The sequence below is a fragment of the Pedobacter psychroterrae genome (genome assembly GCF_004331695.1).
Classification (GTDB): Bacteria; Bacteroidota; Bacteroidia; order Sphingobacteriales; family Sphingobacteriaceae; genus Pedobacter; species Pedobacter psychroterrae.
The window spans coordinates 978,807-1,036,477 of sequence record NZ_SJSL01000001.1 but is presented as its reverse complement, the minus strand read 5'-3'; the positions used below and the strand labels follow the sequence as shown (position 1 = coordinate 1,036,477).

The 57,671-nt window shown below is 40.3% G+C and carries 61 protein-coding genes (1 of these 61 only partly in view); 32 read left to right on the top strand and 29 right to left on the bottom strand.

Annotation, left to right across the window (positions count from 1 at the left end; translation table 11 throughout):
* The 4 genes in view from EZ437_RS04545 to EZ437_RS04530 are tightly spaced (at most 27 nt apart) and all read right to left on the bottom strand, a layout consistent with a single transcriptional unit that may run on beyond the window.
* Nucleotides 1-366, bottom strand: the 5' end (the start) of a protein-coding gene (locus tag EZ437_RS04545) for a glycosyl hydrolase family 18 protein (protein ID WP_131593669.1). 987 nt of this gene lie to the left of the window's left edge; 366 of the gene's 1,353 nt are visible here — the first part of the coding sequence; it begins with the start codon at nt 364-366; its stop codon lies beyond the left edge, outside the window.
* Between the two features lie 27 nt (nt 367-393).
* Nucleotides 394-1,401 carry a glycosyl hydrolase family 18 protein gene (locus EZ437_RS04540; protein ID WP_131593667.1) on the bottom strand — a complete coding sequence of 336 codons (1,008 nt, stop codon included), beginning with the start codon at nt 1,399-1,401 and terminating at the stop codon, nt 394-396.
* A gap of 12 nt (nt 1,402-1,413) precedes the next feature.
* A complete protein-coding gene (locus EZ437_RS04535) occupies nt 1,414-3,006 on the bottom strand; it encodes a SusD/RagB family nutrient-binding outer membrane lipoprotein (protein ID WP_165500343.1) in 1,593 nt (530 codons plus the stop codon).
* Nucleotides 3,007-3,029: 23 nt separating this feature from the next.
* The gene (locus EZ437_RS04530) at nt 3,030-6,305 is read right to left on the bottom strand and encodes a SusC/RagA family TonB-linked outer membrane protein (protein WP_131593663.1); all 3,276 of its coding nucleotides are present in this window, start codon (nt 6,303-6,305) and stop codon (nt 3,030-3,032) included.
* A 368-nt stretch (nt 6,306-6,673) separates the two neighbouring features.
* On the opposite strand from EZ437_RS04530, the gene EZ437_RS04525 reads away from it, so the two are divergent.
* The 3 genes from EZ437_RS04525 (at nt 6,674) to EZ437_RS04515 (ending at nt 10,085) form a co-directional block, all read left to right on the top strand.
* Nucleotides 6,674-7,861, top strand: a complete 1,188-nt coding sequence (locus EZ437_RS04525) for an ROK family transcriptional regulator (RefSeq protein WP_225869489.1) — start codon at nt 6,674-6,676, stop codon at nt 7,859-7,861.
* Between the two features lie 61 nt (nt 7,862-7,922).
* Entirely contained in the window at nt 7,923-9,479 is a 1,557-nt protein-coding gene (locus tag EZ437_RS04520) for a CotH kinase family protein (RefSeq protein ID WP_131593661.1), read from the top strand.
* 99 nt (nt 9,480-9,578) lie between these two features.
* Nucleotides 9,579-10,085: a DUF6265 family protein gene (locus EZ437_RS04515; RefSeq protein ID WP_131593659.1), complete on the top strand. Its 507-nt coding sequence runs from the start codon at nt 9,579-9,581 to the stop codon at nt 10,083-10,085.
* On the opposite strand, the gene EZ437_RS04510 is transcribed toward EZ437_RS04515, so the two are convergent.
* A complete protein-coding gene (locus tag EZ437_RS04510; RefSeq protein ID WP_131593657.1) occupies nt 10,086-10,727 on the bottom strand; it encodes a 3-keto-disaccharide hydrolase in 642 nt (213 codons plus the stop codon).
* 177 nt (nt 10,728-10,904) lie between these two features.
* Here EZ437_RS04510 and EZ437_RS04505 point away from each other — a divergent pair, with 177 nt between their 5' ends.
* The 6 genes from EZ437_RS04505 to EZ437_RS04480 all read left to right on the top strand — a co-directional run bounded on the left by EZ437_RS04505 (nt 10,905) and on the right by EZ437_RS04480 (nt 17,950).
* Nucleotides 10,905-11,693, top strand: a complete 789-nt coding sequence (locus tag EZ437_RS04505; RefSeq protein WP_225869488.1) for a phosphatidylinositol-specific phospholipase C/glycerophosphodiester phosphodiesterase family protein — start codon at nt 10,905-10,907, stop codon at nt 11,691-11,693.
* A gap of 74 nt (nt 11,694-11,767) precedes the next feature.
* On the top strand, nt 11,768-12,226 hold the full coding sequence (locus EZ437_RS04500; RefSeq protein ID WP_131593655.1) for a MaoC family dehydratase: 459 nt from the start codon (nt 11,768-11,770) through the stop codon (nt 12,224-12,226).
* Nucleotides 12,227-12,321: 95 nt separating this feature from the next.
* Nucleotides 12,322-13,575: a 6-bladed beta-propeller gene (locus tag EZ437_RS04495; RefSeq protein ID WP_131593653.1), complete on the top strand. Its 1,254-nt coding sequence runs from the start codon at nt 12,322-12,324 to the stop codon at nt 13,573-13,575.
* A 6-nt stretch (nt 13,576-13,581) separates the two neighbouring features.
* The gene (locus EZ437_RS04490; protein ID WP_131593651.1) at nt 13,582-16,425 is read left to right on the top strand and encodes a TonB-dependent receptor; all 2,844 of its coding nucleotides are present in this window, start codon (nt 13,582-13,584) and stop codon (nt 16,423-16,425) included.
* A gap of 103 nt (nt 16,426-16,528) precedes the next feature.
* Complete coding sequence (locus tag EZ437_RS04485) at nt 16,529-16,759, top strand: hypothetical protein (RefSeq protein WP_131593649.1); 231 nt, start codon at nt 16,529-16,531, stop codon at nt 16,757-16,759.
* A gap of 39 nt (nt 16,760-16,798) precedes the next feature.
* Complete coding sequence (locus EZ437_RS04480) at nt 16,799-17,950, top strand: hypothetical protein (protein WP_131593647.1); 1,152 nt, start codon at nt 16,799-16,801, stop codon at nt 17,948-17,950.
* Nucleotides 17,951-18,011: 61 nt separating this feature from the next.
* Here EZ437_RS04480 and EZ437_RS04475 read toward each other — a convergent pair whose 3' ends face one another.
* Nucleotides 18,012-18,533, bottom strand: a complete 522-nt coding sequence (locus tag EZ437_RS04475) for a GNAT family N-acetyltransferase (protein ID WP_131593645.1) — start codon at nt 18,531-18,533, stop codon at nt 18,012-18,014.
* Nucleotides 18,534-18,736: 203 nt separating this feature from the next.
* On the opposite strand from EZ437_RS04475, the gene EZ437_RS04470 reads away from it, so the two are divergent.
* From EZ437_RS04470 to EZ437_RS04440, 7 genes are all read left to right on the top strand, one after another.
* On the top strand, nt 18,737-19,123 hold the full coding sequence (locus EZ437_RS04470; RefSeq protein ID WP_131593643.1) for a VOC family protein: 387 nt from the start codon (nt 18,737-18,739) through the stop codon (nt 19,121-19,123).
* A gap of 27 nt (nt 19,124-19,150) precedes the next feature.
* A complete protein-coding gene (locus tag EZ437_RS04465) occupies nt 19,151-19,702 on the top strand; it encodes an alpha/beta hydrolase (protein ID WP_131593641.1) in 552 nt (183 codons plus the stop codon).
* Nucleotides 19,699-20,256 carry a dihydrofolate reductase family protein gene (locus tag EZ437_RS04460; RefSeq protein ID WP_131593639.1) on the top strand — a complete coding sequence of 186 codons (558 nt, stop codon included), beginning with the start codon at nt 19,699-19,701 and terminating at the stop codon, nt 20,254-20,256. The genes EZ437_RS04465 and EZ437_RS04460 overlap by 4 nt, the downstream gene beginning before the upstream one ends.
* 69 nt (nt 20,257-20,325) lie before the next feature.
* The gene (locus EZ437_RS04455) at nt 20,326-20,880 is read left to right on the top strand and encodes a DUF5655 domain-containing protein (RefSeq protein ID WP_131593637.1); all 555 of its coding nucleotides are present in this window, start codon (nt 20,326-20,328) and stop codon (nt 20,878-20,880) included.
* 182 nt (nt 20,881-21,062) lie between these two features.
* Nucleotides 21,063-21,386: an ArsR/SmtB family transcription factor gene (locus EZ437_RS04450; protein ID WP_131593635.1), complete on the top strand. Its 324-nt coding sequence runs from the start codon at nt 21,063-21,065 to the stop codon at nt 21,384-21,386.
* 5 nt (nt 21,387-21,391) lie between these two features.
* Nucleotides 21,392-21,733, top strand: a complete 342-nt coding sequence (locus tag EZ437_RS04445) for an SRPBCC family protein (protein WP_131593633.1) — start codon at nt 21,392-21,394, stop codon at nt 21,731-21,733.
* Nucleotides 21,696-21,851, top strand: a complete 156-nt coding sequence (locus EZ437_RS04440; protein WP_205942639.1) for a hypothetical protein — start codon at nt 21,696-21,698, stop codon at nt 21,849-21,851. Before EZ437_RS04445 ends, EZ437_RS04440 begins: the two co-directional genes overlap by 38 nt.
* A gap of 67 nt (nt 21,852-21,918) precedes the next feature.
* Here EZ437_RS04440 and EZ437_RS04435 read toward each other — a convergent pair whose 3' ends face one another.
* The 4 genes from EZ437_RS04435 to EZ437_RS04420 all read right to left on the bottom strand — a co-directional run bounded on the left by EZ437_RS04435 (nt 21,919) and on the right by EZ437_RS04420 (nt 26,365).
* A complete protein-coding gene (locus EZ437_RS04435) occupies nt 21,919-22,482 on the bottom strand; it encodes a helix-turn-helix transcriptional regulator (RefSeq protein WP_131593631.1) in 564 nt (187 codons plus the stop codon).
* Between the two features lie 227 nt (nt 22,483-22,709).
* Complete coding sequence (locus EZ437_RS04430) at nt 22,710-23,702, bottom strand: haloalkane dehalogenase (protein WP_205942638.1); 993 nt, start codon at nt 23,700-23,702, stop codon at nt 22,710-22,712.
* 404 nt (nt 23,703-24,106) lie between these two features.
* A complete protein-coding gene (locus EZ437_RS04425; protein WP_131593629.1) occupies nt 24,107-24,823 on the bottom strand; it encodes a MarR family transcriptional regulator in 717 nt (238 codons plus the stop codon).
* Nucleotides 24,824-24,940: 117 nt separating this feature from the next.
* Complete coding sequence (locus EZ437_RS04420; RefSeq protein WP_131593627.1) at nt 24,941-26,365, bottom strand: SEFIR domain-containing protein; 1,425 nt, start codon at nt 26,363-26,365, stop codon at nt 24,941-24,943.
* A gap of 9 nt (nt 26,366-26,374) precedes the next feature.
* Here EZ437_RS04420 and EZ437_RS04415 point away from each other — a divergent pair, with 9 nt between their 5' ends.
* Genes EZ437_RS04415 through EZ437_RS04405 form a run of 3 tightly spaced genes read left to right on the top strand, consistent with a single transcriptional unit; the run spans nt 26,375 to nt 29,046 of the window.
* The gene (locus tag EZ437_RS04415; protein WP_131593625.1) at nt 26,375-27,181 is read left to right on the top strand and encodes a GNAT family N-acetyltransferase; all 807 of its coding nucleotides are present in this window, start codon (nt 26,375-26,377) and stop codon (nt 27,179-27,181) included.
* A 1-nt stretch (nt 27,182) separates the two neighbouring features.
* The gene (locus EZ437_RS04410) at nt 27,183-27,986 is read left to right on the top strand and encodes a TIGR02391 family protein (protein WP_131593623.1); all 804 of its coding nucleotides are present in this window, start codon (nt 27,183-27,185) and stop codon (nt 27,984-27,986) included.
* A 31-nt stretch (nt 27,987-28,017) separates the two neighbouring features.
* Nucleotides 28,018-29,046: a hypothetical protein gene (locus tag EZ437_RS04405; protein WP_131593621.1), complete on the top strand. Its 1,029-nt coding sequence runs from the start codon at nt 28,018-28,020 to the stop codon at nt 29,044-29,046.
* 4 nt (nt 29,047-29,050) lie between these two features.
* Here the strand turns inward: EZ437_RS04405 and EZ437_RS04400 are convergent, their stop codons facing one another.
* The 9 genes from EZ437_RS04400 to EZ437_RS04360 form a co-directional block, all read right to left on the bottom strand.
* Entirely contained in the window at nt 29,051-29,863 is an 813-nt protein-coding gene (locus EZ437_RS04400) for a GIY-YIG nuclease family protein (protein WP_131593619.1), read from the bottom strand.
* A gap of 111 nt (nt 29,864-29,974) precedes the next feature.
* Complete coding sequence (locus EZ437_RS04395) at nt 29,975-30,442, bottom strand: JAB domain-containing protein (protein WP_131593617.1); 468 nt, start codon at nt 30,440-30,442, stop codon at nt 29,975-29,977.
* Nucleotides 30,443-30,713: 271 nt separating this feature from the next.
* Nucleotides 30,714-31,085, bottom strand: a complete 372-nt coding sequence (locus EZ437_RS04390; RefSeq protein ID WP_131593615.1) for a hypothetical protein — start codon at nt 31,083-31,085, stop codon at nt 30,714-30,716.
* Between the two features lie 5 nt (nt 31,086-31,090).
* Entirely contained in the window at nt 31,091-31,339 is a 249-nt protein-coding gene (locus EZ437_RS04385; protein WP_131593613.1) for a hypothetical protein, read from the bottom strand.
* A gap of 11 nt (nt 31,340-31,350) precedes the next feature.
* Complete coding sequence (locus EZ437_RS04380) at nt 31,351-31,827, bottom strand: hypothetical protein (RefSeq protein WP_131593612.1); 477 nt, start codon at nt 31,825-31,827, stop codon at nt 31,351-31,353.
* Between the two features lie 123 nt (nt 31,828-31,950).
* Nucleotides 31,951-32,169 (bottom strand): hypothetical protein, encoded by a 219-nt coding sequence (locus tag EZ437_RS04375; protein ID WP_131593610.1) that lies wholly within the window; start codon nt 32,167-32,169, stop codon nt 31,951-31,953.
* Between the two features lie 10 nt (nt 32,170-32,179).
* Entirely contained in the window at nt 32,180-32,968 is a 789-nt protein-coding gene (locus EZ437_RS04370; protein WP_131593608.1) for a DUF3560 domain-containing protein, read from the bottom strand.
* Nucleotides 32,969-33,006: 38 nt separating this feature from the next.
* A complete protein-coding gene (locus EZ437_RS04365; RefSeq protein WP_131593606.1) occupies nt 33,007-33,252 on the bottom strand; it encodes a hypothetical protein in 246 nt (81 codons plus the stop codon).
* Between the two features lie 126 nt (nt 33,253-33,378).
* Nucleotides 33,379-34,017 (bottom strand): UPF0758 domain-containing protein, encoded by a 639-nt coding sequence (locus EZ437_RS04360; RefSeq protein ID WP_131593603.1) that lies wholly within the window; start codon nt 34,015-34,017, stop codon nt 33,379-33,381.
* A 175-nt stretch (nt 34,018-34,192) separates the two neighbouring features.
* Between EZ437_RS04360 and EZ437_RS04355 the strand changes: the two genes are divergently transcribed.
* Nucleotides 34,193-34,588: a hypothetical protein gene (locus tag EZ437_RS04355; RefSeq protein WP_131593601.1), complete on the top strand. Its 396-nt coding sequence runs from the start codon at nt 34,193-34,195 to the stop codon at nt 34,586-34,588.
* Between the two features lie 65 nt (nt 34,589-34,653).
* On the opposite strand, the gene EZ437_RS04350 is transcribed toward EZ437_RS04355, so the two are convergent.
* From EZ437_RS04350 to EZ437_RS04305, 10 genes are all read right to left on the bottom strand, one after another.
* Complete coding sequence (locus tag EZ437_RS04350; protein ID WP_131593599.1) at nt 34,654-36,735, bottom strand: DUF262 and DUF1524 domain-containing protein; 2,082 nt, start codon at nt 36,733-36,735, stop codon at nt 34,654-34,656.
* Between the two features lie 40 nt (nt 36,736-36,775).
* Nucleotides 36,776-38,671, bottom strand: a complete 1,896-nt coding sequence (locus tag EZ437_RS04345) for a UvrD-helicase domain-containing protein (RefSeq protein ID WP_131593597.1) — start codon at nt 38,669-38,671, stop codon at nt 36,776-36,778.
* The gene (locus tag EZ437_RS04340) at nt 38,656-40,890 is read right to left on the bottom strand and encodes an ATP-dependent endonuclease (RefSeq protein WP_131593595.1); all 2,235 of its coding nucleotides are present in this window, start codon (nt 40,888-40,890) and stop codon (nt 38,656-38,658) included. The genes EZ437_RS04345 and EZ437_RS04340 overlap by 16 nt, the downstream gene beginning before the upstream one ends.
* A gap of 34 nt (nt 40,891-40,924) precedes the next feature.
* Nucleotides 40,925-42,571, bottom strand: coding sequence for an N-6 DNA methylase (locus EZ437_RS04335; RefSeq protein WP_131593593.1), 1,647 nt, complete (start codon nt 42,569-42,571; stop codon nt 40,925-40,927).
* 2 nt (nt 42,572-42,573) lie between these two features.
* Nucleotides 42,574-45,642, bottom strand: a complete 3,069-nt coding sequence (locus tag EZ437_RS04330; RefSeq protein WP_131593591.1) for an Eco57I restriction-modification methylase domain-containing protein — start codon at nt 45,640-45,642, stop codon at nt 42,574-42,576.
* A 4-nt stretch (nt 45,643-45,646) separates the two neighbouring features.
* Nucleotides 45,647-45,952: a helix-turn-helix domain-containing protein gene (locus tag EZ437_RS04325; RefSeq protein WP_131593589.1), complete on the bottom strand. Its 306-nt coding sequence runs from the start codon at nt 45,950-45,952 to the stop codon at nt 45,647-45,649.
* 137 nt (nt 45,953-46,089) lie between these two features.
* The gene (locus EZ437_RS04320) at nt 46,090-47,016 is read right to left on the bottom strand and encodes a DUF4145 domain-containing protein (RefSeq protein WP_131593587.1); all 927 of its coding nucleotides are present in this window, start codon (nt 47,014-47,016) and stop codon (nt 46,090-46,092) included.
* A gap of 55 nt (nt 47,017-47,071) precedes the next feature.
* Complete coding sequence (locus tag EZ437_RS04315) at nt 47,072-48,463, bottom strand: hypothetical protein (protein ID WP_131593585.1); 1,392 nt, start codon at nt 48,461-48,463, stop codon at nt 47,072-47,074.
* Nucleotides 48,460-49,695, bottom strand: coding sequence for a hypothetical protein (locus EZ437_RS04310; protein WP_131593583.1), 1,236 nt, complete (start codon nt 49,693-49,695; stop codon nt 48,460-48,462). The genes EZ437_RS04315 and EZ437_RS04310 overlap by 4 nt, the downstream gene beginning before the upstream one ends.
* Nucleotides 49,696-49,776: 81 nt before the next feature.
* Nucleotides 49,777-50,418, bottom strand: a complete 642-nt coding sequence (locus EZ437_RS04305; RefSeq protein ID WP_225869487.1) for an OB-fold nucleic acid binding domain-containing protein — start codon at nt 50,416-50,418, stop codon at nt 49,777-49,779.
* Between the two features lie 5 nt (nt 50,419-50,423).
* Here EZ437_RS04305 and EZ437_RS04300 point away from each other — a divergent pair, with 5 nt between their 5' ends.
* The 12 genes from EZ437_RS04300 to EZ437_RS04245 all read left to right on the top strand — a co-directional run bounded on the left by EZ437_RS04300 (nt 50,424) and on the right by EZ437_RS04245 (nt 57,651).
* Entirely contained in the window at nt 50,424-50,615 is a 192-nt protein-coding gene (locus EZ437_RS04300) for an alpha-ketoglutarate-dependent dioxygenase AlkB family protein (RefSeq protein WP_131593581.1), read from the top strand.
* A gap of 98 nt (nt 50,616-50,713) precedes the next feature.
* Nucleotides 50,714-51,298: a TetR/AcrR family transcriptional regulator gene (locus tag EZ437_RS04295; protein ID WP_131593579.1), complete on the top strand. Its 585-nt coding sequence runs from the start codon at nt 50,714-50,716 to the stop codon at nt 51,296-51,298.
* A gap of 48 nt (nt 51,299-51,346) precedes the next feature.
* Entirely contained in the window at nt 51,347-51,811 is a 465-nt protein-coding gene (locus tag EZ437_RS04290) for a hypothetical protein (RefSeq protein WP_165500342.1), read from the top strand.
* 13 nt (nt 51,812-51,824) lie between these two features.
* Nucleotides 51,825-52,160, top strand: a complete 336-nt coding sequence (locus EZ437_RS04285; protein WP_131593577.1) for a DUF3817 domain-containing protein — start codon at nt 51,825-51,827, stop codon at nt 52,158-52,160.
* An 8-nt stretch (nt 52,161-52,168) separates the two neighbouring features.
* Entirely contained in the window at nt 52,169-53,152 is a 984-nt protein-coding gene (locus EZ437_RS04280) for a hypothetical protein (RefSeq protein ID WP_131593575.1), read from the top strand.
* A gap of 34 nt (nt 53,153-53,186) precedes the next feature.
* Nucleotides 53,187-53,561, top strand: coding sequence for a rhodanese-like domain-containing protein (locus EZ437_RS04275; protein WP_131593573.1), 375 nt, complete (start codon nt 53,187-53,189; stop codon nt 53,559-53,561).
* Nucleotides 53,558-53,770: a hypothetical protein gene (locus EZ437_RS04270; protein ID WP_131593571.1), complete on the top strand. Its 213-nt coding sequence runs from the start codon at nt 53,558-53,560 to the stop codon at nt 53,768-53,770. The genes EZ437_RS04275 and EZ437_RS04270 overlap by 4 nt, the downstream gene beginning before the upstream one ends.
* A 172-nt stretch (nt 53,771-53,942) precedes the next feature.
* The gene (locus tag EZ437_RS04265) at nt 53,943-54,776 is read left to right on the top strand and encodes an SDR family NAD(P)-dependent oxidoreductase (RefSeq protein WP_131593569.1); all 834 of its coding nucleotides are present in this window, start codon (nt 53,943-53,945) and stop codon (nt 54,774-54,776) included.
* Nucleotides 54,777-54,794: 18 nt separating this feature from the next.
* The gene (locus EZ437_RS04260) at nt 54,795-55,715 is read left to right on the top strand and encodes a helix-turn-helix domain-containing protein (protein WP_131593567.1); all 921 of its coding nucleotides are present in this window, start codon (nt 54,795-54,797) and stop codon (nt 55,713-55,715) included.
* 100 nt (nt 55,716-55,815) lie between these two features.
* Entirely contained in the window at nt 55,816-56,637 is an 822-nt protein-coding gene (locus EZ437_RS04255) for a helix-turn-helix domain-containing protein (protein WP_131593565.1), read from the top strand.
* A gap of 73 nt (nt 56,638-56,710) precedes the next feature.
* Nucleotides 56,711-57,286 carry an NAD(P)H-dependent oxidoreductase gene (locus tag EZ437_RS04250; protein ID WP_131593563.1) on the top strand — a complete coding sequence of 192 codons (576 nt, stop codon included), beginning with the start codon at nt 56,711-56,713 and terminating at the stop codon, nt 57,284-57,286.
* An 11-nt stretch (nt 57,287-57,297) separates the two neighbouring features.
* On the top strand, nt 57,298-57,651 hold the full coding sequence (locus tag EZ437_RS04245; RefSeq protein WP_131593561.1) for a DUF4260 domain-containing protein: 354 nt from the start codon (nt 57,298-57,300) through the stop codon (nt 57,649-57,651).
* Nucleotides 57,652-57,671: the final 20 nt, after the last annotated feature.

Genomic DNA, 57,671 nt, shown 5'->3' with positions numbered 1-57,671 from the left:
AGCGGGGCTAACCAGTACTTTAGAAATCCTGGTTGCAGTCTGCCCGTTATAAGTTGCTTCAACCTTTACCACAAATTCACCGCCCGATGTAGGCGTAAATGTAAATGCGGTATCCGTCGAGACTTCTACATCGTTAACTTTCCAGGAGATCTTCGTTTTCTCCAGTGGTTTTGGGGAGAATGTTAACCGGGAGTATATGGCAGATTGCCCTTCAAATATAATCCTGCTAGGACTAGTAAACACTGCTCCGTTATCTATGATTCTAGGATGAAAATTTTCATCAAAATCTGCTTCCTGTCCCTTTTTGCAGCCCACTACGACAGCAAGGAGAAAAAAGCAAACCATTAAGTATTTTATATTTTTCATAATCAATAATTTATTAAATGATTGAATTTATTTCTTTAATTGTAGCAAGGCTTCGTCGTTAATTGCTTTAAGCAAGGACAGCTCGCCCTTTGCATCACCCAATAACTGCCAAATCATCACTCCGGCAGCCTTCTTTTTGACTGCATAACCTACTTTCTTTTTTATGGTAGGCATACCGTTGTAGTAAAATGTTCCTTTACCAGGCAGTTCCCATTGATCAACTTTTTCAGATCCTGGATAGGCGGCCACAAGACTGCCATAATTCATATCCTCACTGATATCTGGTCCGAATCCATACGCATAAAAAGGCAGTCCCAGCACTAATTTCTCCGCTTTGATGCCTCTGGTGCTATTCCAATGCTCGAAATCTGCCTCTGCTGCTACATAAGTGGAGTGCGGCCCTGGCTGATCTTTTCTCCAGGGACCGGTTTGGTCGTAAGACATGATATTGATAAGGTCAAACAGTGCTATTGCTTTCTGTGAATACGCTGTTGAGTTCCAGGTTGCTACCGCAGCAGTCATAATCTTTCCTTCCTTTTTTAAAGATACAGAAAGATCAACTACAAATGCTTCATAGTGCTCATTTACGAAATCCCCTTCCAGGTCTACATCTATGCCATCCAGGTTATAGGTTCGGGTAAGCTGTGTAAGTCCGTCTACCAGTGTTTTCCTATTGGCTGGTTTAATCAGTTCCTTTAAATGTTGGGGTGGATTACCGCCAGCAAATGCCGCTATGATCTTGACATTGTTGTCGTGTGCTTTCTTCGCTAATGCCTGTAAACCGTTTACAGCAGCAAAATTTCCGGAAGCGTCAGGATTTATAAATGCGACTATCAGATGGGTTATCCTGCTGAAGTCCAGCTCTGCTGACTTCGCAAGCAGATCACCACTGGAAAACATATACCCCACTACTTTAAAGTTGTTTATTGTTTGTTCTCCCCGTTCCGACTCCTTAGCGTTGACTGTTTTTTTACTACAGCCAGCCGCCAACATCATCAAACAAAATAACCTTAGGAATAATTTTACATGTTTCATAATCCTGACCGTTTATTGCTTATCCCACCAAACTCTGGCATTCCAGGTATCGGTACCGCCAAGTGCTGGTAATACCTTCTCAAAATTTGCTCTGTTCTGTTCCTCTTCAGTATAAGGATATTCAAAACGTCTCGGAATAGTCAAACTTTCACTTGGCTCATCTACCCCTTTTCCGGGCGTGAGAACCGGGAATCCTGATCTTCGCCAATTTGAATAAGCTTCAGTGCCGTTTAAGAACAAAGTTAACCAAAGTTGCTTGTTGATAAGTTCAATTTCTCTGCCAGGGAGCAAAGCATTACTACTGATGAAGGTACTAATCTCGGTATTGTTAGCAGTTGGCCCTCCGGGAAAGTAGCTCAATTGCAATATTCCGGCTTCAATGCCTTTCTGATAATGCTCAGTAGCAGAACCACCAAATGTGCTTCCGAACCTGACTGTTGCCTCCGCAAGCAGAAGTTCAACTTCAGAGTAGGTAAGGTGTAAAAACGGCGCGTTAAAACGCAACAGGAAATTAGCTGGTTGAGCCTTCTGATCATTGCTGCTGGCATCGTACGTGCCTGTTCCTGGTACGGTGATAGGCAGGGGATTATTCCAATCATTCCATAAATAGTGCCCCGGGATAATGCCATTGTACCCAATTTGTGATGTTATTTGCTCTGTGATGTCAATCCGGTTAATCGGTGGTATAGCAGCATTATCTACATAGTATTTTACCATATACTTCAATCTTGGATCGTTGGTGCTGCGGAGTTGCTCCAGGAAAGTTGTCGTAAAGCGACCTGGTACCCCATCTTTATGAAAAGATTCAGAAACCGCATTACCCCTGATATCGCCCCTGCCTGATGCTTCATACTGATTTCTCACGTCTTCATGGTCTACCTTACATACATCACTGTTTGTAGTAAATACTCCTGAATCGAATGCCAGTTGCGCTTCAGCTTTAGCTTTGGCGAGATCTATCTTAACTAAACGCATTGCATAACGAAGGCGTAGAGAATTGGCAAATTTTTTCCAGGCATTTACATCCCCGTTGTAAAAGACATCTCCTTTTACGGCGTCTTTACTCGCATCCAGCTGCAATGAGGCCTCTTTAAGCTCCTTGAAAAAATCGTTGTAAATTTCCTGTTGAGTATCGAATTTTGGTTTAACTCCCTGGCCTGCCTCACTATATGGAATATCACCATAGAGGTCGGTCATCCTTGAAAATATGTAAACTTTCATAATCCTGCAGACAGCGTTCAAATTACTCTTTTCAGGCAGGGAAGTCGTCCGTTTAACCGCATCAATAATGTTGACAATATCATTTCCGTAAGAATCTTCCCAAAGTATTCCCATCACGTTCGGATCTCTGAGATAGGCGCCTCCATACCTGTTAACATAGGAACCTGCGATGTGCTGCACGAGTGGCATAGTCATCATGATATTTGTCCTTTGATTCACATTCAGATCTCCTGAAAACCGCAACTGGGCGGTAGTCAACTGAACGGAAGGATCCATGTTTGAGGATCTTGTTGGGTCGACGTTCGTATCCCCAAATTTTTTACAAGAAGCGGTGAACAGCACTAATACTGTTAACCATGTATATAAATTTATATGCTTTTTCATTTTTTCCAGTTTAGAGGGAATCATTAAAATCTAAAGTTCAGGTTAAACCCATAACTCCTTCTTCCAGGTAAGGAGCCATACTCTATTCCCTGTCCATTACCATTGCTATAGTTTGAATCCGGGTCAACATTCGGAACATTTCTATACAAAATAAATGGGTTCCTGGCTACCAGTGCCACCTGCACATCTTTTACTCCCCATTTGCCGGTTAGCGACGAGGGGATGCTGTAACTGAGTGTAAGCTGTCGCATTTTGATGTAGGAACCGTCATATATAAATGGACTGGCTACCCCGTTCAACAGATCAGAATATCTGCCCCAATATACAGAAGGATCAACTGCCCGTGTGTTTTCGGTGTAAATCGGGCTTCCGTCAGATGCAACGCCAGTCTGAACTACTCCTTTTGGCACAAGGCCGCCTACTTTGCCTGCGGCCGTCCACTGATCAATGGTCTGCCCGCTGGCTTGTCTATCTTCCTCAGATTTTATCCATTCAGCACGGCCTTCTAAGGTGGATTCAAGTGAACCGCTCGCTGCAGCCCCTAAGTTGGTCAGTGAAAGCAGATCAGCACCGAATTTAGCATCGAATACCGCACCGAGACTAAAGTTTTTATAGCCTAGCGTACTACTTAGTCCCCCGGTCCAGTCAAAAATACCCTTTCCGACTACCTTGCGACTATCGCTTAAAACGGGCTGAAGGTCATTCGCATTAAGAATCACGTTTCCGTTTGGATCGTACTGATAGTCATTGCCAAGCAGGGAACCGTAATCCGCTCCAGGCATCGCTACTACCGATATCCCCATCCACCTTGCTTCGGACAATACCAGAAATGGTGTACCCTCAGCCAATGATTCTACCTTATTTATATTTCGTGCGAAAGACAAACTGAGATCCCAGTTAAAATCCTTAGTGGCTATCGGTGTTGCATTTAATGCAATCTCAACACCTTCATTCGAAATTACACCGGCATTGAGTATCGTTGTCTTGTAACCTGATGAAACGGGAGCTGGTAATATATTCAGCTGGTCTTTTGACTTAGAATTATAGTAGCTCACGTCAAGGCCCAATCTGCTGTTGAAAAACTTGAGATCGGCCCCAAACTCATAAGAGCGTGTAGTGGTGGGTTTTAAACCTGCAAGTTTTGCCTGAATGTCTGTTGACAAACCTCCAGTAGGCAGCCCATCAAAGGGAAGAGAATTACTTTTGTAGTACTGGGCCGTCAGGAAAGGATCAGTATCTGATGCGACCTGCGCGATTGAAGCCCTAATGCGGCCGGATGTAAGGTATTTCTTATCCATTTTAAACGCATCAGAAAAAACAAAACTACCATTTAACGATGGATAGGTTTTGTAGTTGTCCCCGTATAGCAGGGTGGAGTACGCATCTTGCCTCAAAGTGGCATCGAAATATAGAAACCCTTTGTACGCGGCCGTCAAGAGTCCGTAGACAGAATTCATGTGACGTTTTCTTGCCAGCGGCGACACAGACTGACTTGTGTAACTTGTGGGTATTGCTACATCCAATATGGCTTGATTGGTAAACTGCATAACACTACCCGACATGTTATTGCGAGTAATACTCGAACCTAGCCGTGCCGACAAATTCCAGTTTTGACCGAATTGCTTTTGGGCGGTTAACAAAGCATCTGCTTCTATAGTATTATACTTGCTATTATTCTGGTCTAGCATACCAGTTAAAGCTCCTGGAGTAGTTCTTGGGCTGAACTTCTCAAAATTAACGTATGTCTGATCGGAAGATCCCCTGGCTTGCAAGGACAACCAGCTTAAAATGTTATAGTTGAGTTGCAAAGAGGCAAGCAACCTGTCTTTTTTGGTATCATTCGTCATTTCATTGATAATCCAATAAGGATTCAGTCGATACTGGTTTCCATTATTCCAGTCAAGGTAACTGCCATCAGCATTTTTATATTCGTTTTTGAACCTGGCCTGATCTACCGTGTTAGCCAGGGTAAGAAAACTGTTCCCTATATTTGCTGGATCGTCGGCCAATGAAGGGCGGTTTTTAACATCTTCATTCATGTAGAATGCCCTGGCTTCTAACGTAATTTTTGATCCAAAACGGGAACTTCCGCTAAATGTAAAGGAATTCCTTGTAATCCCGCTTTCTGGAATAATATCGCGATTAGTTAAATTAGAAGCCGAAAACCTGAAATTTGAATTGTCCGTGGCATTAGTAAATGAAAGGGTATTTGTAAATGTACTTCCGGTTTTAAAAAACCCATCGATATTGTTCTTTACATAGGCATAAGGCACCCGCTTCCCTGTGCCGGTGATTACGGTCAAATCAGGGTCGATACGTGCACCGAAACTCTTATTGAGGGTATTGTAGTCTTGTATTTCAAGCGTATTCAGCTGTTGCTTTATTCCCTGGCCATACAATGACTGATAACCATCATAACTCGTCAACTGTTGCTCCAGAGAAGATGTACTATTAAATTCGATACCCAACTCCTTATTCTTAGTTCCCTTTTTTGTTGTGATCAAGATTACACCATTACCGGCCCTTGACCCGTATAATGCCGATGCAGAAGCTCCTTTTAGAACACTGATTTTATCTATGTCGTCAGGATTTATGGCTGATATGGCATCTCCCATGTCTACACCAGAGGCATATTGACCACTACCTGCCCCGCCATAATTTGAATTGTCGATGGGAATACCATCAACCACATATAAAGGCTGGTTATTGCCTGATACAGATGTACTTCCGCGGATGATAACACGCGAAGCACCCGCTGGTCCACCGGCCCCACTGTTAATGATCAATCCGGGAACCTTACCAGCCAAAGAATTGATAACATTTGTCTCCCTTGCTTTTTTCAATCCCTCGCCATCTACTTCTGATACCGAATATCCCAGAGACCTTTCCTCTCTTCTAATACCAAGGGCAGTGACTACCGTATTATCAAGCTGTACGGCCTGTTCAGCCAATACCACCACGATGTTATTTTGATCAGATGCAATAACAGACTTTTCCTGAAAGCCAATCATTTTAAACGTGACCACATCACCTTTATCAGCCAAAATACTAAAATCCCCTGTCTCATTGGTAGATACGGATTTTTTTTGGGTAACGTTAGTTACGGTAACCCCGGGCATGGCACTGCCTTTCTCATCTTTGATTTTGCCTTTCAGTGTAAAAGACTGAAACTTGTTAGCTACTGTTGCTGAAGATACTCCTGAAAACGCGGGAGTAACGAAACCAGCAATTAGCATCAGACAACAAATCGTTTTAGTAGCCAATCCATAAAATCGGTAATAAAGTAGACTTTTTTTCATTTTGTTTGGTTTAGTTAAAGGTTCTAATATTGCTTGATCAAACGATGTAAAGCGCAGGGTGTTCTTAACATTCAGACATCTTTTTGATTGCTTACCTCAAACTTAATAAAAAAAATGACAACTTTAAAAAAAAATTAAAAAGAATTATAAAATTATTTAAATATTGTTTTAAGTTTGTATACGAGAGACCTAAAACAACTGTTTCAAACCAACTTGCATCATAACTTCAATTACTTTTTAAACTTTTTAAGAACAGTTGATCATTTAAATTTTTTAGGCCAGTTTTAGACAATTCTTTTTACAAAGTAACATATATTTGCCTGCGCTTTCTTTATTTTTGTAGTACTGACCTTTTAAACGAATTACCTGTGTTTAACACTAATAAAAAAAATTCAAAACTATACGCCGAGATCATACAGCAGTTGTATTACGGCAAAGTTATGTCTTGTGCAGAATTAAGCTTACTGATTGACAAGAGTATCCCTCTTGTAACCAAGTCACTAAACCATTTAATAGAAATGGGATTGGTTGTAGAGCAGGGCTACGCACCTTCAAGCGGAGGCAGAAGACCACTCATGTATGCTGTTAAATCAGATAGGCTATATATAGTAACTGTAGCAATGGATCAGTTATCTACACGTATCGTTACCATTGACCTTTTAAACAATTACATTACTCCGGTCGAAATAATCGAGTTAAAATTACTTAACAATCCTAATTCATTAAACAGCCTGACCAGTATAATTTCTGAACACATCAGCAAATTTAATTTGGACAAGGAAAAGCTGATCGGCATTGGAATAGGTATGCCTGGATTTGTAAACATTAACGAAGGGGTCAACTATACTTATCTGGATGCCGGGGATAAAAGCCTTACCGGACGCATTTTTGAAGCAACAGGCATTCCTGTTTTTATAGACAATGATTCCAGTCTGATTGCGCTATCTGAACTTAAATTTGGCGTTGCCAAGTCCATTAAAGATGTAATGGTCATAAATTTAAGCTGGGGTATTGGACTTGGCATGATCATCAACGGACAATTATTCAGGGGCCACTCTGGGTTTGCAGGAGAGTTCAGTCACATTCCAATTACTGAAGAAGGGGCATTATGTTCCTGTGGCAAGCAGGGCTGCCTTGAAGCCGAAGCCTCCCTGCTGGCCGTTGCAGAAAAAGCGTTGGAAGGAATCAAAAACGGCAGGATATCAAGCTTTCAGGGTTTTAGTGAAAGATCAAAAGTAGATGCTGGAGATGCCCTGATGGATGTAGCAAACAGGGGCGATCAGTTCGCCGTTGAGTTACTTTCAGAAGCTGCCTATAAAATCGGCAGGGGACTATCCATCCTGATCCATATCATGAACCCTAAAGCAATTGTGATTAGCGGAAGAGGAGTGAAAGTCGGGAAATTATTACTTGCACCCATACAACAGGCCCTTAATAAATATTGCATTCCACGTCTTGCCAGCGAAACAGAGATTATCATTTCCGAAATTGGTTTTGATGCTGAATTAGTTGGCGCTGCAATTTTGGTGATGGAAAATTTTCATAAAGAAAATTAATAGACTTTTGGACAGAAACTGCTTAATTTTAGTATCTTAGAAAACTAAGCATTCTAACCAAATGAAAAAACACCTTATTTATTTAATACTTTTAATAAGTATATGGAGCTGTAAAAAAGATAACATTACAGTTCAGGAGCCAGAACCCGAACCGAGAACGAAAGACAGTGTCTCCTTGATTTCTGTGCTCTTTGAGGCAAAATATAATGCAGGCAAAATCACTAAGGACATATCAGGCATCATTAGTGGCGACGAGATCAAAGTATTAATTCCTGATTTTGCCAATAATAAAAAATTCGTAGCAAGTTTTATTACACATAACGCACGTATAACAGTAAACGATACCATTCAAATTAGCGGGACTACAGCCACAGACTTTTCTAAACCCGTATTGTACAAATTGACCTCAGAAAAAGGGACAACTAAAACTTACAAATTTTTACTCAAGAATTTTACCGGAATTCCGATTTTGCATTTAAGCACAGAGGGCGGTAATGACATAGTTTCTAAAGACGTCTATCTGAATGGAAGTCTGATAGTCAATACAAATACGCTCTATGAGCAAGCCAAAACAACTATTCCCTTACAGGTAAAAGGGCGGGGAAATTCCACGTGGGGCATGGAGAAAAAACCTTACCGTTTGAAATTTACTGACAAAACCCCAATGCTTGGCATGCCTACTGCTAAAAACTGGGTCTTACTCGCGAATTATTCTGACAAGACACTGCTGCGTACAAGTACCGCATTTGAATTTGGAACAAAAATAGGGGCAGACTTTACGCCACAGGGACGTCCGGTAGAACTGGTATTAAACGGTAAATACAAAGGGTCATATTTTCTAACAAGTCAGGTAGAAGTGAACGAAAATCGTGTAAATATCCCCGAACTAAAAAAGTCAAATACTTCAGCCGAAGAAATAACCGGTGGATATTTACTGGAGCAGGATGAGCGCCGAGATGAGCCAAATAGGTTTGAAACGGAAAAACGTAAGTTGCCTTTTACAATAAAGTCGCCAGAAGATATCACTCCCGCACAGTTTACCTACATCAAAAATTATATGCAGCAAACTGAGGATGCCATTTTCTCAGAAGATTTCGCTGATCCGGAAAAAGGGTATAACAAATACATAAATACCGAATCGTTTATCAATTGGTTTATCGTACAGGAGATCATGAAAAATCAAGATGCAAAAGTCTTTTCCAGCATATTTTATTACAAAAACCGAGGCGGTAAACTCGGACTAGGCCCTCTATGGGATTTCGATCTTGCAGCAGGAAATGTAGATTATTCAGATGCCCGTTACTCCACAGGATGGTGGATAAAAGATGGGCCGTGGTTCAGCCGCTTGTTTCAGGACCCAAATTTTAGTGCAAAGGTGAAAGCTCGATGGAACGCGTTAAAAAACAAAGAAATCAAAGATATTACAGCATCAATAGACCAAAATGCTGCATACATTAATCTTTCTCAAAGAAAGAATTTTGAAGAGTGGAAAATTTTAGACAAAAAAGTATGGCCTAATCCTGTCGCCTACGGAACCTATTCCGCGGAAGTAGCTCAATTAAAAACATGGTTATCAGCGAGAATAACCTGGCTGGATGTTGAAATAAATAAATTTTAATCCGGATAGTTAAGCAAACACATCACCTTTATAAAATTCATATATTGAGCATATATAATAATCTTACCTAAGTCTACTATTCATTGTTAATCGTTTGTTATGAAACATCTTTACACTTTAATCCTGCTATTATTTGTTAATGGTTTTACAGCTAAAATCTATGCACAGGCACAGCAAAATACTGGTTCAGTTGCCGATGTCGCTTTTATTCAGGGTCATTGGAAAGCCACTACCGCTCAGGGTCAGACAATTGAGGGAGTCTGGCTGCAACCGGAAGGGGAGAACATATTGGGTTTCATGCGCATGATGAAGAGCGGAAAAGCCGATCTTTACGAAATATTAGCCTATGAACAATCCGAGAAAGGGTTGGTTTCGATGGTAAAACACTTTAAACCGGGCCTGCTGGGTTTGGAGGAAAAGGACAAACAGGACCGTTATCATTTTGTAGAAGCAAGCAAAGACCGGGCTATCTTTCAAAAAGAAGGGGAAAGTCTGCAGATTCTCTATGAAAAACGCAGCCCTAATCAATTCGTGATTGCAAGGGGAACTAAGGAAGGCGACAAATGGAAATTTACTGATCTGTTTGTATTTAACAGAGTTAAATAGTTATTTTTCCGGCAGAAGCCTTACCATAATATCTTTGTAATACACTACACTGCCAGGATCATGTCCCTGTAATGCAAATGTTCCATTAGCGATGGCCCTGCCACCAACATTTTTGCTGCCTACATCATCCGGCTCTATATATTCTACAACTGTTTTGCCGTTAATTTTAATGGTTATTTTCTTACCCTGCACCATAATGTATTCTTCGTACCATTCATTGTCTTTTGCATAGGTTTCTTTCACGTCCTGAATACTGTATAAACTCCCTGTTCTGCGCCAGTCAGTATGCGAATTATTGACTTGTACTTCATAACCTTTATCGGGGAAACCTTCAGCCTGAAATGCAGTATGAAAATAAATACCTGAGTTAGCACCAGGTTTGGTCATTACCTGCGCCTTAAGCTCAAAATTCTTAAAAGTATGGTTGCTTACCGGGCCGTCATAGAACAAATGTGAGATCGGTCCGGCTACTTTGATTGCTCCGTCCTCTACACTAAACGTTTGAGGATTTTGATTCTTTTTCCAGCCGTTAAGTGTTTTTCCGTCAAACAGACTGATCCATTTACCCGTTTTTTGTTGCTTAACAGGTGAACAAGAGACCAAAAAGAAAGATAACGCACATATGGTGATCAGGATTTTCATTGATTTATGTTTTAATATTTCACAATTTACAATAATTTATGGAAAAGCCATCAACTCTCCAAGCGCCCAATAGCCGAGGGCCTCTTTACAGAACCAAATAAGAAAAATTTTATTGTAAAAAATTCTTGCAATTGATCACTTTCAGACACTAACTTTATGGTATTATAATTTTAAAAAATGCAGATAAAAAAGATAATCCTTCTTTGCCTTACGATTGCGTTAGCAGGCATGTTTCCGCTTTATGCCCAGAAATATGAGGTGAACAAGAATGCGCATTCTCACAATGACTACCTTCAGCCAATACCCTTTTATACTGCTTATGCAAACCGCTTTGCATCCATGGAAATTGACGTATACCTGATCGGAAAAGAACTATACGTGGCGCATACCAGAAAAGAAATAGACAGCACCAGGACCATTGAAAAACTATACCTGGAACCTCTGTTGAAACAGATAAAAATAAACCGGGGAAAGCCTTACAAAAATGGGGGACACCTGCAGTTCATGATTGATTTAAAAACAGCCGGAGAACCTGCGCTAAAAGTGCTCGAAGCTAAACTAAAACCTATCCGGAAGTATTTTGACACGAAAAACAATCCGGATGCTGTACGCCTGGTATTTAGTGGATCGGTCCCGTCTGCTGAAAAATTTAAGGACTTTGATGAGATCTTTTTCTTTGACGGACGGCCCGGAATTAATTACACACCTGATCAGCTAAAGAGAATCGCTTTTTTTAGCAGTGCTATGCAGCAATTTACGCTATGGAACGGAATAGATCCGATGCTTCCGGAAGAACAGGCAAGGGTACGCAATTTCGTAGATTCCGTACATAATTTAAAGAAGCCAGTACGGTTCTGGGGCAATCCAGACACCAAAACGTGCTGGCAGACATTCATAAAACTTGGCGTTGACTATCTGAATACAGATAAACCCACAGAAATGGCGAAGTTCTTAAATAATTTATAAAATTTTACTATTTTTCCTGTGATGTTTGTTTTTAAGGGGCGAGCATCTAACTTAGACCCGGAAATAAAAAAAATATGGTAATCATTAACAATTACGAAGAGTACGAATCGCATTTAGGTAAAGAGATCGGTGTTTCTCAATGGCATACAATAGATCAAAACCAGATCAATAGATTTGCTGATGCAACATTAGATCATCAATGGATACATGTAAACAAAGAAAAAGCAGAACGTGAAGGCCCATTTAAAAGCACCATCGCACATGGTTATTTAACCCTATCGTTGATTCCATATTTATGGAAGCAAATTGCGGATGTGCGCAACATTAAAATGGAAATAAACTACGGTATCGAAAGCTTTAAATTTGGACAAGCCGTAATGGTAGACAATGAAGTTCAACTGAAGGCAAAACTCAATTCGATAATAAATTTGAGAGGGGTTACCAAAGTAGTGATCGAAGCTACCCTCATCATTAAAGATCAGCCAAAACCTGCATATGTAGGTAATGTAGTCTTCCTGTATCATTTTATTTAGCTGATAGCTGAATCCTTAAATTATGTTAAATTAGGATATTTAGTCTTTGTATTCTCAGGGAATCAATACCTTTAGAAAACAAACGCAACTCTTATATGTTAAAATTCGCTCTCAGCAGTTTTGTAATCTGCACTCTTTCCTTTGGCCAGGTACTGGCTCAGGCCAGTAAAGTCGACAGTTCTGAAATGAGAACGCTTCGTGTCGACCCCTCAGCCTCCAGAGGGGCTGCAGCTTCCCAGGTTTTTGACGAAATCAAGTTCATACCCCTGGAGACCACAAAAGAAAGTCTTTTTGGTTCCATTAGTCAGCTTCATATTACTGACGATAATTACGTCATCTGGGATTACGATACGAAATCCATTTTAATATTTACTAAAGAGGGAAAATATGTAGCAAAAATCAATGGAAGCAAAATTGAAAAAGATCCTGCTGACAAAGAAAACCAGGACTTTTATGGCTTTACTTTAAAAAAAGAGAACAACCAGCAACTTATTCAGGTCTCAGCGGGTAAATATTTCTTCTATTTTGATTTAAACGGTAAGCTGGCAAGGAAAGCGAAGAGCGGGGACGGCGAAGTATATGGTGGCAATCGTAAATTTAGCGACGGCACAGAGGTAGACCGCAGCTATATGGATAAAATAGACAAAGACAGCAATTATTATGACCTCGGCCTGGTTAAAGACAAGAAAAAAGTTGCCGCTTATTTTCCCTTCTCTATGGACAGATATAAGGGCGACCAGTTCTATTCCGGCGGAGAATCAATAACCGATTATGGGGTAAAGGACGAGCTTTTTTTCGTCAATTTCTATGAATATAATATATACAAAATAACACCGTCAAAGCTTTCTCTTACCTACAGAATTATCTTTCCTGCCAACAACTCATTACCATCCGATTTTAAAGAAAATCCTATTTATAAAGGCAAAAGGCGTGAGTATTTTGATAAGTTTCCCAAAGCCTATTATGCCATCGGCAGCGCATATCAATTTGGCAATAATCTCTATTTTAAAGTGAGCAACTGGACTTGGGGGGCCAATGAGAGAAAAGCTTTTATTTACAACCTGAAGAATGGCATGGTCACCTCAATTTCAGACATAGAGCCCGATTCCTTATCGCAATTTCTCCCGGTAACTGATGCCGGTATACATTACGATTTTGCCAATAAAGGATTCCATTTATTTGATGGCCAATATTTCTACACAAGCTACTCTTCTCTGGCCCTCTTTAATTTCAAGGAACAGAACGAAGGTAAAGATAGAAAATATGACCCCGCATTAACTGCATATTTTAAAACACAGAACAAGAAAAGTAATCCGGTCATCATCCAGTTAAAACCAAAGAAAAACTAACGCTCCATGTTAAAATTTACGTTCTCAATGATAGCTGTACTGCTAAGTACTGCTTTTATTACCACCTACGCACAACAATCCAAACCTGCTACCCATCCTGGAACCGCCAAAGGTATTGTAAGGGATACGGCTCAGAATTATGTCTTAAAATCGGCCACAGTTTCCATATATAAAGCTGCAGACAGTACATTGCTCAGTTACCAGGTTACTAACAATTACGGAGAGTTTAATTTCAGGAATCTTCCGGTAGACCAGCTTTTAAAATTGGAGATTAGCCATGTCGGGTATATGACTGGCCGTAAGAATTTTATCATACCATCAGCCAAAAACAACACCATAGACCTGCAAACAATCATTGTTGACCGCAGCGATGTGACACTGGATGACGTAGTCATCTCTGTCCCCCCAATCAGCGTAAACGGTGATACGCTTGAATTTAATGCGGCGGCTTTTAAACTGGATACAAATGCTACAGTAGAAGACATGCTAAGGGCCATACCCAATGTCACTTTGTGGGGAGACGGGCAGATTACCGTAAATGGAGCTGAAGTAAAAAGTCTCAAGGTAAACGGCAAGTCCTTCTTTGGTGGCGATGCCAAGATAGCCCTCCAGAATATTTCTAAAAATGCCCTTCAGAAAGTACAGGTATACAATACTGCGAAGAATGAAAGCAACCCGCTAGACTCTACCCTCGAAATGAACCTTAAGCTTAAAAAGGGAAAAGACATTGGCTTTTTTGGAAAGATTGGGATCGGTTATGGCACAAACAACCGCTTTGAGTCGGATGCCAGTATCAATATGTTTACTCCAAAAATGGAGCTCGCACTGGTGGGTGCAATTAACAATATTAACAAAACACCCAACAACATTAATTCGCTAATGTCTAACAGTACATTTAAGGGGGTAGGTACCAACGTGGAATATCAGCCTGATTTCAGGGCATCAGGGCTCAACCGACCCAGTGCGGCGGGGGCAAGCCTGACCTACAATTTCATAGAAAACCCTACCTACCAAAAGAAAAGCACGCTAAAAGCCAATTATTTCCTGCAGGACCGCAACAGCGATAACATCTCTGAAACCAGGACCACCACTACTGTAAACAGCACAGATCAAATTTTTGAGAAAAGTGACAATACTAACTTATCCTCAAATACCAATCAGCGTTTCGATTCAAATTATGAATTCTCAAAAAGAGGTCAAAATCTAACCCTCTCCCAATCGATAAACATCAACCAGGGTGATAGTGAAGAACAAACCAACCGTATTGCAGGGAATTTAGAGAACGCGCTGACAAGCACCAATAATTCCCTCAATACCAGCAATTTTAAAAACCTAAATTTCAACCTTCGTGGCGACTATCGGTATTCTCCATACATCATTACACATAACATGCGCTTTAGGGGCTTTTCTGCCACTTACGCTTTGTCTGGATATAACAACGAAAGCCAGCGCCTCAACCTGACCGAGTTCAGGTCTTTTACCAATGCCGGTGCCAACCGCGATTTTAACCGTAAATACGATACAAAAAATGATGGTATTAACCAAGAGCTTAACCTAACCCTGCCCGGTCTAAAATCATTGATATTCGGTGATAAGCGACTGGCAGGAATCAATTTTGATTTAACGAATAAACTGATTGTGAAATCTGACAAGAATGACAATCGCGTACAGGATCTCGACACATTGACCAATACTTACCGCGTCAACACTTATTTAAATAATCAGGTTCAGACAGACGTCATTGAGGAAACACCAGGACTAAGAATCGAAAAATCATTTTACAAAAGCCTCTCCAACCGGTTCTATCAGAACTTAACGCTGAGGTTCCATCCTAAACAGATATTGGTTGCACAAAATAATGAATCAGACCGTTCTTTTCAGGATATCAAGCGAAGTTACAAAAGGTTTGCTCCGGACGGGGGTGTTAGCTATAGTGATAACCAATATGGTGAGTATTCCAGATATTATGACCTGAACTATTACACGACCATACAGATGCCGGGTATCCAACAACTAGCCCCACTGACCGATAGCACCAATCTGTACTACCTGCAAAGGGGCAACATTAACCTTCGCGAGGAAGTAAACCAGGAAATGTCTTTCAGCTTCAGCCATTATGACCAGGCTAGCAAAAACTCGCTGAATTATAATTTCAGGATATCTGCCGGTCTGATAAAAGACAATATAGTAGACAGTCTTTTGATTAATGACCAGAACAGGCGGACCGTATTCCTGGTAAATGCAGATGGGCACAAGTATCTCAACTTTAATGGCGGCATCAGAAAGGCTTATAAGTTTAAATCTTCTGAGATCCAGCTAAGCCTGAGTGGAAATGTAAATGCCAATAAAAACCCTGGTTATACCAACAATGTATTTACTTTTTCCAGCAACCTAAACACAAATTCCAATGCCAATATTAACTACACTTACAAAAGCTACCTCGCAGTCGTATTAGGCCAATCGTATTCAACTTATCAATCTAAACAAGAGGCTTTCAATACCGAATACAGTGGAAAGAATCTCGGAACCAGCCTGAGTACAAGCTACAATATAACCAAGCAGTTTACACTAAATAGTAATGTAAGTTTCAACAAGAGCGCTTCTTCTGGTGCTAAAGACATCAATTTTACCATCTGGAATGCCAGTGCGGTATATCGTTTCTTAAAAGGCAACAATGCAGAGATCAAATTCTCGGCCCTTGATCTGTTACGCCAGAACAATAGTGCGATCAACTATGGAAATTCCAACAGTTTTACCATCGGCACACAAAATGTACTCACACAGTATTTCATGACCACCATTTCCTATTATCCAAGACAGTTTGGTAAGAAAGCCGCAACCCCTCGTTAAATCTCTGTCAAGCGTTACCTGAATTGATAACATAACATTAACTAACCAAAGAGTTAAAACAATTTGCCTTGTTTTGCACTTAATTAGCAAATTAGATTTCAACATGGAAAAAAAAGAAGTAAAGATCAGCTCAGACCTGCAAAAATTTATCGACAAGTTTGAGCCGAACAAATTTAAACTGATGGCTAAAGGCATTGAGATCAGGGGCATTAATGATATGCACCGGAATATTACCCAGGCAAAAGACCTGATAGAAAGGCTAGAGCTTAACCTCATTGTATCTCACAACGCAGAAATGCTCAGTTACGGTGGCTTTGAAGTTAATAATCTGTAATATCAAAACCTGATACACGATTATCTTCTGCTGGTCCATATGAAAAATCTATTATTATTCTCCTTTCTTTTTGTAGTGCTGAAACTGGACGCTCAATCTCAGGATAAGAGCGTACCGGCCAATTTGCCGGATGCTATCTATTCTGGAAAACAGGGCAAATTCCACGTACAGGGTGTTGCAGTTGATCAGAAAAAGGGATTTGTATATTTTTCTTTTACCGATAAATTGATCAAGATGGACCTTAAGGGTAACCTGGTCGGCAGTGTAACTGGTTTTGTGGGGCATTTGGGTGATTTGGATATCGCTGAAGACGGAAGGATTTACGGCTCGCTAGAGTATAAAAATGATGCAATCGGTAAAAATATCAGCAAATCTTTGGGTGAACAAAATCCACCCAAAAATGGGTTTTACATTGCAATATTCGACGGATCCCAAATTATACGGCCCAACATGACTGCAGAAAAAGAAGATTTGCTGCGCACAGTTTATATTAAGGAAGCCGTAAAAGATTATGAGGCCAGTGTACAGGACAGGAATGAAACCAAGCCACACCGCTTTGCTTGTTCAGGGATAGACGGAATTACATTCGGCCCGGCACCCGGAAGTCCCAATCCGGAAAAAAAATATCTATATATTGCTTATGGTATATATGGAGATACAACCCGGGCCGACAATAACCATCAGGTGTTATTACAGTACGACATCAGCAACTGGGACAAATATGGACAGGGGCTCTCTCAGAATCAACTTCATCAATCCGGACCGGCAAAACCTATGGAAAAGTATTTTGTGAAAACAGGTAACACGCGGTATGGAATCCAAAATCTGGCTTATGATCCTTATACAGGAAATTTCTTTGCTGCAGTATATCGTGGTGCTAAAAGCCAGTTTCCAAATTACGACCTGTTTGTGATCGATGCTCATCAGAAGCCTGTCAATGATCAAATATCCTCTGGTAATCAAAAGATAAAAGTCAAAATCCTTTCTTTATTGCAAGCCGGGCCGAAAGATTCAGCTACAGGCATTAGCGGATGGCATTTTGAATGGGGGGCTACAGGTTTGCATCCTTTAGGTAATGGGCTGTTTTATATCTCCCACAATGAGAAAGATAAAGCTGGACAGGAGCAAAGTACGGTACACAAGTATAAGTGGGTCGGGGATATGGACAATGCGTTTCTCTTAATGAAATAAGCAGATATTTATCGATGTCAATTATAATTCTGATGAAGATAAGCCCAAAGATAATTGCGTCTTATTGCAAAACCTTTTTCATCATGATGTCGGTTTGTTCATCTTTACCCGTTTTAAAAATATGTTTATCAAAGGCAACGAATCCGTTTTTTTCATAAAATCTAATCGCACGAGGGTTTTCTTCCCATACTCCTAACCACATAAACACTTTATTTTGAAGTTGCGCTGTTTCAAGTGCCTTGTCATATAGTATCTGTCCAACCTTTTTGCCGTGATGACTACTTTTTACATAGATACGCTCAATCTCCAATGAGGTATTATCTTGTAGTTCAGTCTGAGTGTTGCCCGTATTTACTTTCAGATAGCCGACAGGAATTGCATCATCCCAGGCAATAAAGAATTGAGATCCCGTATTACTTAACTCCGCCGCGACCTTTTCCTCAGAAAAATTTTCTTGCAGGTAGTTATTCATATCTTCTTCCGTGTTGCTTTCCGCAAATGTTTCAAAAAAGGTTTGCCTTCCAATCATCTGCACTGTTTCTAAGTCAGCAATGGTAGCTTTAGTGATTTGTATATGATCCATTGTATTTCATCAACCAGCTTTCGGTGGTATTTCACATCAAAGATATGTGAATATTTACTTTTTAATATAGGTCAACCTTAATTCCATCAATCTCTCCTTTAAGGAAAGTCGCAAATTGACCGTTAAATGTCGCATATACACCGCCGGTCTCCTACCAGAACACCCTAACTTAGTAAAGAATCTTTAACGCTAAAAAACTAGCTATGAACCCGAAAAAAATATGGTCAAATTTAACAGTCAGTGATCTTGACCGGACAACAAAGTTTTACACCGACCTGGGATTTAAATCTAACGGACGATCCAGTGACCTGACCAGCTTTTTTTTTGGTGAGCAGAACTTTGTGATGCACTTTTTTCTGAAAGATGTACTGAAAGCCAATGTGGAGATTGAAATATCGGATGCCCACCTCGCCAATGAAATGATCTTTACCCTTTCCGCAGAAAGCAAGCAAGAGGTGGATGCTTGGGAAACCGCAGTCCTAAATGCAGGCGGAAAGATTATATCCAAACCCTCAGCATTTGGCGAAGGATATTATGGATGCGTATTTGCAGACCCGGACGGACATAAATTCAACGTGTTTTACATGTAGGGCAAACTACAACAAACTTGAACGGACATGAAAAAACAAGTGCTGTTTATACAGGGAGGTGGAGATAACGGCTATCAAGCAGACGCGGCGCTGGTCAAATCACTACAGGAAGGGTTGGGAGAAAACTATGAAATCCTTTACCCCCAAATCCCCTCCAATGACGATGCACCCGATTTTGGCTGGCCCGAACAAATTGGCGAACAGATCGCCTCCTTAAAAGACGGGTTTGTTTTAGTCGCACATTCCCTTGGGGCATCCATGCTGCTTAAATACATCTCTGAAAACGAAGCGCGCTTCAAAACAGCCGGAATCTTCCTGCTCGCCGCCCCATTCTGGTCAGGGAACGAAGCTTGGAAACAAGGGATAAAACTCTGCGAGGACTTCGCAAGGCAACTTCCAAAAAACAGTCGGTTCTTTTTCTATCATTGCAAAGACGATAAAGAGGTACCCTTTGATCATCTCGAACAATACCGGCAGAACCTGCCAGGAGCGACTTTCCGGGAAATTGAAACTGGCGGGCACCAGTTCGGTGGCAGGATTAATTTGGTCGCCATTGACATTAAAAACCTATATATATGAGAAAGCTTATTTATGGAATTAACATCTCTTTGGATGGCTGCTGCGACCATACCAAATTCGGCGGCGAGAAGGATGTCCACGACTATTTCCGGGAACTGCTAGAAAATGCAGATCTGGTCATTTACGGCCGGAAAACATACGAACTGATGGTACCCTTCTGGCCACAGGTCGCTGAGGCGCAATCCATGGACAAGACTTCCAATGCGTTTGCCAAAGTATTCGCTGGCTTAAAGCGTATCGTGGTTTCGAAAACTATAGACCTCGTTGATGACCAGCACACCACCATTATCCACGATAACCTGAAGGAAGAAATCCTCAAACTAAAGCAGCAACCCGGTAAAGCGATCTCCACCGGCGGCGTTGAATTACCGGCTAAACTGATCGAATTGGGGTTAATAGATGAATTCCATTTGGTCGTTCACCCGGTAATTGTCGGACAAGGACGTCGCTTATTCACCGAAATGAACTTACCAGAAAACCTGGGTTTAAAGCTGATGGCCTCAGACACGCTGAGTTCAGGTTGCATAGTACTTCGGTATGAAAGGATAACCTGAGCGTATAGATCCAGCTACCATTGAATTCCAGAAACTAATTCTTAAATTTAGCTAACCAACACGAAGACAATGGATAAAGGCACGCAGACCATGATCGAAAACCTGTACAAAAACACAGGTAAAACGCTGGAAGAATGGATCGAAATCACCAATGGGCAAGCGCTGGCTAAACACGGTGAAATGCTGAAATATCTGAAAGAGCAGCACGGACTCACCCATGGGTTCGCCAACCTGATTGCGCTCAAATCCAGGGGGGCAGATGCCGGATCAAAAGCCGAAAGTACCGATCTGGTAGCCACCCAGTACAAGGGGAAAGAAGACCTGAAAGCAATTTATGAAACCCTCCTGGCAAAAATCCAACAATTCGGGAACGACATAGAAATCGCCCCGAAAAACACCTACGTCAGTTTACGGCGGAACAAACAGTTCGCCACCCTGCAACCGGCCACTAAAACCCGGTTTGAAATCGGCATCAACTTAAAGGGTAGAGCGCCCGAAGGAAAATTGCAGGCCATTACTACTCCAAACGCCATGTGTTCCCATAAAATCAATCTCTCTTCGGTAAACGAAATCGATGAGGAAATTATCAGATGGATCAGAGAGGCTTACACACGGGCAGAATGAAATGACTCATCTAAGGCGGGGTATAAAAGTTGGTGGGCCATTTTGTGGTCTCTAAGGCACCGATTTCAAACTCTTGTTTTGAAGATTTGCAGCTTAAATAATATTTTGAAATAAATTTGCGAAACCGAATAGTTGCATATATGTTTGCAACCGAATAGTTTCACAATCTAATCTTTACACAAATGAGACGAGATATCTTTCAAGCAATTGCAGACCCAACAAGACGAGCAATTATTGCTTTAATCGCATTACAAGCAATGACTCCGAATGCCATTGCTGAAAACTTCAACACCACACGACAAGCGGTTTCGAAACATCTACGGGTGTTAACTGAATGCAAATTATTGAAGCAAGAATATCAAGGCAGGGAGATTTACTACTCACTTGAAATCGAGAAAATGAAAGAGATAGACAAATGGTTAGATCAGTACAGAAAAATTTGGGAAACCAAATTTAATCAACTCGATGAGCTATTAACAAAAATAAAAAAACAACCTAAAAAATAAAACCCATGGAAACTAATTTATTATTTGAGTTTACAGTCAACAAACCTGACAAAACGGTATTTATTACGAGAGAATTTAATGCTGAACTACCCTTAGTTTGGGATGCCTTCACTACAAAAGAGTTACTAGATCAATGGGTAGCACCGAAGCCTTGGTCGTCGAAAACAAAATACATGGACTTTATAGTTGGTGGAAGAAGATTTTATGCAATGGTGAGTCCTGAAGGATTAGAACGCTGGTCGGTACAAGAATATACTTCCATTACACCGAAGACCAATTTTAAAATGTATAATTCCTTTGCCGACGAAAATGAAAATAGAGAGCTACCTGGTGGGCATTACCTCTAGAACTACGCTGACCAAATACTTCGGCGAACTCGTTGCTGCAAAGATCTTGAGCCCAGCCAAGGATGGAAAAGAGGTATATTACATCAACGACGACCTTATCCAAATTCTGAAGGGCTAAAGCAGGATTAACGAGCGATGTAGAAGTGCCATAATTTTTCGACACTTTTGTAGGTCTAGGCGATTAATTACTCAACAGGTCTGGATACTGCACTCAAAAACTCCTTGGGAGTTTGCCCCGTGAACCCCTTGAAGCTTCTTATAAAGTGTGATTGGTCGAAAAACCCTGCGTTTAATGCTGTATCAAGAAGGCTGTGGTTAAAGTGTACCTGGGCGATTAGAGATTTCATCCGAACAATATCAGAAAATTGTTTCGGTGTCGCCCCAGCAATTTTCCTAAATCTCTTCTCAAACGCATCTATACTGATGTGAAGATTTTCCGACAAATCCTTAACGCTAATTATCCCATTTGCCATCTTAATTTTTTCAATAGCATGGCCAATTAACAGATCAGGTTTGTTATAACGGAGTCTTGAAATTAAAAAACTCTGCACAATGCTTACTTTCGCTTGAACCGATTCAGGGGCCTCTATTTGATCCTGTAGAGCCCTCAATTCCGAAGGGAGAAAAAAATGATCTAATTCGACGTTGGATTCGAATAATTCATGTAATGGCAAGTCTAAAAAAGCATTGGCCCCGCCTTCTTTAAAATGAACGAGTATATTTGCACTATTTTTGCCATACTCAGCCATTTTGTAAGATTTTCTCAGACCTGATATAGAAAATATTGGTAGAAGGGTATTTCCCAACTGGTCATTAAATTGTACCCGTCCCCTCAAACGAAACCCAGCAACCACAGTTGTATCAGGCAACAATCGGTTTACTATGCTGTTTTTTGCTTTCTACAACCATAAAAGTTTTAATGTATGGAAGTAAGCATGGTGCAGGCTCAAATATTTGCATACTTAAATTTACTAATTTATCTGAGAAGGCGCAACCACTTCGAAATAGCCGCGCCAATTTCTTCCGCAGAATCTTCTTGTAAATTGTGATGTCCCTTGACGATCAGGTGGGTTTGGTTCGGCCAAAGCATACAAGCTTCTTTTTCAACGTTCGCCAAAGTACAAGGAGTTGCTTCAATAAATAATTTAGGTATACTGCTTTTAGCGAGCCAATTACTATTTTCATTTATGATATTGATAATTTCATCTGGTGCCCCGCCTATCGGCAGCTGACGTGCCCAGCTGAGCATTGCCCGCCTGTCTTCACCTGGCTGGGTAAACGGGCGGCGATATTCCCTCATCTCCTCCTGCGACAGGGTACGTAATACGGTTCTTGGCAAATTAAACTCGATAAAGGAGTTGTTAATGAGCACCATTTTTTCGCCCTCATCTGTCCTGAGTTTTTGAAAAATTTCCCGAGCTACTCCAGGCACGTCCTCCCATGAACGCGAGCTTGTCAGGGCTTCCATATATACAATTCCCTTTACGGCATTAGGATGATTCCTTGCCCAATAGAAGGCCAACGGAGCCCCCCAGTCATGCACGACAAAAGTAATGTTCTTTTTGATGCCGAGACGGGCAAAAAGTACCTCCAGGTATTTTTCATTATTCATGAAGGTATAGTCTGCTGTATCTATAAATTTATCAGAGTCGCCCATACCCATCAAGTCTGGAGCAATGCAGCGGCCCGATTTCTGAAGATAGGGTATAATGTTTCGCCAAATATAACTTGATGTGGGATTTCCATGAAGAAAGACAATAGGGTCGCCTTCACCCTTGTCATAGAAAGCCATTTTAAGTCCCCGAATGACTTCATACTTCTTTGCTAGGTGAAGGGTGGTTTGCGTAGTATCCACTTTTTTCTCAATTTTTGATTTTATATTCATTGTCGCATTTTTTGGTGCCTTGTTGGGTGCTGATGTCAGCGCCTGTGTTGCAACGACCAACAAAACTTTGTGTATCAATTTCATGTTGTTTTTTAAACAAAGTTCATATTCTGCGATTCAAATAAATAGTATAAAATCATTGATTCAATAGGCGTCAGAAGAATAGAAAATAAAATAGAAAAAGGTGACGAGAATCGAACCTGATAGTAACTGCTTTTTGACAATCATATCAGATTGATAAACAGTAGCTTATGCAATAAAATAACAACGGGAATAAAGTTTAAAAAACTCTATTCCCGTGAAGTGGTCCCCGAGATACAGAACTCCGAATATTTTGAACGGGATTTGATCATGGCCGCAGGTCTTGAAGAGGACCTTTTTAACCCTCTACCGCCTGGATTAACAGGATTATAGTATTTTTTGATATAGGCCGGTTATATAAATTACCGGCCTATATATTTTGCGGTGAGCCGAATGAGCCGCTATTGCTAAATAAGTCTATATCGCGTTCCTCTTCCAACACCGTATCTTTCAATCATACTTTTTTCAATTAATCTGTTAAGCATCCTTTTTACAGTTGCGATCGAAGTTCCCAGTTTTCTCCCAATCGCTGTAGTCTTAATCCCATTGTTGTTCTCAATAATATGAAGCAATAATTCTTCAGTAGCGATCTGTTTCCAAGCCAATATTCCTAAATCTATTTTATGCATAATCTCCTGCTGACAATCATCTAAAAATGACAAAACCGATAAAACCCAATCATTGACTTCCATGTCTTGCATGCAACAGATTCTCGACGAACCATCAAATGGTAAATAAATAGCCCAGCCATATCCCCCATTAAATAGCATTTGGACCATCATGTTATAATTTACACATCCTCTGACATCCCGGATATTTGCTATAAATTGTAAATACCAGGCAAATAGTAGGCATTTTATCAGTGGAAGGATATCGGTTTCCGCTTCGTACCAGAATACCAATGCATTATACTCAGTAAAAGAATCTGAACAAGTTTCAAGCTCTGCGAACAGATCGTAAACATTCCATTTTTCAGGAACACTCCATTTGCATAATAGGGCTTGTTCTTTTTTGCTGACAACTGGCCATAGTTCATCGAATCGCTCAATACGGCTAATCAGGGAGATCATTCTCCAGCTCACGTTCAAAGCGTAGTTTTTTGAGTCTAAAATGTTCGGTGACATACATTACAGGTTTTGCCCATAAATATCGTTCGACGTACAATCACAGGTCCCAGAGATGGGAACGAATGGGGAAATGTTGTAAAAGCATTGTATGACCTAGATCTATTTTCCGCCTTTTTAAGAAATAAACAAATCAGGAGAAAGTGGAACTGCTTCCAAATGTTGCTCACCCCCGGGTTTAATCCAAATAAGTTCCTTGGCTAGAAATTCCTTTTCAATAGGGCCATGCTCCGTATAAACATCTACTTTAATAACAGATTCAATAATCCTGCGAATATTTTGATGGGCAACCTTGATTAAAAATCCTTCTGTTGACATTTTCTGCTTCTGAAATAGCTTTCCCTCAAATGACCGCTCGTAACTTACGAAACCGTCTGGATCGGCCTCATGGTAATGATCAAGATCCAGTTCCCTTGGAATCTTTATATTATAACTGAATCCACTGATGTTGCTGCCGGTTGTATTCGTAAAAACAAATTTTAGCATGAAATCTATGTGCTTATACTGCTTGGCGAATAGGCTTGCGTCACCTGTTGCCTTAATCATTGGATCGATGGAAATTGGGTCAGGTGCTTCTACGTCCTGGGCCACCAGAAAGGCACGTGCAAGTCGGACTGGGAGTACCGGTTTGGTCTTTGCAACCTCCGCGAAAACATATCTTTCATGCCCCATCAACTTCTCAAACAAACGGGTCATTTCCTCTGGGTCTGAAAGGTCGACTATATCTCTTCCTTTAAATCCTGCTGGGATGATTTCGTTTGCTCTTCCGCTGAAACTTGCCAGGATATATTTATTAGGATTATCGTTAATGTCATTGATCATTAGCTCATACTCTGTTCCCACCCCTCCTTTAAATCCATCCGCCCTTTCCTTGTATCCTTCAGATAGCACAACAATGACCTTTGGATAATTATTCATAGCAATATGCATCATTTTGACAAAGTTTATCGCAGTTTGTTGCTGATCGAGCTTTTTATCTATATCGGCTTCGAAACCATTATCCCTTAAATAATTGCTGAAGTCAAAAACCTTGTCCTCATGGTCCTTAGAGTCCCAACTGTAGGAAATAAAAACCCTATTTGTTTCCGAACTATTTGCCGTATCGTTGTTTGTTTCTTCCATAAAATTTATTTGAGGTTCTTCCGGTTCTTTCAAGCTAGGTGTTAGCTGAAGGGTTCTGCCAAAATTCAGTGAACCATTCTGAATCCTGTCAAGTGATTGCTGACGTTTTTGCAAAGCAGTCTCTTCCTTTCTCAGTGCATCAATTTTCTTATTCAGGGATTCTTTTTTGGTACGTTTCAGCTTTTCGTAGTCGTTAAGTTTCTGCTGTATGGTTAAGGTTTCCTTCTTATACCTCAACATCTGGTCTTGCTTACTTTTAATCATTGAGACTGACGTATTCTTCGTAATCGATCGATTAACAGAATTGATCTTGGCTTGCTTGTCCATCATCTTCTTATGCTCAACGATAATCTTTTTATCCAAGTCAAGCAACTCTTTTTCCAGTTTTGAGATTTGAGAATGATAGGTTGTTATGCTCATTGGTGTTAGTTGAAACGTAAATATAAGCAAACTTTTAGCGGGCTACAGCGCCCATCATCTCCAAAAGATTTATCTTTAGAAATGAAAGGCCTTAAAATAAAATATAAGCCGTCCCAAGATGACATAGACGAGATCGAAAGCTGGCTAGTCGCTGAAGAACAAGCCTCGCATGAAGGGTTCTATTGCAATTGGTCAATAATTCTCCAATCTTTCGAAGATAAAAAAGCAGCACTGCTCATTGTGGAAGAAAAAGCCATCGGCTTTATCACTTGGTTCGAAAGGGATAAGGTGGCCACCATACAAATTGCGGAGATCAAACCGGAAGAGAGAAAAAAGGGTTACGGAAGATATTTAGCGGAACATCTTTTTGGAAAACTATTAAAGAAGGGATTCGTCGTTTTGGATTTACATTGCCAGCCCGCCCGTTCCGAGGCAGTATGGAAAAAACTGGGATTTGTTCGATTTACTGACACTAAGGGCTTTGAAAGTGAGAACTCTGAAGAAGGCCGCCATCTTTATAGAATATTGATACCATCTCTAAAACCTACAAAGGCCTTAAAGCTAAATGAAACCATTTCCCTATGGGATACGGAGCCCTATTTAGCCGGAGATCAGGCTCGTTGGAAATGGCACCCAAAATTCCAAAATGGTAGCAGAGAACTAAAATTGCCGATCATCTTTCCCGCAAAACGCGATTGGCAAATCAGTTGGAACAAAGATGGACAAGTAATTAAAAGCGAAAAAATAAAGTACTTTAGGCGTGAAGGAATCGACTTTAGCAATTATATTATCATCGAAAAACTACCGCTGACTTAATATGGGAAACACTGAAAAGCAACCAATAATCACTGAAATATTTCTTGAAAGCATCTGCGCAATGATCGCCGATACCAATGAAGGACTAACAGGAAGCGAAATCACCAAGATTCTTGCAGATTGTAAGCTTACGGATCATTCTCCCATGTTAAACAAAAGAACCAGGCTGTACAATGCATTCGTGCTTTACCAGAATACAAGTCAATGCTCTAACGGAATTTTGAAATTCCTCAGCCATGCAATGCATCCTGCTCGGTATATGAAGAACCATGAATTGTTTCAATATCGGTTAAATGAAGTAAATAAACGATTATCGTTTATTGGTCTTGAGCTGACAAAGGAAGCCAAATATAAAAAAGTCACCGCCGCCCGGACGCTAACAGAAGCTCAGGAACGGGCCAGCCATTACAAGTCAAAATTGGAGCTCAGAAATATCCACCCGGAAGTTTTTAAATACTGCAATGCAGAACTTGTTCAAGAAAACTATTTTCATTCTGTGTTCGAGGGTGTGAAAAGCGTTGCTCAAAGACTTCGGGACACTACAGGAGTGCACGCGGATGGCAATGTGCTTGTAGATGTTGTGTTTTCTACAGCAAACCCACTTTTGAGAATTAACCCTCTACTGACAGATACTCAGAAAAGTGAACATTTCGGACTTTCTAGTATGATCAAAGGACTACTGGGTTTAATCAGAAACCCAACTGCCCATACGCCAAAAATTAAGTTTGTAATCAATGAGGACGAAGCACTAGATATTATGACAATAGTTTCATATGTCCACAAAAAGCTCGACCAAAGCTTTTAATTCTTAAATTTAACATTCAATTCAAATATTGATGGGCGAAAAATTAACGATCAGATCAGCCACGGTGGACAAAAATGGAGACTACGTAGCTTTGGAGCAGATGCAGGAATACGTGAACACGGTTAACGGAGAGCGCAAATTGCGTTATCTGGCTAACCATCGCCGTGATTTACCACCCGTGGGTTATATTAGCAATGCAGAAATACGTCAGATTGAGAATATCTACCATGCCCTTGCAGAGCCCGTTGTATTTATAAATAGAGAACAAGTATCTTGGGATCAAAGCCTGCTAATGGAAGATGCGGGAATACCACTGTCATTCATTCGCCGAGATCATGGATCTTCGGTCCATATCAGAATCGCGATGGACAAGAATAATTTTGGATCATTTGAATCATTTGAACACACCGGTGAACACCTAATAAAAATATTTGACCAGGAATTAAAACTTGAAGGCAGTATGCGCAAAAGCTATCTGCCAGATCCGCAGATGGTAATTACTTTGGCGGGCTATTATACAATCCTCTACCCGATTTTGAAGCCATTTCTGACAAAAATGGGAGAAAAGATTGCTGAAGATATAGCGGAAGACGCCTATCAGCTTGCTAAAACGGGATCCAAAAAACTAATAGCCAGCATTGCCGATTCAGTTAGACTTGCAAGGAAAAACATGATTCCTAAGAACAAGGTCTTACTAACCATTTTCGAAATACCCGGAAGCCCCTACATTGAACTTCAGGTTAAATCAGATGATCCGAAACGCATCGCTAAGGCAATTTCTGACAAACAGCTTTTTAAGATGCACAAAAAAGTAATTGACCTTCAGTCCAAAATTGAGATCTCAGAAATCTGTTTCCTATTTAATGTAAAAGACAAATGGGAATTTACCTATTTGCTGACAAAACAAGGACAAGTGATAGGTACTAAAACAGTCTTTAAAAAAAGAGATAACCTTTTAAGAAGAATCAACCTAAGCCCGACTAGGGCTTTAAGCCTGGGAGCAGACGCAGTTCAATATGAGCGTAGTCCAAATAATTCAAGACCTAATCCAGCAGATTAATAGCCTAAGCCCATTTATCGAGTTCCTTTTTCATGAAAACTTCGATCTCTGCCAAGTCACCAAGACTAAGTCTGAACCACTCGCCTCGGGCAGATTTTTGCCTATACATTGCATGTAATTTCCTCTCGATTTCCTTTGAGCAACACCATTTGGCTATTAAGTGGATGGCGGGTTCTTGGGAGTGAAGTGTCCGTTCCCGATAAGCAGGATTTTTGCTGGTTCCGATTTTAATAAGCGAAGTATCGCAATTCACCATCAGGTAAACGTAGTCTTGCCCTGGAACATGCTTATCTGCAAAATTATCATTGAAATAGTTTCTGTAAAACTCTTTTTTATCAATAAAATCGATCTTAAAAATGCCGCGCCGTGCTAAACCGACCATAACTGCATTCTGACCTTCAAACTGTTTAAGCTCCAAATTTGTTGCAGTGAAAAACCCACTTTTTTCAAGGAAGCCCCTGAGCTTTTTCTGGAAGGTATTAAAGATATCAAGTTCATTTAGCCCTGGATATAACCTGCAAAGAACTGTACAGAAATGCATCAATAGCCCAAAATAGTCTGGGTCACGCAAGTTCAAGCTTATAATATCCCCTCTAAGTCCGTTCTCACCATTGATGTAGAACATGTCAGCCATTAGGCCAATGCGGTCATCATAAAGCTTTACACCATAACAATTAGTATCTATACCTGCAATAACATTGGTAATGGGGCCATTGTCTTCTTTATCAAACTCCAAAATGTCCTCTTCTGATAATGTAAAGCAACATTCCAAAAACTTCAATTCTAGTTCCTCCAAGGAGCTCTTCTTCTGAGACATAGGCTAATACTACAAAAACAATCTGATGAACCGATTCCAACAGAAATCTTAACATTAAAGATACCTGAAATAGACGATCAAGCCAATGCTGTTGACAGAATTTATAAAGGGCTATAAAAGCCCTTCATCCCCAAAAGAGAAATAACCACGTTTGGTTAAGATGATATGATCCAGGATCAGTAAGTCCAATAGTTTTCCTGCCTCGACTAGTCTTCTGGTCAGGCTAAGATCAGCCTGGCTGGGTTTTAAGTTTGAACTGGGGTGGTTATGGCAAAGGATAATCCCGCTAGCGCAGCTCTTTAAAGCAATCCCAAATACAAGCTTCGGATCAACCAGCGTTCCAGAAAAACCTCCACTGGATATCTCGGTCATGCCTATTACATTATTAGCACGGTTTAGCAGCAGGATAAAAAACTGCTCGTTCATCTCTATTCTTCCCTGATCCCAGTTGTTAAACAGAATATTGTAAGCATCTTTCGACTGGTTGATCTTTGGCCTTTCACAGGCTTTGAATTTTGGCTGATAGGTTACTTTGATCTCCGATACCATGAACAGAGAATTTTGGATTTGCGCTTTCATCGTCTTAAATTTTAAATTGAAAATTGGATTAATTGTGCGCGTCTCCCGGACGGACTGAGCAAGCAAAAAATGCATGCGGAATAAATGGAAAAGCGGGGAAAGGCCATGTGAGCGTTTATGCCGAACAATTTTTGCGCCCCGAAGGTACCGGCCGAACTTAGTGCCGGATTAATAGAATAACTCCTCAAATTGCTGGTCTTCCAGTCCAATCTTTTGTAAAGTCAAATCGCCGCCCACCATCTGGCGGGCGGCGATTTGGACCTTTTCGGGCCTAATGATAAAGAACCTGAACCATCAGCTTAAACTTTTCATTGACGCTGATCTTATCCGCATACTTGATGATGCGGTCATTGACAAAAAGCGCCTGCAAGTTGAAACAGAGCTGGTCGGAAAACACCTTGCTGCTTCGAAGCATATTAAATTCGAAAGTTTCGATCCGCTTCATAGTCTGCCTCGACAGGCTCAGCCATTCATCAAAACTGAAAAAACCAAAGTCCCAGCTTTCCCGGTATTGCTGCTGGTGCTCTTCAAAATCAGAGCAGACCTGTTTTAGATGTTCGATAAATGGTTTTACTTCCTCAGGAAATAATTCGTGTAAAAGTTTAGCTTTTGCGGTATTATCTAACTGCTTGATTGATTTCATGGTAATTATTTGGTTGACGGTGATCCGCCGTTTAATACTTGGGTTGATTTACTGGATTCCAATTTGTTTTTGAGCCTGCCCAGCTTTTGAAAAATGTCCTTCCAGTATCGCTGACGCTTTTTAACAAAAGCCTGCATAGCGGGCTCCTGCTGCTGATATAAAATGCCGATGTAACCGGACGTTTGGGTGATAGCTTCTTTCAGGTCGGTCACCTCGATCAGCTGACCTTCCAGATCACGGATGTAAGGATTCATAACCATCGGGTTTAAAAGTGCATGATCAAAACTCGTCTGCCGCTCAAACGCTCGGCAATCCAAACATGGTTTTGCCCTCGGCCGCTTATGTACCCGACCTTCGACTTGCTGACTATCTTCGTGCAGTCCTTGTCTAAATTCCTAAGTACAAACTCCCGGTAATCTTCTGCGCCTTGCTTTCCAAGCTGATAAATTGCTTTCCCCGATCCATTGTAAGCCTGTAAAAAGCGGGTTAATCCCTTTAATTCTTTGGGAAATACCTGAATTTCCAACAAGGCAAACAGAATATCTTCTTCATCGTCAGAGCCGCCCCGCAACAGATACAAGCCATGGGTGTGCTCTCGCCATCCGTTATAGCCATGCAGGCAGCAAAAAGCGCAGGCCAGATTAAATATTGTGATTTCATTTTCACCCTGATCGGTGTATAGCGGAACGCCTTGCGCATCTAAAGCGCATAGTCCTATCGGTGCATGTGGTAGCTTTTTCATTTATTTTATATTATTTTTAATGGTAATGAAGCTGTCTAACGACGGTTTCATTTTAGTATCAGTTAAGTAAATATTTGAGTGCTTCTTTCTAAAGGGGGATTGCTCCCCCGAAAAATGAGACAATTATCTGTGGAAGCGGAAAAGGCGGGTTCCACGACGTTTAAGGTAGCTGGCCGTGTAACCATTATCCTCAATGATTCCCCGTACCAGCTTTTCCGCAACTTCCGCGGTATGGCGGTCTCCGGGGTGCATTTTCGAATCATCCAGATTGATGAAATGCTTTAGCACTTTTGCGAGTTCAAAAAGCGCTTTTTTCTCTGTTCTCTCGTTATATGTACACATGACTGGAAGATTAATTGGAAGATTGTACAGCTAAACCTTGGGCAATCTGCCTGCCCCAGTAAATGGCATTGTTAGAAATGTGCCTTTGCCAGGCCACTTCTGAGCGGCACCAGCGGAAACCGTGCTGCTTCAATCGCTTGATGACTTCGGCCGCAGGCTTACCGTCAAAAAACAACTGCAAGCGATTGGCCTCCCTGTTCTCAAAAATCCGCACCCCATTGATTACCACATGCACCGCAATGGTATCCGCTATGGATTTTAAGCCTGCGATCCGTTTCTCTATCCGTTTGATACTGGCATTGTTATTGGTCAACCGAAAAGGCGGAAAGCCAACACCCCACCATTCCGGCGTTGTCAACTCCCCCCACATTTCCGCTTTAGCGAACTTCAATTTCAGGAAACCCTCCAAGTCGTTTCTCTTCACCATCCTGTTGGCCGCCTTCATAAATACCTGCGTCCCCTTCAACACCGCCAGCTTCTGCTCTAATTCCAAAAGCGCCTCCGGATCATCCGAAAAAATCGCATCATTCTCTTTTATGCTTTGCGCCCGCTCCGCATAATATTCGGCTTTTTTACCCGCAGCCACAGAGCGGCCCATCGTGTTATCAATCTTCTCCCTGTAATTTCGATCCCGACTCTCCGAATGATGCCCGACCAAAATCGGCTGCCCCATCGGGATCACGCTGGACATTGCTTTTGTTCTCAAATAAAGCTGATCAGATTCAGCCTCGTTTTTCGCCACGTGATTTTCCGCATACTCAATGCGGTTTTGCTTACGCTGATGAAAGTCATGTTTCATAATAAATAATGCACTTGAACGGCTGCACCAAACCGGTTTTAAGGGTTGAAAAATCTGTTGCCTCTTCCTCCTGTCCGATCCTCCACAGAGCTTTTTTCCAAAGAAAAAAGGACAAAAAAGAAAGCACCAGAAACATGGCTGACCAGACCGGAGCGCAAGCAAGTCCCGAAGGGTGGCGCAGCCATTCTTGCGCGCAGGTATGAAGGCAGCCAATAGTTTCGCTTTCCTTTTTTGCCCTTTTTCTTAAAAAGCGTCTCTTCATCACCCGTCCTTATCCAAGCCACTCCCTTTATGCATTCAAGAAAGCAACCGATGAACCATAAGCCCAACTCCGATAAACTCCGATTGAAAAGCGGGGCTACCGGGACATAGCAGCACCATAGCACCTTTCCAAAAAAAGAAAAACAGAATTAATCAATTGCCGGACGGATGCCCGCACCACTAGAAACCTGGACTTTCTTAACAGGCACCACATTCAACATCGGATACATTCGCTTAGCCAGCTCCATGGCAGCTAAAATTGAACAGGTCTTTGCCACACCCATCCCCACAAACCGGCAATAATCCGACAGCTCCAGATCTGACAGCTTCAATAAATTCCCGCCCACGCTTTCCAGAATCCGTCCCGCCAAATCAACTGCGGTCTCGCGCGGCGTACCCGAACCAATCAACATCGCCAGCAACTCCGCATTGCTCATTTTATCCCGGCCACGCTCCAGCATTTTCTCACGCGGACGAAGTTCAGGCTCCCAGCTCTTGATGCCACTAGCGCGCCTTTCGATATTTCTACTATATAAATCCTGAACCGTCATATTCTGCTCATCCTGATAAGCCACCGTCCTGAACAACGAAGACAGGCACGCGATCAGCACGTGAAAATGTTCCTCAAAAAATGCAACGCTTTGACGGGTATAACTACCATCAGGCTGCGCATCACTCCTAGTAATGGAGATATAGTTGCTGTTGTTCCTAGCCAGTTTGAAATCCAGGAAATAATGTCTGCTACCGCAGGAAAAGCTTTCTGAAGCTAAAATGTTGTGGTTTTTCATAACGATAAAAGTTTAGTGCAACCCAAAGTTCCAGCAACCGGAACCCAGCATTCGGTATTATTTCAACTTACCTGATCTAAATTTCTGGTTAACCGATCCGGGTATAGCCTTACCCGATCCTCAAACTTTTATCCGGGATAATATGTTAATAACCAGAAGCCTTAAACTAATCATTATGAGCGAACCTTCAGAAATCAGGTATTGCAGGCAATGTGAAAAACAAATGTATGGCAGGTCGGATCAGGTATACTGTAATGACACCTGTAGAAATAGATTTAACAAGCAAAAGGAGAAACAGGCGAAAACTCCGCCGCATCCTAAAGAAAAAGAGATATTCTCCATCATCAGGCGGAACTATGAGATTTTAAAAAGACTCACCCCAAAAGGTATTTATGCTGGACACCAGATCAGTTATTCGTTAGACATTTTACCGGCACAATTCAATAAAAACTTCTTCACGGGCACAAGTGAGACCCAAGAAGGATTTTGGTATCTGTGTTTCGATCGTGGATGGAGGATACAAGGTGAGACAATAATATTGCGAGATTTTGCGGAAATAGAAGTAATTTGACCAATTCGGCTTGCAATCCCAAAGCTGTTTCCTATCCGTGTAATGTAATTATAAAATATCACGTCTTACTCCTGCTGGTACTCGAACGCCTGACGGATCATTTCCATTACATAATCAAGGCCAGTTTCATTCTCTAAACCAATTTCTACCTCTCCATTTCCCCATCTACCTAAATCAGACACATCTTTACAGAGTCCTTTCGGATCGTTAATTTTGGAAAACTCCATGTTTAGTGACAGTCTAAGCTGTTTTTTCTGCGGGACGACATCCACAAAATTGGTCTGGGTTTTAAAGGCGATGTACAGCTTTTTAAAGTCAATCCTAACGCTGGCATCCAGATTCAGCACCCTTTTTTCAAGCTTCTTATATAACTCCAACATTTCATTATGTAGATATTCATATTGGTCAATCTGATAGGACAATTTACTTTTGCTTGGTTCAGGTTCTCTGTAAGCCAAAAGTACATCCGACGACAGTATCGGGGACTTCCAAACCTCACAAGCACGCTGCGCTAAGACTGACACCCGGGATAAAATGGATTGCTCGTTCCATACCTCAGCTTCTCGAACAGACGCATTCAGAAACAAGGGGCTTGTATTAAATCCACCGGGAATGGTCTTTTTATCTGCGAAGGGGCGGTCAGATAATTCCGAATTATAGCCGGTAAGCGTCAAATTCCCCAAAGTATGTAAGTACCGGTTTTTAACCTGCTCCCATTGTTCACCCAGCTCCAATTTCCATTCACTAGAAACATTGGGATTTTGTGGTAAGATATGTTCAATGGTATAATTTTCAGCATTAACCAATTCTTTTCTTTTCCAATTTTCAAGAGATTCTAGCAAATAATTTCTATTCCGGAATCCATAAATATCTTTGACAATCAGTTCCCCGGCAAACTCCTCGTCCGTAGGAAACTTCCTATAACCGTCCATCAACAAAAAAGTTGCTTTAAGCGATTCCAGGTACGCCTCCTTTTTAACAGACCGATACAGGGTTGCAAAAGTCTTGTTTAGGCTATTAGTCGGAATGCCGCATATCGCTCTCCTAAAGACATAGCGGATTACCACATCTAAAATTTCTAAAAACGCTGCTTTTGCGACCAAACCTGTCTCATAGTCGGCATATACAGCAAGCAGGAACGGGTATGAGGTATCTATTTTTAGCTTGGTAATTTCCTTAAATCGGCTGAGCAGATCCGGATCAGGTTCCATCGACAGTGCCATCCGCACGTAGTATTTTGCGAAAGTAAACAGATCTTTTACGGCATCTTCGATCGAACTAAAGCCCCATTTTGACGCCAGAAAAATTTTGTAAGTATCATATACCAAATTGATATTGGGTATCGCCGATTCCTTCATGGTTAAATAATCCCGGATAAACCAGGGCAAGGAGCTGATATGGTTCCCAAATCGCTCCTCCATAGGGAACCAATATTTTTCATAAAGCTCAGTCTGATGGCTAACTGGCTGACCCATCAAGATATAATTTCTGATCAGGTCCGCTTGCGACAGATCCAGACCCGTTGAATTTAAGCTCTCAAAAATCAGCTGAGGATTGTCTTTATCCATTTCCAAAATCACATCCACGATGATCAGCTTTTTGACCCCGAGGTAAATCGCCTCAAAATTTCCCTGATCAATCTTGGCTTGGAAATAAGTATAATTTTCCAGTATATGTTTGGATGGGTTTGCGTCTAGGCTGTCAATTCCTTCTATCAATTTGATATAAGTCTCTTTATCTTTCCTGGTGAGTAGCAACTTGTATCTAGATTCATCCTTGCGATGCTTATTTACCAAATAGGTCTCCTGAACTTCCTCCCAGCTCTCGTCTTCCAAACTCGACTGACCGTTGTGCTGCAAATAGTGTGTGAGAGCCAATAAAAGTAACGATATAGTTGTAAGCCGCTGCTGGCCATCTATCACCAATAACTCAGGTACGCTTGTAATAGGTGCATTTCCAGGTTTAAAGTAAACGACGGAACCAATAAAATGCGACAATTGCCCGGGATCATTCCCTATCCTTAGAACGTCCGCAAAAAGTTGTTGACACTGTTTGAGCTGCCAGGAGTAGGTCCTTTGGTAGATAGGGATCGTAAACTGCTTCTTCCCGTCGAGCAGGCTAAGTAATTGCGCTTGAGTAGCTTCCATATTTAGATTTGAGAATAGTTATTTATTTGGTTGGATGAAATTACACAATTTCATGAACATGCTCTTCGCCAAACCAGGCTTTGGCTTTGGCGACCACCCCAGGCTCAGGGCTATCGAAATAAACGATTAAATTTTCTTTGGCCCGGGTGCAACACACATAGAATATTTTTTGCGTCTGTGCTAGTACACGATCTGAGCCACCACCAATAAATAGGCTCTTAAAATTGTATTCGTTCCACTTCCCATTGTCAAGATTCACCAGCACGTTGTCAAACTCAGCTCCTTTAATCTTATGCTGGGTGGAATAAGGAGTGTAACCTTCCAGGTAATAGAAAAGCTTTTGAAACTGAGAAAATGGAATCTGTTTTACACGGTTATACAGGTACTGTTTTTCCTCTACAAAACGTGTTAAACGATCATCGATTCGGCAAATTCCCTTTTCATCAGCAAATTTAATCACCTCATCAATGTTGCAAGTAGACATGCAATTCAGTTCCAAAATCACATTTTTGATGTCGATCTTATCCTGTACAGAAGTGACTTTAATCTCGGTACGCCTGATGAATTCATTGTATTCCTTATTTAAGTAGAGATGAATCAGAAACTGGATTTTAAAAAGATGTCTCACGAGCGCATCACGCTTTGACCCTTTTTTATTCTCATCATCCTCATCCTGTTTTTTATCGTCGATCAATGCTTCCTTAGATTGATACATCTTACGGACAACGGAAAATGGTAAATCTTTCAATTCGTCATACAACAACTTTTTTATTGGGTCGCTAACAATCAAATCAAGCTTCGAGTCCTTTCTAACGTGCAAGTTTAGCTGAGCTGCAACTTCATGAAAGGTCAAATCTTCAGGAATTATGAGCCCGTTCTCCTTAATATGCTTTTTTAACTCACCGCAAAATTTCAAAATGGGATCCTTGTCATATATTTCAATTAGATCCTTGAAACCAGCTTTTGGAGCAATCAAGTTATGTGTCAGATTAAGTTCTTTGGTTCTTTTAGCGTCTTCAAAATCCCAACCAGCAAAAAAACGTGTGGTTTTTGTAAAGGCCAAATCCCTGGAATAAGAGTACAAAAATTCAATTGTTCCCGCTTTTACCCTCCCATCAATCATATTTGGTGCTTTAGGGTCTGTAGAGGGCTCCTGCCTCAAGCCATCTGTACGCAAACGGTTTGCAAGTTCAATCACCAGCGAGGGATTTCTACGGTTTTGTTCTTTCTTTACCTCAGCCACTAATTCCTCGCTGCCAGTACGGTAGGCATCAAGATCGCCGATACCATCTTCATAGATCGCTTGCATGGCATCGCCAAAGAAACCAATGATATTCTTACGTCCGCTTTGTCTAAGGTGCAACAGGAATATATCTACCACAATCTTGTGGGTGTCCTGGTACTCATCAATAAATACAAACTTGAATTTATCCTTTAATATATCGCTCAATTTCACATACCGGGCAAACATATAGCCTGCCAAAATGATCAGTTCGTCATGAGAAATAAAGCCATCCTTCAGGCTTACCCACTCTTTATACTGTATCCCCTTTTCATGTTGATCGAAATAATCGGCAGGCACCGGTGCTTCAGTAGAAGCAATTGCTTCAACGGCAGGATCATTAATTAAAGCCACCATGGCAGCTTTGAGTTCTTTTTGGAAGGACTTAATCTGGTCCCACAAAAAATCGTGGATGGTCGAAACAGTTAAATTTTGATGGTTTACACGGTCCTCAATTTCCCTAACTGCCGCGTTGGTATACGTCATGCAGGCAACATGGGCAGCTGGATTCCGGTTTATCGCTTCACGTATCACCTGCACCAAGGAGTATGTTTTACCACTTCCTGCACCACCGCTCAATAAAAAATTTTTACCCTGATCTATACATTCAAAAATTTGAACGACTTCAGGTTCCAAAGTTATTTCTTCAACCATAACAAGCCCTCTTTAATGTAAGCAGGAATATCCCAGTTAGTGAAACCAGCGTCACTATAGTAAAGAATGTCTAAAGCAAAATGCGTTTTTTTCTTGATACAGCGATCTGCCAGAACATAAGCATTGTTGGCAGCGTTGTCTAGAAGTGCGGCGTTTTGAATCGCTTTAAACAGCGACTTATGATCAGCCACAAACTTTCTGTTCAGGTGAATAAATGCATCTTCAAAACTCCTTGCGTGATAACTGTTCTCCTCTGTTTGATAGGCAAGACACAGGTCGCCGTCGGCAGCCACCGCCCAGGTGGAAGCCTTTTTCAATATCTTATTGGCATGATCCAATGTTCTAAGCGCCACAAATGTTTGTCCGCCTAGAAAAAAATTCAGCGCTTCGTTCGAATAGTCGATTCCGGCGGCAACTTCACAAGCGGCACCATCGGTGTCAACCGAATCCAGGTCGGTAATTATTAACGATTTGATGCCTAGGAAGTCGATAAACTTCTCAAATATTTGTGAATGAGCCCCAACTTCAACAATAGATATGTTTTGGGAAAGTAGGGCTAGTTGATCTGGAGCTACTCCATCCTGCTTACATTGACGTTCGTATTCAACATCTAATTTTTTCATCATGGTTGGCAGTAGGATCCTTTCGGTATCTCCTTCAATCAGAATTGCTTTGTCTGCAAAGAAGAGCTCTGCCCTGCTGATGGTCAGGTATTGCTTCAGGAACTCGTATTGCTTAGTCCCAACTGCATATTCTTTCATCAGGTCTTTCAGGTTTTTTGCCACGACGACTTTTCCAACGCGCTTAAAATACTTAATGTCATCGAATTCACTCTCTGAAACAATGTGAGATGAATGGGTACTGATAATGGTCTGCAACTTTCTGTTTTCTCCATCCGCTCTTTGTATACCATTAGCCAAGAGCACTTTAATGTTTTTTATAAACACATATTGCATCTGTGGATGGGTGTGTGCTTCAGGCTCTTCAATAAATAACAAATTGATATCGGCCGGAACTTCAAACTTTTCCTTTTTGAATTCCTGCAATAGAATCTCAATTTCAAAAATCATACTGATCAGGTTCATATACCCAAGACCATTATAGTGTTCTGGCAAACGATCCTTTTCGTTATGGCGGTACATGACTGTGGTATTTCCTTCTAAAAGTTCCCGGTGTTGTAAGGTAGATATGATCTCAATGATCGAATCACCACGTGTAATGCCGCCAAATTGGGCAACTTTTCCAATCACGGTTTCAAACAACTTCGCATAAATACCATCGAGTTGTAAGTCCGTATCGGTCAAAGCATCTTTGAAATCTTCGATGGCCTCCAGTTCCTGCTCGTTCGCCTCGGTCTTTTTGTAAATACGGGAAGATAGAGATGACAGAGACTTATCCGGCTCTTTATTAGAAACCTCTCTTTTGGCCCGTATGAACTTGAAATTTATGATCTTACTGATATTAACTTTCTCTTTCTGCTTTCCCAGGTCAATGAAATTTTTATCATTTTCAAAGGGATGTAATGGATCGTCGATGTTGTATTCCAGCGCCTTTTCAAAGAGGGTAAAATACCCTTTAAAATGCTTATTTAAGTAATGACAAACGTCCAGTATTTTAGCTTCTGAACTTGGGCTAACATCTTCATCGGCAGCTTGTGCTGAATCACTATCACTCGTCCCCTCCCCAAAACTGTTTGCAAATTCCGTAAAAAGGTCAGTTAAACCGGACTTTGTCGGAACTGGCGCAGGTTCGTTAGCCGCTTGCTTACCCTTGAGCCGCGCCAAATGTTTGGCTTTGTATGCAGCGAAGTCCGATTTCAATTGAAGGTATTGCTCATAAGTCATCCTGTACTCAAATGCCAAGACAACTGTTTTGTTGTCAGGATCTAAATCCATCATGATTTTACTGATATTACTCAGGTCGTCACTTTCATCATAACTGATGAACAGCTTTAAAGACAGTCCCATAAACGGAAAATCAATTTCACCGACATTTGCCTCCAGCATCTTCTTCAGATCATCTTTAAATTCAATATTGAAATCATCAAAACTGAATGCATTCCGTGTTGACCTATCACCAATTGTCTTTTCCAGAATAGAAAGAAGTGAGGTCTTTCCGCAATTGTTTTTGCCAATGACAAGAGAAAGATTATGCTCAAGATCCATTTCAAAGTCCTTAAGCAGACGGTAGTTTTTGACTTTAACTCTTTTTAATATCATGTGGCGTTAATTTAGATGAAGGTAACAACGTTTGTTAATTTCGGTTCTGTCGTCTGTTTGACAGTTTCTCCCAAATTTTCCGTAAAGCATTTACATCACTTTGTGAGTAAGCTAATTTTTTGATCAGAAGCTCCTGATCCACCAAATCCAAGGCTTTTCTAATCTCTTTTTTTCGAACCAGTGAGTCAAGCTCAGCAAATAGTTCATCGGATAACTCAGTCAATAGCGGCAATGGCAACTCCCCAATTTCAGTAGGCTCAAACGTCAACACCCCGCCCCCATAACTCCTTCCTGTAACCTCTGAAAATGCAAACGTCAGCGAGTTCAAAAATGAAGCAATGACAAACTTTGGATCTATTGTCGTTTTAAACCGAACCCTGTGAATGGTATCGGTTGAAGAGGCTTCCGTATTATTCAAAATCAATTTTGGAAAATCTCCTACCTGACGTAGCGCAAACGCATCCGGACGATAAATTGATGGCGTAATGTACCATCGCTTTCGGATCTTACATTTATACCCCGTATGGAACTTTTGCTCCTCCCCATATTTGATATATTTTTGGCAGGCGACCGGCAACATGTCGAAATCTTCGTCAGGCGGCATAAACAGGTATCCTTCTATATTAGCGGCTGCATTGTTATCGAAATCCTGATCACTGAAATCAATTCCCTTGAAATGATTGGATCTGCCAACTACTTTTTTGGTATAAGGCAAGATATCCCATTTCTGTGCAGTCTCTTTATTGATCATAAAGAATTCATTCCTGCCAGTTACCAGACCAACATTCGTGTCCATGATGGTCTTAGCCAACACTACCCGTCTGTCCTTCCTGATTTTTCTCAGAAGCTCAATCTCGTTTTTATCCAAAAAATATTTCGTCCATTTTTCAGAATCATGTTCCAGCTTCTTGATAGAAAGTTTGTTTACTGCCTTGAGATCGAGTGTTTCCAGATCATCAAGACCATTGAGCTCTACCACACGGATGCCTTTAGCATTCGCAGCTTCCTTTTCACAAAGCAATAGCACAACTTCTTGTTGAATGTCAGAAAAAACAAGCTTCTTGAAGGTAACGATCGTAATCCGTTCAAAAAAATTTGAGAGATAAATACGAGTTTCAGCCGCATATTTCACCTGGAAAAGTTCCGCAGGTATGACCATTCCCAGCTTTCCTGTTGGAGTTAATAATGAGGAGGAAATCACCAAAAATGGCACCCAAATGTTGGTCAATTTATTCGGCTGCAAGCCAAGACGTTCCATCATTTCGATGGCTAGCGTACGGTGTTCTTCGGGAAAATTCTGGTAACGGATAAAAGGTGGATTACCAATTACCGAGTCATATTGTTCAGGATCGCTTTCATTCAAATAACCAAAAAAATCAGAATTCACGATAGTGTTTGAGTTTAATCCCAACGTTTTAGCGCGCGCCTTCGCTTTAATGGATTCTTCCTCAATTAGTTCAATTCCTTTGATCCTACCCCTCAGCTGATCCCCTGAAATACCCAACTCATTGAATCTTAAAATTGCCTCTTCTACAAAATTGCCATCTCCGCAACTAGGCTCAAGTACCTTATTTGTATTTTCGTCAACAGCCCATTTGCAAAGAAACTTCGCAATCTGTTTAGGTGTATAATATCCACCTCTTAACTTTTGAGCTGTTAGACCGTCTTTAATTATTTCCATAGTTATTCTCCGTCCATCAACTGGTTCACAAACATTTCATCGTTCAATACCAAGTCAACTTCTGCTTCTGTTATGCCGTACAAAGTATTTACGGCGGTCATTAATTTTTTATTTAGTGTATCTATTTTGCGCTCCATTACCAGGCGATTCGAGCCGTAAGAACTTGCAAGCTTACCTTTAGCCAGTATAAGCTCCTTAACTGCATCTACAATTTGCTGATAGATTGCCTCCTGTTTTTTATCCTCTAAATCGACTGTTTTAATCGGTAGATTTTCAATAAACTGTTTACCATGGGAATAGTAAGCTCCGCGAAACTCACTGGCTCCGGCCTTAACCAGTCGTTCAATTACCGGATGTGCCATGATGCCCAGGAAATAAAATATCGACAACTCTGAGTTGTTGATCATTGAACAATAAGGTCCGTTTCCACCACCAGTGAACATGATATTTTGTTCATCATAAATATAGGAAGGCTGAGTAGATAAAACTGGCCAGATAAGCTTTGGCGTATTCTGGAACCTGCTTAGGCTCTGAGATCTTCCGAATTCATACCACTTTGGATCTTTCCCGTTAATGCTTCGCTTTTCTAATACTGACCTGTTCGCCTTTAGGTAATTCCAGCAAAGCGGAAAATCGCTTAACATTTCTTCTTCTGTGTACAAAACTGCCCGTCCACCGTCCACGTGATAAGGAAATATCATTTGCGCATTTGGTTGAATGTGATCGTAAAGTGAAAAAGACAAGTCTAGTATACATGGCACACAGATGCTTTTTTCAACTTCCCACTCAACTCCGGCTGCAACAAACTTAAAAGTCGAACCAGTCTCAGAGGAGACCTTAAAAATATATACGGGGTCTTTGCTAGTTTGAACACCTACGCAGATGCTTGCGAATTTTTTTAGTGGCTCCACACCACCGCTCACCAATTTATTAAAAATTGTTTCGGTTGCCTTGGATAAAAATATCCAGGGAGAGCCATTAAAATTCTCCTGCTTGTATAAACTAAACCCATCCTGAGCATTGAGCAAATAATGGCTAAGTCTTTTGATACGTTTAAACTCGAACTGCTCTTTTGGCTGTTGCTGCAAAATCAGAATCGCGGTATAGGTTGACCTGTCCGGGAAAACTTGTGTTACGCCAAAGTGGATAATTCTTGAAATGTTCGAGGAATCTGTAATGAAGCTTCGTAAGGTAGTTCCCCCATGGTTGATAAAGAATTTATGAGGAACAATGTATCCAAGAAAACCGCTAGAATTCAATAAGGCAATGGCACGTTCTATAAAAATAAAATATTTATCAACTGCATCCTTCTGGGCAACTTTATAGCCATAAGACTTATTCTGGTAGAATAAAATCTCCTCCGGGCTATATTTTTTAAGGTTCTGAATTCTTACATAAGGAGGATTTCCAATAATGGCATCAAAGCCACCTTTGGTCGCAAGAAAAGGAAATTCGGAAGACCAGCTGAACGGTTTCACCCTGTTCAACAATGCATCATTATGGATAGCTCCGGGCATAAACTCATAGAATTGATCATCTACAAGCGAATTGCCACACTTAACGTTGGCCGATAAATTTGGCAGCACCTGCTGCGCGTACCGGGCAATAAAATCCTGAACCGTAGGTCCACTTTCGTCTTCCAGCAATTTCAACAATAAACTGAATTGAGTAACCTCTGCAGCATAAGGATTAATATCGACACCAAATATGTTTTTTTCCAGGATCTGCCGCTTTGCTTTAAAAGTCAAGCCATATGACCGATCAGATCCTTCGTAGATGAGGTGCCGATCATGGCTGCCCTCCCGCTGCAAAGCTCCGACTACTTCCCGCAATAAAAAATCATAAGCAGAAATTAAAAAAGTTCCCGATCCGCAACAGATATCTGCAACCTTCAATTCCATTAGTTCCGAAGATGACTTACCAGCCATTAAAGGTTGCAATGTCTCTTTGACGATTTGCTCGACGACCAACTTAGGAGTAGAGACAACCCCGTTAGATGCAACCACTTCTGGCTCCATCACAATCGAAAGCTGACGATCTTCATCCATGACTACATGACTACCTAAAAACTTCTCGTAAATTTGGCTGAGTATTGAAGGGTCCACGACTGCAAAATCGTATGGACTTAAAGGATAATAAAGGTCGTTAAAAATTTCAATTAGAACTTCTGAGTCTAAAACAATATTTAGTGATAAAGTGTCCTCAATAAAGTTGAATAACCCAGAATTATACTTCAGATCAGACTGTAAAAACAGGGCTTTTAGCTGTTCGTAGTCAGTAATGAATCTAAGTGTCTCATACTTTTCTATCGTTCTATCTTCACATATACGTAGAAAAACAATTCTGTTCAACAAGCGCTGAATTAAGAAATTGACATCTTCGCTGGTAAGTCTGATATTTCTGCCAATTGCAGATTGAGCCAGCTTTCTACGCCAGTTCTCAATCTGTTCTAAAAAATATGAATCAAAGCTCTGCCCGATGCGGTCATAAATGGAAAATAGATCTTCCAGCTTGCCAGCAAAAGCACTTTCAAAAGAAATCAGCTCATAGATCTCATCATAATCCTCTGCGAATCGAGCAAATTCGAAAACCTTGATTCTCGAAACATGTTCATTCTCCCCAATTCCCGGTTTATTTCTACAATCATAAATGATTAATTTTTCAAAGTTAGAGAGGACTGAAATACTTAGGTCAGCATTCCATCCGTATCTCCTAATCTGGAAGGCTGATGATGCTGAATTTAGGATATCAACGGCAGGCTTTTTCGCCTCAACAAAAAGCTTTCTTTGTCCCAATACCCTCAAGGTATAATCAGGATTTTTTTTAGCATTATCATCAGCAACAGCGATGGACTCTTCTTGAATGACATCCCTTAAAAATTGGTTTTTGCCACTAGTATTGTCAACGTCCCAACCAAAAGATTTCAACAGAGGTGACAAAAAATCATTTCTCAATTGAGTTTCATTGTAACTACTCGACAAAAATGAACTACGTTCGGATTCAAAGGCAGCGATCAATCTTCTCAGCTGACCAATACCTTCAGCCTTATTTCTAGCAACGATATATGACATACGGCTAGCTTCGGTTAAGTGTCAACCCCTTTATTTCCCGCTGCGCCAAGTCAATAGCTTTCAAGGCAACAGGCTCATTACTTACTAGCTCAAGAACCTGGTCTGCCAGCCATAACGTTAGCAATTCATGCTTCTTGACTTTTAGAATCTTTTCAAAAAGTGGGACTTGCTCCTTTTTCGCCTTTCTTTCCCCGCGCTCGATCTTGCTGAGCATAGGCGTATCTGTATTTAAGGCACTAGCTATTTCTCTTTGAAAAAGATGATTTGCTTCACGCAACTGTTTAATTTTAGTTCCAAACTGATTCGCCATTTTTCTATTTTAGACTTGTCATAATTAGACAATTATAAGCTAAAAAAATTAGCAAATGAAATGTTTTTATCCACACGATTTCGAATTAAGGCTATAATAAGCATGATTTCCGGGATATGACCACGAGCAACGTCTCCCTAAAAACTCGCATCTTTATCATAGGATAGATCTAAAACCACATAATACTGAATATCCGGTTTAGTATTGTCAGGATTTGGCTTTATTTCGCCAAGCCCAAGTTTTGTATACTGACCAGTTTCTATCTTTGAAATCAGCTCTTTTTCGAATTCGCTTGCCTGATCCCCGAGCCGTCTGGCGGATTTTTCCAAAAGTTTGCCCAATGAGATTGAATCACCGACTACAAACTTATTTAGTCTAAAATTTAGTAAGGTTCTGAACCCAGCAAAATCCGGGATCATTTTCTCCAATCCACCCTTAATCTGTTGATCAATCACATAGAGGTTGTTCAACAAATTTTCAATGATATGCAAAACCACATGAAGATCTTCTTTCTTTGGTACAACCATCGCGTGAATGGAATCGTTACCTAAAAACCTTATTGTGTGCAATCTTGAAGCTTCCTTTAAGGTTATTAATTTCTTTTGATACATCTTGTCAATTTGCTGTTTCAAATCTTCAAAGTCTTTAATACGGATTTTCTGATCAATACAAATAGCCTCAATAATTGCCCTGAAACCTACACCGGTCAACAGGTAGGCTTCTGATGTAAAAGCTTTAATTGTATCCTGGTAAACAGCGATGATGTTATCAGGTATATAATGTGTCTCGAGTTCATTACGATGCCCTTCAAGAGCTTTAGGGAAATAACTGACATCGGTTTGGGGGAAGTAACTACCTGAATCTGGATCATATTCCATTGACTCATGATCAATAACTTCTTTCCGAAAGGACACATTATTACAACCATTACATTCTACAACAGCATAATGATGGGTAGTTTGATAATCCCAATTGCCTTCAACCGTATGAAGTCCTTTTACAGTATGATTTGTCAGTTTATAACAAGCTGTACAGTAATTATAAATTTTAGTTTCGAGTTTCAATTTCTAAACATTTATTAATAACAGTTTAAGATCATTTCGAAATCACTCATAATGATCAAACGGTAAATAGGGTAAGATGCGGATTATGATACCAGACAAGATCATTATTTTCAATAATAAGGTAAAATGATATTTGCTCAAGAGATGGAAGCAGAAAATTTTCTATGACTAACTGGGCAACATTGCCGGTCTCGTGATGAATGGTCATTGTCTCATGGTTCAAATGAAATTCCGTTGCCTTGTTGTGCACAACAGAATTTCTGAAAGCATAAACTAGTTTATGAAAAATATCTGGCAGTGTCATCGCTGTAATAGCAGCGTACGAAAATGGGTTCTTTCCATTTATGAGCATCAATTCAAACAATCTGTTTAACTGATTTATATCAATTATGTGGCCGGATAATGCTTGCCAATCCACAAACATTTTGTCAGTAAATGTAACGTTGGGCTCAATTTCACGCTTCATTACCTCCTTGAGTAAGGCCTTAATAGCATCAGGCTCACTCTGTTCGACGCTCTTATAAAGACTTCTAAAATCTCTGATCGAAAATGGCAGGTTATTTCTCCTTCGCTCAAGCTCCACAATTGGTTTGCGGAACATAAAATGCTCAATTAAATGATAAATACGCAAATATTTATCTAAGATATCTTGTTGGCTATTATATTCGCTAAGAATCATAAGCGAATCGGAAAACTGTTGGAATTTTTGATCTGATAGAATTTTACGGGATGCACTAACAGATGGAATACCTGTGTAATTGACTGGCTCATGGACAAGTTTCCCTGCCTTGACCAAATGTAGAGCAGCGCAAGAAAATACAGCTTCTGCCTGGCCTTGCTGAGCCCTCCTTATCAATACAAATTGTCCCTCAATTAAAGGCGCGGTTGCGTGACCAAGCTTTTCAAGTAAGTGAAAAAGCAGATCCATGCCAAACAATGCGCTTTCAATAAAATTCTGAAGTTCGTTTAAGTCCGAAAGATTAAAAAGTACGATAGAATTTTCAATGGCTGCCGGATCCTCCGATAGGAAATTTGAACGCTGCATAGGGCGGACAATTTCCTCTAAACAAAAAATTTGGTCGTCAAGTTCGACGGTGAGGTCCAGCGGATGCCCACTACCTGAAACCTCCTTTTCAATAACATCAATGATCTTAATTATCATAAGGACTTCGCTAAATCTGCCCACTGGGTGATCTGAAAATTCAGTAGCCAAATCCGATACTGCCGTAGTTAATGGTTGGAAATCATTGTAAATTACGTTTGCTGCCATTGAGGCGACAACAGCATTTTGGTAACCAGCAATTTTTTCTGCCAGTTCAAACAATCTATCCTTTCTAGCCTGATCGGGCTGAACATCTTCATAGGCCTGATATCCTGCGTAAGTATCCGAATAGTCGGCTAAGAGGGGCAAAAATTTGTCGTAAAGAATATTTAGCTTGGCTATCATACGGCTTTATTAAAATATGATTGCCAAATAATGAAATCCGAATAACCAGACAGTAGGTCAAAAGAGGCATCAAAAACAGCCTTTTTATTAACATTGCCAATATTTACTTTAGACAAATTAAGAGAATTTCGTATTTCTTCAAAGTTTTTAAGATTTAGTGCGTGCGGATTTGCTGTTATCTTTTGCGTGAGTTCCGTCAGAGCAACAACAGGAATTAAGTCGCGTTCTTTGGAGTACTTTCCACATGCAGCAAATAATCCAGTTAGGGATGTTTCTCTGCCTAACCATCTTATTGCGACATCACCGTACACTTTAGAAAGCTCGTCATCAAGCAGCATCAATGTGCTAATAAATTGTTCGATGAAATTATAACTTATAAGTTTTTCAAAGATTGTGTCGTCAAAGTCATCAGAGTTCGCTTTCTGTATCAAATTAACGTTATTCGTAATGGGTTTGCCAGCATTAAACGAAAGAACGGAAGTAATGAGATGTGAGAAATGGAATTGGCCTGCAACTCGGTGTTTTGAATAAGCAATGGTTGATGTGTCCCGTTCACGTATAACTTCAAACCCTACATGATTCATATTTTTAAAAAGTGGCAGCATGTTGCTAAATAACAATTCCAACTGATGCTGGTTTTTTACAGCCTTATGGCCGGCATTTAAAATCAGCATTTTATTGACTTCGTCAGGCGGTTCAAGGCCAACCCATAACTCGAACCATTGCGAGCGATCCAAAAGCTGATTTAGAGCTATTGGATCTTCATAAGCATTTTCACTAAAGTAATTTAGTAATTTCTCAAACAGAATAGCTGAACTCTTTATTTCGCGTAGTTGTTCACGATATTCCCTTGATAATTGAGATCTGCTTAGGTCAACGATATTTGGAGAGGCCTTAAGTTCACTTATAGCAAGTTGTATTGTATCATAAATCACTTTAAGCCGATAGGTTCTCTGTAGTCCGTCAAGAACTTTAAAAGCGCCAATTTTTATATTGCCATTATGAGGCTGAAGTGTTGAGTCTTCTGCCACTAAAACCATTTGCGGGATATGCCGTCTTTCAAGGATAGTTTGTATAAGATTATCGAGATAACTGTTGTTGACGATTTCCCTTTGCACCTCGTAATCACGATAATCGCCGGGCAGGCTAGTTATATAATCTGTCAGTTTTACCCTGATAAGATAGCATTTCGCTACACCTTCTGTAATTTCATCAATAACTTCAGCATTCATAATTATTTCAATAGTCAGTAAATTTAATAAAATCTAGCACATTCGAACTGCCACCTAACACTCATTCAGCAACAAAGCTATCTACTTAAAATTTCTACCCCCATGAAACGCCTCTTTCGGCACCACTTCCCTAACCTGCGACCTTTTATCCTGAGCCGGATAAGGAGCAGTTTTCTCATCACCCCGTGCTAATGTCAAAATAGGCAAATCATCAACTTCCCGCTGCACCAGCTTGCCCAGCATCTTGGTAAAATCAAAACACTTGCTTACAATCACATGCACCACCTGGCCTTCCCTTTGCAACCGGCCCTCCACCATCAATAACCTTGAATGCAGGATCTCCTTCCTAAAAGTCTCAAACAACTTTTCAAACACAACCAAATTGGAGTAACCCGATTCATCCTCAATGGTAATAAAACAAACCCCTCCAGCCGTTCCCGGACGCTGGCGAACCAAAACCAATCCTGCTACTTTCACCAGTTGTCCATTGGTCGAATCGTTATTGATCGCATGGCAGGAGCGTATGTTCAGCATATCCAGTTGCGAGCGAACAAAATTTACAGGGTGTGCTTTTAAGGAAAGTCCGACTGTATTGTAATCCTGCACTACATGTTCTCCCTTACTCATCAGCGGCAATTCCACCTGCGTTTCCAATACACTTTCAGACGCCTGACCTTTAAACAATTCTACCGGCATATCCTGCAAAGCAGAAATAGCGCTCAAGGAAGATGTATGACAAAGTGATTGCTGATCCACGCATGACTGCCTATTACGGTGGCGAGAACGGACATGAGTGGACACCGACCTTACTGGAAATCAAAGCAACGGTAGAAAACATTACGGAAATAAAATTCGACCGGGTACTATTAAACGTTTACCGGGATGGTAGAGATTCGGTGGCTAAAATAGCTAATAGATAAAAGTGATTGATCTAACAGGATTTACTTATATATGACTCAAGAAATTAATCTAAGTGATTTTTTTTAATACTTTTGTAAAACATACTAAGTAGTATCTTATGTCAAAATCAGGAGAAACACGTAACTACATCATGCAAAAATCTTTTGATCTGATTTATCAAAAAGGTTATCAGGCAACGAGCATAGATGATATTATTTCGACTACCAATGTAACAAAGGGAGCTTTTTTTTACCATTTCAAAAGTAAAGAGCAAATGGGGTTGGGCCTGATCAGTGAGTTGCTTTATCCAAACTTGTATGATAAGATGATAAAACCACTGGAAAATAGTACAGATCCTGTTACTGACCTTTATAAGATGATGGAAATGTTACTGAATGACAAAGGTTTTTTCAATGTAGAATATGGCTGTCCAGCAATTAATCTTATCGAAGAAATGTCACCCATTAGCAACCTCTTTAAAACGGCACTTTCCAAACTGGTATCTACTTGGCATGATGCGATTGTTTCGGCAGTTCGATCAGCCCAATCAACCGCACTCGTTAAACCTCATGTTTCTCCAGAAGAAGTTGCGGTAATGATTATTTCCGGGTATGGAGGAGTAAGAACTCTTGGAAAGGTAATGGGTAGGGATGCCTATAAAACCTACTTAAGTGGACTAAAAAGCTACCTTATCAAACTTTAAATTTTTTTACCTAAAAACATACCAAATAGTATCTTTAAATTTTGTTTTATGCATCAAACTCTTCTAACACTGCATTCAGCCAACAGATGGCTGGTCCTTATTTTTTTATTTTATGGTATTTACTTGTCGGCAAGGGGATATTTTAGAACCCGAATTTTTAATAGACATGATAATTTCATTCGCCATTTTACAGCAACGATTTCACATATCCAGCTCATGCTGGGACTGAGTTTGTACATGATTAGTCCGATCGTAAAATTTAATTCTGCTGTTGCTGAGAAGCACTTATGGCTGGCTGAACATGATTTTTTAAGGTATGTACACATCGCCCTTATGATACTTTCTGTTGTACTGATTACTGTAGGTTCTGCAAGAGCTAAAAGGATGCAGACTGACCGGGAAAAATTTGGAACGATGTTGCTCTGGTTTTCGCTTTCGCTCAGCGTGATATTCATCGCAATTCCATGGCCATTTTCACCTCTGGCCAGCCGTCCATTTTTTAGATCTTTTTAATTAAAATACTGTTATGATATACTTATTCAAGACTCCGATAGGCAGGCTGCGAATTATAGGCTTTCTCGAAGGAATTTCTCTTATCTTATTAATATTTGTTGCCGCTCCATTAAAGTACTTTTTTCATTATCCAGCACTGGTAAAGCTGCTGGGGCCAGTGCATGGTTTACTTTTCTGCCTGTTTGTATTTATTACGTTGAGTGTAGGGGTTTCCTATCGCTGGTCTTTTTCGAAAACTACCTGGAGAGTACTACTGGCCTGTATAGTTCCATTTGGTACATTTTACATCGATAAGCATGTTCTGCTCCCTGAATCTATTTTGAACGAAAAAAACGGAATAAAAGACTGATCAAAGCTATGCAAGGGAAAAAACACATCATTATGCTGTTAGTGCTGGTTGCACCATTGATCTACGTACTTTCTTGTAATACTACTGGTAACCCCGACATTAGAAATGAAGTGGTTTTTAAAAAAAAACTTTCGAACTACCATCTTTTTCAAGGAAAGATGTCAGCGCTCCACCCAACTTTAGGGGTTGAGCTCTTCGAACTCTCTTCGACCCTTTTTACTGATTATGCTGAGAAACAACGATTGATCAAGCTGCCAGCTGGAAAAAAACTAACCTTGAATGGAAATGGATTGCCTGATTTTCCAGAAGGAACCTTAATTGCCAAGACTTTTTACTACGGATCTGAGAGCGCTAAGCGGTTAAATATTGTTGAAACGAGGTTGCTTATTTTTGCTGGCTCAAAATGGAATGTGGCGACTTATCAATGGAATGAAGGACAAACTGATGCGTTTTTAATTAAGGAAGGAGCAACAGTACAGCTAAAAGTGGAAGGCTTCACTGGAGAAAAAAGACAGATTGCTTATCATATCCCCCGCAATAACGAGTGTGTAAGTTGTCACCGCTCCGGAAACGAAATCTTGCCCATAGGTCCAAAAGTAAGGAACCTGAATAGGGTTGTGGAACGTGACAGAAAACAGGTAAACCAATTGCAATATTTGATGAATAAGGGGTTGATTAACGTCTCTAGTTTGGATACTTTTCAACGACTTCCAGCTTACAAATACAAAGAAACACCAATAGCGCAAAGAGCTAGGGCTTACCTAGATATTAACTGTGCGCACTGCCACCAACCTGGCGGATATGCAGGGCAAACTACACTTAACCTTGATTATAACACTAGCATCGAACGCTCTGGCATCGAACTTAATAAGAACAACATCATCATTAGGATGAATGAAATGGGAGATTACCACATGCCTAAACTCGGAACAACAGTAGTTGATAAGGAAGGAGTTGAACTGATCAGGGCCTATATCAAAACCCTCAAATAAATCAAAATATAAGTATCAAATTAAAATACAAGTCATGATAAAAACAATGCTAATTCTCTTGGGCGTAATTACCACAATGTATCTGGGATATCTCGCCTATCGTTTTGTAAACCTCGACTCGGCGCTTGCGACCAAAATTGCGAAAGGTGGGATAATTTTAGATGTGCGAACCGTCAAAGAATACAACACGGGACATATCAAGGGTTCCATAAATATTTCAATGGGTACCATCCGAGATCGATATATAGAGCTAGATCCAGAAAAAACTTACATCACCACGTGTTCTCATGGTCTTCGAAGTGTTAAAGTACAGAAAATACTAAAAGAACTTGGTTTCAAGCACGTTTATAATGGAGGTGCATGGGTCGATTTGGAAAAAATAGTTAATCAACAAGATAACAGCAAATGATAATGATTTTTAAGACCAATGTTACTGATACCACCGATGTGGAAGCGCTTAAGCCGCAACTGGATAAATGTTTAATAGGAGCAAGATGGAATTTCGACCTTGAAGATTGTGATAAGATTTTGCGGGTAGACAGCATTAGTCAAATATCTGAAACAGTTATCAAATTGTTGCAGGAAAATGGTTTTTGCTGTGAGGAATTATTGTTTTGAAAGATTATAGGTGTTGTTCAGAATGTGCAAAGAGCATGGCGATGAGCTGAAATCCAGCTATTAAGGATCCTAAGCGAACCGATTTTCTTGTTTTGGATACAATCTTACAGGTTTTAAGCACTTTTTATTTTTGCAAATGCCTCAATTTTGTATCACACAAAAATATTAAATCATGAGCAATCAAAAAGTTTGGTTTATAACCGGGGCGTCAAAAGGCATGGGCCTAGCATTAACAAAATTAGTATTGTCGCAGGGCGATAAAGTAGTTGCTACTTCAAGAACTATCGAAAGTTTTAAAACTTCCGTTACGGAATATCAGGATAATTTCCTGCCCATTAAAGTGGATATTACTTCCGACAAGGATGTCAAAAATGCAATGGAACAAGCTGTTTCAAAATTTCACAAAATTGATGTGGTTGTTAATAATGCAGGTTACTCATTGGTTGGTAGTATGGAAGAAATGACTGATGAAGAGTTTCGCCAAACCGTAGATGTAAATCTTTTTGGAGCGGTTAACGTGATTAGGAATGTGATGCCGTATTTACGAAAACAAAAATCTGGGCATGTTATCAATATTTCATCAAATGCAGGTTATGTGGGTTTTGCAAATGCAACGAGTTATAACGCATCAAAGTTTGCGGTTATCGGGCTATCTGAGGCATTGGCGCTAGAAGTAGCAGATTTTAGCATAAAGGTTACGGTAGTTGCACCTGGGCAATTTAGGACTAACTTTATGGACAAGGGCTCCATGACCTTTGCCAAAAATAGAATTGAGGAATATGGTTTGGACAAAGCAGAAAAAATATGGTCAGCATTTAGCGGTCAACAAGCTGGCGACCCTGAAAAACTGGTAAAGATATTGACCGATATTGTAAAGTTGGAAAAGCCACCTTTGCGATTATTGTTAGGGCCAGATACTTACCAGTTGGTACTGGATCATAATGAAAAGCAAAAGCAAGAATTTGAAGCTTGGAAACATTTGACCCTTTCCACCAATTTCGACTAATTTTTTATCTTTATAGAAATGAAAAATATCAATAGCAAACCTTATATCATCAATTCGATTTCCGAACTGCATCGATTGTTGGAATTGCCCAAGCCAAAACATCCTTTAGTTAGCGTGATCAGTTTCGAGGACATTAAATGCTTTGATGATGAAAGTTTGCGCAGTGTTTCATATAATTTCTATTGCATCGCCATCAAATATAATTTCGAAGGTAAAATGAAGTATGGGCAACAGTATTATGATTTTGATGAAGGTATAATGACTTTTTTTTCGCCTGCACAGGTAATAACCACAGATATTGTTCCTGATTCGAAATTAGCTGGATATTGGTTGGTTTTACATCCTGATTTTATTAGGAATTATCCATTGGGGAAAAGCATAAAGGAATATGGATATTTTTCTTATGCAGTAAATGAAGCATTATATGTTTCTGAAGATGAAGAAAAATCTATAACCACCATCATGCAAAATATAGATAAGGAGTACAGGTCGGTCATTGACAATTTTAGTCAGGACGTAATCATTTCCCACATCGAATTGTTATTAAATTATTGCAATCGATTTTACAACCGGCAGTTCATTACCCGTAAAGCAGCAAGTAGCGATTTGTTGGTGAAATTGGAACGCTCGCTTTCTGATTATTTCAACAGTGAACAATTACGGAATATTGGGCTGCCAACCGTTCAATATATTTCAGGTCAATTAAATGTTTCTGCAGATTATTTAAGTGATATGCTGCGCAATCTTACCGGGCAGAACACCCAGCAGCATATCCATAATTACCTGATAGAAAAAGCAAAGGAAATACTCGCTACGACAAATTTGTCTGTTAGTGAGATTGCCTATCTGTTTGGTTTTGAATATCCACAATCATTTAGTAAGTTGTTTAAGAATAAAACCAATTTAACACCGTTGAAATTCCGGGCTTTGATTAATTGAACTAATAAAAATATTTTGAAAGAGGCAGGTTAGAAAAGCAATAAGGTTTTGTCAATTTTAGATAAGTTAGAATAATTGATTTCTAATAATCAATAAAAAAATGAAAGAAAATACTTTTGGATACAACACCTTTAGGATTCCTGTTTCCCCAGCCTATCAAGAAGTGTTTTCCCATTTTTATTTTGCAGAAAATAAATCTAGCGAAATCATTACCAAAACCTTGTTGCCATCTTACCAAACTATCCTCATTTTTAGTTTTGGGGCTGTCCCATCCCTCAAGTCAGGGCAAAATACTCTAATAGATGTGGAAAATTGCCTCATGCTTGGTCCAATTAAGCATGCATTTGAATACACCCTGCCTGCAGGTGCTGAGATATTAACGGTCAATTTTAAGGATGATGCGTTCTACCGTTTTTTTGGAAATGCTGCTATTGCTGAACACGTTCCCATCAATCCTGATGAACTACTTAATGAAGACTGCTTTACGGTTTTGTGGCATGAACTGAATAAACTAGACCGTATAGAAGATAGGGTAAACCATATCCTTAAATTTAGTGATCCTTACCTTATTTACCGACCTAAAGTTGCCGAACAATTGGCCAATTTTAGTCAGCAAGCCTTAAATCCCATTAAAGCTGTTGCCGACCAAAACAATCAAACAGAAAGGAATATCCAACTTAACCATAAAAAACATTTCGGTTATTCAGCGAAAGAACTTGGCCGTTACCAACGGTTTTTAAAAGCGATCGACCTTATCCAAACCCTTGCCAAAAATGCTTCTAAGATAGATTGGTTTGAAATCATCAGCGAATGCGGTTATTACGACCAAAGCCAACTGATCCACGACTTTAAACATTACATCAACCTCAGTCCCGCCAAATACCTTAAATTTCAACAAGATATTTGTAATCCGATAAGTTGATTTCGTTTTCTTACAATTCTAGCCGGTAGCGGTACCATACTTTTGTTTCATCAGATCAATAAAAAATAAAACGATGAAACATTTAATTATTTATGCCCATCCCAATCCCAAAAGTTTAAACAGTCAATTTAAGGCTTCGCTTACAAACCATCTTAAAATGATGGGTAGCGAAGTAGCAGTTAGAGACTTGTATCAGCTAGATTTTAATCCAGTACTTTCATTGGTTGACATGGCTGGTCAGCGAGCTGGAATAGTTGCCGACGACGTAAGGGAAGAACAGGAGTTTATTGTTTGGGCAGATTGCATCACCATTATACATCCCATTTGGTGGACGGGTTTGCCTGCAATAATGAAAGGTTACATAGACCGTGTCTTTAGCTATGGGTTTGCCTACCGCTATGACAATGGCGTACAAAAAGGTTTACTTGCAGGCAAGCAAGCAATCATAATTAACACACATGGGAAATCCAATGCTGAATATGAGGCCATTGGAATGGATACTGCGCTTAGCCTCACTTCCGATAAGGGTATTTATAGCTATTCAGGCTTGGAAATTAAAAAACACTTTTTCTTTGATAGGGCAGACAGGCCAAGTTCTGAAAGCATCGAAGATTGGAAATCACAAATTATATTATCATACAAAAACTAAAACGAAATTTTATGGAAATTTTAATTCAAATTGAAGAGTTGACAATGTTTATGGGATGCATTTACCTGTTCTCACGAATGAATCTGAAATGGTGGTGGTTCCCGGCCCTTTTATTGGTGCCAGACCTGGCTATGGTGGGTTATTTCATCAATCCTGTTGTTGGAGCAATTCTGTACAACATCGTTCATTTCAAGGGAACAGCAGTTGTGATTGGCCTTTATGGTTTGGCAAAGGGAAATAAGAACTTTATGCTTGTTGGCATAATGTTGCTTGCACATTCTACAATGGACAGGGGCATCGGTACAGGCTTAAAATACTTTGATGGGTTTTGGCATACCAACTTAAGTAATGGAAAGTTTTGGTAGCTAGAAAGCCTGATTAAAAT

Excerpts from the sequence above, each read along its gene's own strand:
- EZ437_RS04345 (WP_131593597.1), bottom strand. The coding sequence starts at position 38,671 with ATGGTTGAAGAAATAACTTTGGAACCTGAAGTCGTTCAAATTTTTGAA.
- EZ437_RS04535 (WP_165500343.1), bottom strand. The coding sequence starts at position 3,006 with ATGAAAAAGCATATAAATTTATATACATGGTTAACAGTATTAGTGCTG.
- EZ437_RS04390 (WP_131593615.1), bottom strand. The coding sequence starts at position 31,085 with ATGAAATCAATCAAGCAGTTAGATAATACCGCAAAAGCTAAACTTTTA.
- EZ437_RS04280 (WP_131593575.1), top strand. The coding sequence starts at position 52,169 with ATGCAAGGGAAAAAACACATCATTATGCTGTTAGTGCTGGTTGCACCA.
- EZ437_RS04510 (WP_131593657.1), bottom strand. The coding sequence starts at position 10,727 with ATGAAAATCCTGATCACCATATGTGCGTTATCTTTCTTTTTGGTCTCT.
- EZ437_RS04300 (WP_131593581.1), top strand. The coding sequence starts at position 50,424 with ATGTATGACAAAGTGATTGCTGATCCACGCATGACTGCCTATTACGGT.
- EZ437_RS04245 (WP_131593561.1), top strand. The coding sequence starts at position 57,298 with ATGGAAATTTTAATTCAAATTGAAGAGTTGACAATGTTTATGGGATGC.
- EZ437_RS04490 (WP_131593651.1), top strand. The coding sequence starts at position 13,582 with ATGTTAAAATTTACGTTCTCAATGATAGCTGTACTGCTAAGTACTGCT.
- EZ437_RS04405 (WP_131593621.1), top strand. The coding sequence starts at position 28,018 with ATGGGCGAAAAATTAACGATCAGATCAGCCACGGTGGACAAAAATGGA.
- EZ437_RS04455 (WP_131593637.1), top strand. The coding sequence starts at position 20,326 with ATGGATAAAGGCACGCAGACCATGATCGAAAACCTGTACAAAAACACA.
- EZ437_RS04530 (WP_131593663.1), bottom strand. The coding sequence starts at position 6,305 with ATGAAAAAAAGTCTACTTTATTACCGATTTTATGGATTGGCTACTAAA.
- EZ437_RS04250 (WP_131593563.1), top strand. The coding sequence starts at position 56,711 with ATGAAACATTTAATTATTTATGCCCATCCCAATCCCAAAAGTTTAAAC.
- EZ437_RS04520 (WP_131593661.1), top strand. The coding sequence starts at position 7,923 with ATGAAAAAACACCTTATTTATTTAATACTTTTAATAAGTATATGGAGC.
- EZ437_RS04460 (WP_131593639.1), top strand. The coding sequence starts at position 19,699 with ATGAGAAAGCTTATTTATGGAATTAACATCTCTTTGGATGGCTGCTGC.
- EZ437_RS04515 (WP_131593659.1), top strand. The coding sequence starts at position 9,579 with ATGAAACATCTTTACACTTTAATCCTGCTATTATTTGTTAATGGTTTT.
- EZ437_RS04500 (WP_131593655.1), top strand. The coding sequence starts at position 11,768 with ATGGTAATCATTAACAATTACGAAGAGTACGAATCGCATTTAGGTAAA.
- EZ437_RS04265 (WP_131593569.1), top strand. The coding sequence starts at position 53,943 with ATGAGCAATCAAAAAGTTTGGTTTATAACCGGGGCGTCAAAAGGCATG.
- EZ437_RS04335 (WP_131593593.1), bottom strand. The coding sequence starts at position 42,571 with ATGGAAATAATTAAAGACGGTCTAACAGCTCAAAAGTTAAGAGGTGGA.
- EZ437_RS04440 (WP_205942639.1), top strand. The coding sequence starts at position 21,696 with ATGAAAATAGAGAGCTACCTGGTGGGCATTACCTCTAGAACTACGCTG.
- EZ437_RS04475 (WP_131593645.1), bottom strand. The coding sequence starts at position 18,533 with ATGGATCATATACAAATCACTAAAGCTACCATTGCTGACTTAGAAACA.
- EZ437_RS04465 (WP_131593641.1), top strand. The coding sequence starts at position 19,151 with ATGAAAAAACAAGTGCTGTTTATACAGGGAGGTGGAGATAACGGCTAT.
- EZ437_RS04340 (WP_131593595.1), bottom strand. The coding sequence starts at position 40,890 with ATGATATTAAAAAGAGTTAAAGTCAAAAACTACCGTCTGCTTAAGGAC.
- EZ437_RS04355 (WP_131593601.1), top strand. The coding sequence starts at position 34,193 with ATGAGCGAACCTTCAGAAATCAGGTATTGCAGGCAATGTGAAAAACAA.
- EZ437_RS04450 (WP_131593635.1), top strand. The coding sequence starts at position 21,063 with ATGAGACGAGATATCTTTCAAGCAATTGCAGACCCAACAAGACGAGCA.
- EZ437_RS04540 (WP_131593667.1), bottom strand. The coding sequence starts at position 1,401 with ATGAAACATGTAAAATTATTCCTAAGGTTATTTTGTTTGATGATGTTG.
- EZ437_RS04400 (WP_131593619.1), bottom strand. The coding sequence starts at position 29,863 with ATGTCTCAGAAGAAGAGCTCCTTGGAGGAACTAGAATTGAAGTTTTTG.
- EZ437_RS04375 (WP_131593610.1), bottom strand. The coding sequence starts at position 32,169 with ATGTGTACATATAACGAGAGAACAGAGAAAAAAGCGCTTTTTGAACTC.
- EZ437_RS04295 (WP_131593579.1), top strand. The coding sequence starts at position 50,714 with ATGTCAAAATCAGGAGAAACACGTAACTACATCATGCAAAAATCTTTT.
- EZ437_RS04445 (WP_131593633.1), top strand. The coding sequence starts at position 21,392 with ATGGAAACTAATTTATTATTTGAGTTTACAGTCAACAAACCTGACAAA.
- EZ437_RS04420 (WP_131593627.1), bottom strand. The coding sequence starts at position 26,365 with ATGAGCATAACAACCTATCATTCTCAAATCTCAAAACTGGAAAAAGAG.
- EZ437_RS04410 (WP_131593623.1), top strand. The coding sequence starts at position 27,183 with ATGGGAAACACTGAAAAGCAACCAATAATCACTGAAATATTTCTTGAA.
- EZ437_RS04360 (WP_131593603.1), bottom strand. The coding sequence starts at position 34,017 with ATGAAAAACCACAACATTTTAGCTTCAGAAAGCTTTTCCTGCGGTAGC.
- EZ437_RS04430 (WP_205942638.1), bottom strand. The coding sequence starts at position 23,702 with ATGAAATTGATACACAAAGTTTTGTTGGTCGTTGCAACACAGGCGCTG.
- EZ437_RS04350 (WP_131593599.1), bottom strand. The coding sequence starts at position 36,735 with ATGGAAGCTACTCAAGCGCAATTACTTAGCCTGCTCGACGGGAAGAAG.
- EZ437_RS04485 (WP_131593649.1), top strand. The coding sequence starts at position 16,529 with ATGGAAAAAAAAGAAGTAAAGATCAGCTCAGACCTGCAAAAATTTATC.
- EZ437_RS04495 (WP_131593653.1), top strand. The coding sequence starts at position 12,322 with ATGTTAAAATTCGCTCTCAGCAGTTTTGTAATCTGCACTCTTTCCTTT.
- EZ437_RS04290 (WP_165500342.1), top strand. The coding sequence starts at position 51,347 with ATGCATCAAACTCTTCTAACACTGCATTCAGCCAACAGATGGCTGGTC.
- EZ437_RS04270 (WP_131593571.1), top strand. The coding sequence starts at position 53,558 with ATGATAATGATTTTTAAGACCAATGTTACTGATACCACCGATGTGGAA.
- EZ437_RS04395 (WP_131593617.1), bottom strand. The coding sequence starts at position 30,442 with ATGAAAGCGCAAATCCAAAATTCTCTGTTCATGGTATCGGAGATCAAA.
- EZ437_RS04435 (WP_131593631.1), bottom strand. The coding sequence starts at position 22,482 with ATGGCTGAGTATGGCAAAAATAGTGCAAATATACTCGTTCATTTTAAA.
- EZ437_RS04470 (WP_131593643.1), top strand. The coding sequence starts at position 18,737 with ATGAACCCGAAAAAAATATGGTCAAATTTAACAGTCAGTGATCTTGAC.
- EZ437_RS04480 (WP_131593647.1), top strand. The coding sequence starts at position 16,799 with ATGAAAAATCTATTATTATTCTCCTTTCTTTTTGTAGTGCTGAAACTG.
- EZ437_RS04260 (WP_131593567.1), top strand. The coding sequence starts at position 54,795 with ATGAAAAATATCAATAGCAAACCTTATATCATCAATTCGATTTCCGAA.
- EZ437_RS04425 (WP_131593629.1), bottom strand. The coding sequence starts at position 24,823 with ATGTCACCGAACATTTTAGACTCAAAAAACTACGCTTTGAACGTGAGC.
- EZ437_RS04285 (WP_131593577.1), top strand. The coding sequence starts at position 51,825 with ATGATATACTTATTCAAGACTCCGATAGGCAGGCTGCGAATTATAGGC.
- EZ437_RS04330 (WP_131593591.1), bottom strand. The coding sequence starts at position 45,642 with ATGTCATATATCGTTGCTAGAAATAAGGCTGAAGGTATTGGTCAGCTG.
- EZ437_RS04385 (WP_131593613.1), bottom strand. The coding sequence starts at position 31,339 with ATGAATCCTTACATCCGTGATCTGGAAGGTCAGCTGATCGAGGTGACC.
- EZ437_RS04275 (WP_131593573.1), top strand. The coding sequence starts at position 53,187 with ATGATAAAAACAATGCTAATTCTCTTGGGCGTAATTACCACAATGTAT.
- EZ437_RS04325 (WP_131593589.1), bottom strand. The coding sequence starts at position 45,952 with ATGGCGAATCAGTTTGGAACTAAAATTAAACAGTTGCGTGAAGCAAAT.
- EZ437_RS04310 (WP_131593583.1), bottom strand. The coding sequence starts at position 49,695 with ATGAATGCTGAAGTTATTGATGAAATTACAGAAGGTGTAGCGAAATGC.
- EZ437_RS04255 (WP_131593565.1), top strand. The coding sequence starts at position 55,816 with ATGAAAGAAAATACTTTTGGATACAACACCTTTAGGATTCCTGTTTCC.
- EZ437_RS04505 (WP_225869488.1), top strand. The coding sequence starts at position 10,905 with ATGCAGATAAAAAAGATAATCCTTCTTTGCCTTACGATTGCGTTAGCA.
- EZ437_RS04315 (WP_131593585.1), bottom strand. The coding sequence starts at position 48,463 with ATGATAGCCAAGCTAAATATTCTTTACGACAAATTTTTGCCCCTCTTA.
- EZ437_RS04370 (WP_131593608.1), bottom strand. The coding sequence starts at position 32,968 with ATGAAACATGACTTTCATCAGCGTAAGCAAAACCGCATTGAGTATGCG.
- EZ437_RS04380 (WP_131593612.1), bottom strand. The coding sequence starts at position 31,827 with ATGAAAAAGCTACCACATGCACCGATAGGACTATGCGCTTTAGATGCG.